Origin of the sequence: Blastococcus mobilis, from assembly GCF_900188025.1 — a bacterium.
GTDB classification, from domain to species: domain Bacteria; phylum Actinomycetota; class Actinomycetes; order Mycobacteriales; family Geodermatophilaceae; genus Blastococcus_B; species Blastococcus_B mobilis.
Genome location: NZ_FZNO01000016.1, coordinates 1 through 56,038 on the forward strand (window position 1 = coordinate 1; position 56,038 = coordinate 56,038).

Sequence of the window (56,038 nt, forward strand, 5' to 3'; positions counted from 1 at the left end):
ACGCCGGATGAGCTCGCGGACCTCGCCGTCCACGACATCCAGAGCGGTCGGCACAGCACCCCCGTCGAGCCCGGTCGATCAGTCGACAAATCGCCCGGACTGTATGGGAACCGATCAGTCCGCGGGGGCCGTGAGCCCGATCTGTGGACGACGTAACCGGGAGTGACGGCCACGACCACCCGAACAGGTGAGCGTCGCTGCACGGGAGCAGGGACCGGCCGGCTCCCTACGGCGCATGGACGACACGCGCGGTCCGGTCAGTGACCTCCCACTGCTGCCGCCGCGTCGACGATGCCCTCGCCGTAGAGGCCGTTGAGCTCGGTCGTCCCCTCGCACACCGCGTTGTAGTTCGGGGTGCGCCCCTCGTCGGTGTAGTCCTCCACCCCGCCGGCGGGACAGGGGTGGTCCTGGGCGGAGCCGGCGAGGACCGCGGCCACGACCGCGGGGTCGAGGGCCCGTCCACCATCACCGGTGGGGTGGCCCATCGCCTCGATGATCAGTGCGGCCACTCCGGCGACGTGCGGCGAGGCCATCGAGGTGCCCTGGAGATAGGTGTAGAAGCCGCAGACGCCGTTCTCGTCGCAGTACCTCACGGAGAACTCGTCGACCGGGTCGCCGTTCGGGTCGGCCAGTTCCCTGGCGATCGCCACGTGCAGCGGGTAGGACGACAGGACGAGGTTCCCCGGCGTCTGGTACGCGGGCGTGCCGACGAGATCGCGGAACCACCCACCCGGGGCGGCGATCTCGACATCGCCGAACCCGTAGCTGGAGTAGTCGGCCTTGGTGGTCGACGGGCCGACCGCCGACACCGAGATGACCTGCGGGGCCTCGCTCGGCAGGTTCAGGCAGGTCCTCGCGACCGTCCGCGGCCGAGCCGACTCCGGCGGGTAGTTGGGGCTCGTCTCGTCGACGCGCGTCGGTGCGGCGAGGTTCTCGAACTGGTTCCCGGCCGATCCCACGAGCGTGACGCCCATGCTGTGGGCGTAGGCCACCGCACCCAGCACCAGTTCGCGGATGAGCCGCTGCTGGGTGAGTTCCTCGTCGGTCACGGTGCCCTCGAGGTACTCGCCCCGCGAGCCGCAGTTGTACAGCCACGGGTCGGTGTAGAAGCTCATGTTGACGACGTCGAGGCGGGCGTCACCGGCGTACACCAGCGCCCGGACCGTCTCGTACAGGAAGAAGTAGCCGGAGTCCTGAGCCGCGCGCACGTTGACCAGGGTCGCGTCCGGGGCCACGCCCGCGATGCCGAAGCCGTTGTCGGCGGCCGCGACGATTCCGGCGACGTGCGTTCCGTGCCCACCGTCGTCCACGTCCGCCGGGTCGACGCAGCTCGCCACCTCGCACGGACCGTCGATCTCGGGGATGTCGGTCACGAAGTTCCGCGACCGCTCGGCGTCGAAGTTGGGGGCGAGGTCGGGGTGGCTGGCATCGATCCCGGTGTCGATGATCCCCACCTCGACGCCGGTGCCGGTGGCCCGGCGGTGCGCTGCGTCGGGCGTCGCCCCGATCATCGCCATGTTCCACTGCCGGTCCGCCAGGGGCTCCGCGCTCGGCCCGGTTCCCGGCGAGTGCTCCGCGGAGCCTGGCCGACTCTCGTCCGCCAGCTCACCGGACGACGGCCGCTCCACGGCGAAGCGGTGCGGCATGCCCGGCCGGGTGGTGCCGACCGAGTGGTTCCGCGCCGCACCGCGGATCTGATCCTGCGCCTGCACGTCGTCGACGAAGGCGCCGTTCGTGGACGTGACCAGGGCAGCGCCGACCTCGGGGGTCAGACTCTCGACGGTTCCACCGGCGGCCTCGATCGCGGCCGTCGCCGCTTCGGCCGTGCCGCTGAAGGAGACGACGTACTCCTCGCTGACAGCGGCCGACGCCTGCCTTGCCGCATCGTCCTCCGAGGCCCCGCTCACGGTGGCCGAGGACGCGACCACTGCTGTGCTCACGGCGGCGATCACCCCGAGCCCCCGGACCGCGCCGGACCTTCCCGAACGACGGAACCACATGGCGCGTCCCTTCCGGGCATGCCCTGGGCGGGTACCGGCGGCCTCGTCACGGCCGCAATTGCTCCATGCAGTGAAGCCAATCCTCGCCGCCACGTCGAGGGGGCCGAACGCGCCTCGGTTCTCCGCTCCGGATCCTGCTCCAGGCCGCTCCGGTGGCGCCCCGGACAGCGACACGGGCAGGGGGTGGGAGGCACCCCGGGCCGGAACCCCGGACCCTCCGACCTACCGGGCGAGATCGAGGACGGCGTCCACCACGGCCTTGCCGTCGAGCAGCACGGGCTCGTTGTGATCGGCGCCAGGAACCTCGATCACGTCGTGCAGCTGCGCGGCTGCTGCCGCCACCGCCCGGCTCTGCCGGGGCGGCACGATGGTGTCGCCGCTGCCGTAGACTACCGTCGTCGGCACCTCGATGCCGGACAGCGCCGAGGCCACCCGGTAGCAGTCGCGCAGCAGGGCCCGCGCCGGCAGGAACGGGTAGTGGACGCTCGCGACCGAGGCCAGGTCGACGAACGGGGACCGGAGCACCAGCCCGGCCGGTGGATGCTCGGTGGCCAGCTCCGTCACCACCGCGGCGCCCAGGCTCTCCCCGAAGTACAGGAGCCGGTCCGTCGGCACGCCGGCGTCCTCGACCAGGAAGCGTCGAGCGGCACGGACGTCCCGCGCGAGCCCCTCCTCGGTCGGACTCCCCGGGTTGCCGGCGTAGCCGCGGTAGTCGAACAGCAGGACCGCCAGGCCCGCATCGCGCAGCGCCCGGGCCAGCGGCGCGCGCATGCCCCGGTGGCCGCCGTTGCCGTTGGCGACGAGCACGGCCGCGGAACCGGCGGTGGGGCCCGGCAGGTACCAGGCACCCAGCTCCAGCCCGTCGTCGGTGACGAGGACGACGTCCCGGGCACCCGGGAGGACGTCCGAGGCTCGTGGGACCGGCCCCGCGTCGGGCAGGTAGATCAGCGACCGCTGGAACGCCCAGAGCAGTCCGATGAGCAGGGCCAGCACCAGGGCGACGACTCCGGCGGCCACGAGCACCGGGCGCATGACGAGCCCTTCGACGGCGGACGGTCGCCCATGCTGCCAGCCATGGGGGGCCCGCAGCGGCTCCACGGACACGCCTCGAGCGCCCAACTGCGCGTAGCGTCCGTCGCGCGGAGCCGTTCAGGTTCCCGACGAGGGAGCGCACACCATGGGTGACAAGTCCCCGAAGCACGCGACGGCGAAGAAGCCCAGCGGGAAGTCCATCAAGGAGAAGCGCCTCGAGAAGAAGGCCAAGACCGAGCACACCTCGCAGATGGAGAACCTGACCCACGGGGCCAAGAAGCACTGAGCCGGGAGCACTGAGCCCGCTCCCGCCCCGGGCGGCCGGCTGCCTCAGCCGCGCCGGGGCAGGACGGCCGCGATCAGGTGCGGCCCGGGCTCGGCCAGCGCCCGCCGCAGCTGGTCGGCCAGCTCCTCGGCCGTCGTCGCCCGGGTCGCCGGCACCCCCATGCCCGTCGCGAGCGCCACGAAGTCCAGGTCCGGGCCGCCGAGGTCGAGCAGCTGCGCCGCGCGCTTGCCGTCGCCCTGCGCCCCCACCCGGGACAGCTCGTGCTCGAGGATCGCGTACGAGCCGTTGTCGCAGACGATCGTGGTGATGTCGAGCTGCTCGCGGGCGTAGCTCCACAGCGCCGAGATCGTGTACATCGCGCTGCCGTCGGCCTGGATGCCGATGACCGGACGATCCGGGCACGCCACCGCCGCACCCAGGGCCATCGGCAGACCGTCCCCGATCGCTCCTCCGGTCAGCGCCAGCCAGTCGTGGCGCGGGGCACCGGCGGTCAGCTCCATGAGACCGACGCCCGAGGTGAGGGCCTCGTCGACGACGATGGCCCGCTCGGGCAGCAGCGCACCGATGACCGCGGCCATCGTCCGGGGAGTCAGCTCACCGCCCGGCAGTTCCGGCCGCTCGGCCTCCAGCAGCCGCGGCTCGGCATCCGGTGCGACGGCTGCGGCGAGCGCCTCCAACGCGGCGACGGCATCCTCGCCCGGTGCGCTGAGCACGTGCACGGTGCAATCCTCGGGCACCGGCGTCCCCGGCACGCCCGGGTAGGCGAAGAAGTGCACCGGGGCCTCGGCGCCGGCCAGCACGAGGTGTTTCGTGCCGGCCAGCGCGGCCATGGCCATCTCGGGCGGATAGGGCAGGCGGGTGAGCCCGGGCAGGCCGGCGCCCCGCGCGGCCCGCGCCGGGAACGTCTCCGACATCAACCGGGCGCCGGTTCCGGCGGTCACCCGGGCAGCCGCCAGCTGACCCTCCTGGGTCATCGCGGCACCGCCGAGGAAGAGCACTGCCGGTTCACCGGAGGCCAGGACCGCCGCGACGTCGTCCACCACAGACGGCGGGACCTGCGGCGCGGGCCGCACCGGCATCGACGGGGCGATGGCGGCGCCGTCCTCCCACGACACGTCCGCCGGCAGGATCAGGGTCGCGATCGATCCCGGGGACGACGAGGCGGCGGCCACCGCGGCGGCGGCGTCGGTCGCGACGTCGGCCTGCGCGAGCGAGCGCCGCACCCAGCCGGAGACGGTGCCCGCCACCGCGTCGATGTCGGACTCCAGCGGCGCGTCGAGCCGCTTGTGCGACCGGGCGTGGTCCCCGACCACGTTGACCATCGGGGTCCGTCCCCGGCGGGCGTTGTGCAGATTCGCCAGGCCGTTGGCCATCCCCGGGCCCAGGTGCAGCAGCGTCGCGGCCGGGCGACCGGCCATGCGGGCGTACCCGTCGGCCGCGCCGGTGGCGACGCCCTCGAACAGCGTGAGGACGGCGCGCATCCCCGGGACGTCGTCCAGCGCTGCCACGAAGTGCATCTCGGACGTGCCGGGGTTGGCGAAGCAGACGTCCACGCCTGCGTCGACGAGCGTGCGGATGAGGGCCTGCGCGCCGTTCACCTGCCCGCGCTCGCCGTCTGGACCTCGAAGGGGGTGAAGGTCGCCCCGCCGGTCGCGACGGTGTGGGGCTCCCGGTGGTAGGCGTCGAACGCGGCCGGATCCGCCGACTGTCCGTAGCCGACGACGAGCCGATGCACCATGTGTCCTGCCTCCGGGGGTCGGGCGGCGCTGCCTGAGCGCCCAGCCAATCAGGAGGGTGCGCGACCGCGCGAATCCAGTTCCGGGAGCCGTGCCTGGGCGTCCGCCTGCCGGAGGCCCCGCTGCAGGGTCCCGCCGCGAGCCTGCGAGAGACGGGGGCAGCGGGTCACCTTCTCAGAAGGTGAGGACGATCCGGCCGCGGACGCCACCGCGCTCGAGCTGCCGGTGCGCCTCGGCGGCCTCCTCCATCGGCAGCGTCCGCGCCACCCGGAGGGTGAGGACGCCGTCCTCGGCCTGCTGCCGCAGCCGGTCGAGGGCGGCGCGGTCCTCAGCCACCCGGCGGACCAGCGTGGGGAAGAACCGCAGCCCGCGCTGCCCGTTGCCGCGGTAGCCGCGCACCGTCGCCACCGCACCGCCGTCCTTCACCGCGGGCAGGACCTGCGCGTCCTGCACCGAGCCGTCGGCCAGCCCGTCCACCCCCTCCGGGAAGTGCTCGCGGATGCGCTCGGCGACGTCGTCGCCTCGGCGGACGACGACGTCGGCGCCGAGCTCGCGCACCAGCTGCTCGTCGGCCTGCGAGGCGTCCGCGACGACGGTCAGCCCGTCGGCCTCGGCGAGCTGGACGACGTAGCCGCCGAACGCTCCTGCAGCGCCGGTCACCGCGAGCACCTGTCCGGGCGCGAGCGCCATGAGATCCAGGGCGAGTCGGGCGGTGAGACCGTTCATCGGCAGCGTCGAGGCCGCCACGGCGTCCACGCCCCGCGGGGCCCGGACGACGGAGTTCGCCGGCAGCACCTTGTCCTCGCGGTAGGCGCCGTGCGGGCCGAACGGGACGACGATCCCCATTGCGGCGTCCCCCACCGCGAGGTGGTCGACGCCCTCGCCGACCTCGGTGACCACGCCGGCGAGGTCCATGCCGGGGACCCACGGCGGCGTCTTCACCGGATCGCGGTCGGCGTAGGCGCCGGACCGGGCGTGCGTGTCGGTCGGGTTCACCGCGGCCGCCTCGACCCGCAGCCGCACCTGCCCGGGCCCGAGCGGCTCCGGCTCGACGTCGACGACGTGCAGGGCCTCCGGCCCACCGAACTCGGTCACTCCCACGGCACGCATGCGTCCTGCCTACACGCCTCCGGTGGCGCGCGACGCGGGGGGCGTACACACACGTGGCGCCGGGATGATGTCGCCGCTTGTTGTACGTGGTGTCGTATTGGTGTCATGGTGACGCCATGGACCTCACCCCCTTCGTCGAGCAGCTGCGCCGCGACCTGCTGACCGCGGCCGACGCCGGGGGCGAGGACGCCCGCGCCCTGGCGGAGCGGCTCACCGCACCGTTGGAGTCCTCGGTCCGCCTGGCGCTGCTCAGCGCGCTGTCCCAGGCGGCCGAGGAGATCACCGGCCAGCTCGCCCCCGGCGCCGTCGACGTCCGGCTCCGCGGTAGCGACCTCGGCTTCGCCGTCACCCCTCCCCCGGCCGAGCCGCCGTCCGGCCCGGCCGGTGACGCCGCCGCACCCGAGACGGCCGCCCCCACCGTCGACCTGGACGAGGGCGGCACGCTCCGCATCACGCTGCGGCTCCCCGAGCAGCTCAAGGCACGCGTCGACGAAGCGGCCGCCCGTCTCGGCGTCTCGGTGAACAGCTGGCTGGTCCGGGCCGTCACCACCGCGGTGGACCCCGGTTCGCGCCCGTCGTCCGACCCCCGCCGCGGCCGGTGGTCCGGCGGCTCGCAGTACACGGGCTGGGCGCGCTGACCGCGCGCCCCGTCCGTACCGCACCTCTCCCCGGCCGACCGGCCCGGGTCACCCACCCCTGCCCCCAGGAGGGCGCAGCCATGCCCACGTTCGCCACCCCCGGGCCCATCACGGCCCGCATCGAGGTCGGCGCCGGCTCCGTCCGGGTCCGCGCGGCCGACCGGCCGGACACCGTCGTCACCGTCCGCCCGCGCGACGAGCGCAGCTCCGTCGACGTCACCGCCGCCGAGCAGACGCTGGTCGCCTTCACCGCCGGCGAGCTCGTCGTGCGCTCCCCGAACCGGCCCCGGCTGCTGTTCTTCGGCTCCGGACCGGAGATCGAGGTCGACGTCGCGCTGCCCGAGGGATCCGCCCTCCACGTCCGGGCGATCGCCGGCGACGTCGCCTGCGCCGGCCGACTGGGCGCGGTGGAACTGGAGAGCAAGCACGGTGACCTGCGGCTGGAGCGAGCCGGCAGCCTGCGTGCCCGCACCGCCAGCGGTGGCATCACCGCCTCCGCCGTCGACGGCGAGACCGAGGCCAGCACCGCCTACGGCAACGTCCGCGTCGGCGAGGCCACCGGGCCGGCCCGGGTGGAGATCGGCTACGGCGACATCCGGCTCGACCGCGCGCTCGGCTCGGTGCACGGCACCACGAAGTACGGCCAGGTGCGCGTGGGCGAGGCGGTCCGCGGGTCGCTGGTGCTCGAGACCGCCTACGGCACGATCGAGGCCGGCGTGCGCGAGGGGACGGCGGCCTGGCTCGACGTGCACGCCGGCGCAGGCCGCATCCGCAACATGCTCACCGAGACCCAGGGTCCCGAGGGCGCCGACGAGACCGTGGAGATCCACGCCCGCACGGCCTACGGCGACATCCTCATCCGCCGGGCCTGAGGGGGTCGCGACGCGTGGCGCGCCGGGATCGCGCTGGTGGGCTGTTTCCGGGCGCCCCGCAACCACGAGCGACGTCCCGCCCGCTGAGCACGACGCCGATCCGGTTCCGCCGCGCGTGCCGGGAATGCGCGCGGCGCCCGCAGCGCTGGTACGGGTGAGCTCCGCCACTTCCCTCGGCCCCGAGAGGTTGCGCATGCCCACGCTGCTGTCGTCCCGCCCGACCGTCATGGAACCGGCCCCCCGGCGGCGCCGCCGCATTCCGCTCCGGCTGCTGGCGGCGGGCGTGGGCGTGGCGGTCCTCGTGCCGGTGGGCGCGAAGGTCGCCGACCTCCTGCCCGGCGAGCCGTTCGGACAGGAGGTCGTCGACCGAAGCACGACCCCGCTGCTGCTCGCCCTCCAGGACCTGCACGAGTACCACGCGGCGACCGGCACCTTCCAGGTCGTCGTGGACCGCGAGGTGGACACCCGCTACGTGCCGTCGGTCATCAGCGGCGAGCGCGTCGAGTTCCTCGCCACCGGAACGGCCGACGCGTACGTGGACTTCGCGGACCTGGACGCCGGCGGGGTCACCCTCTCCCACGACGGCACGTCGGCGACCATCGAGCTGCCGGCGCCGCGCGTGGACGACGTCCGGATCGACCCGGAGGAGAGCCGCGTCCTCGACCGCGACCGGGGGCTCGTCGAGCGGGCCGCCGACGCGCTCGGCGACAACCCGGTCGACGACAGCGAGCTCCATGTGCTGGCCGAGGACCGGCTGGCGGCGGCGGCCGCCCACAGCGACCTGCGCGAGCGCGCCGAGACCAACACCCGGGCCATGCTGACCGGCCTCGCCCGGTCGCTCGGCGTCGAGGAGGTCGAGGTCCGGTTCGGCGAGCCCGCCGACAGCGCCGGCTGAGAAGGGACCCGGAAGGACCCCGTCCTCGTTCAGCGCTTGAGGGCGTACTCCTTGAGCAGGCCGCGGCTGATGATCGTCTTCTGGATCTCGCTGGTGCCCTCGCCGATGAGCAGGAACGGCGCCTCCCGCATGAGCCGCTCGATCTCGTACTCCTTGGAGTAGCCGTAGCCGCCGTGGATCCGGAAGGACTGCGTGGTGACCTCGGCGCAGTACTCGCTGGCCAGCAGCTTGGCCATGCCGGCCTCGACGTCGTTCCGGGAGCCTGCGTCCTTGAGCCGCGCTGCCTTGACCATCAGGGCGTGCGAGGCCTCCACCTTGGTCGCCATCTCGGCGAGCTGGAAGGCGATCGCCTGGTGCTGCGCGATCGGCTTGCCGAAGGTCTCCCGCTGCTGGGCGTAGGCGATGGCCAGCTCGAAGGCCCGGATGGAGATGCCGCAGGCGCGGGCGGCGACGTTGACCCGGCCGACCTCGACGCCGTCCATCATCTGGGAGAAGCCCTTGCCGGGGGTGCCGCCGAGGATGTCCTCGGCCCGGGCCCGGTAGCCGTCGAACACCAGCTCGGTGGTGTCGACGCCCTTGTAGCCCATCTTGTCGATCTTTCCGGGGATGGTGACGCCGGGAACCACCTCGCCGAAGCCGGCCGGCTTCTCGACCAGGAACGTCGTCAGGTTCTGGTGTGCCTTCTCCGCGCCCTCGTCGGTGCGCACGAGCGCGGCGACCAGGGTGGAGCTGCCGCCGTTGGTCAGCCACATCTTCTGGCCGTCGATGACGTAGCCGCCGTCGGCCTGCTTGGTGGCCTTGGTGCGGATGCCGGCGACGTCGGAGCCCAGCCCCGGCTCGGACATGGAGAAGGCACCGCGGACCTCGCCGGTGGCCATGCGCGGCAGGAAGCGCTCCTTCTGCTCGGCGGTGCCGTGCTGGATGAGCATGTAGGCGACGATGAAGTGGGTGTTGATGACACCCGAGACGCTCATCCAGCCGCGGGCGATCTCCTCGACCACCAGCGCATAGGTCAGCAGCGACTCACCGAGGCCGCCGTACTCCTCGGGGATCATCAGCCCGAAGATGCCCAGCTCCTTGAGCCCGTCGACGATCTCCTGCGGGTAGATGTCGCCGTGCTCGAGCTCCTGGGCGTGCGGGATGATCTCCCGGTCGACGAAGCTCCTGACCGTCGACAGGATCTCGCGCTGGATGTCGGTCAGGTCGGCGGTCTGAGCCAAGCGGGTCAACGGTCTGCTCCTTCGGGACTGCGGTGTCCGAGTTACCCGTGAGTATGGAGGACGCGGCCGCGCACCCCGGCGTGTGCCTGCTCACGTCCCGCGCGGCCCGTGGTGGAGTACCCCCGACCGGCACCGCCGGACAGGAGGGACCCATGAGCAGCAGCGACGAGCACCCGTACCGCGGCGCTCCACCACCACCGCCACCGGAGTCGCCCGCCGGCGGTCAGGGAGCACCCGGGTACCCGCCCCCGGGCTACGCCGCACCGGTCCACCCCGGACCGGGGTACGCCGCTCCCGGTTACGGCCAGCCCTACGGGCCACCTGGGTACGGGCCGCCCGGCTACCCGCCGGTCCACGTCCGGCCCACCAACACGATGGCGATCCTGGCGCTGGTGCTGGCGTTCGTCTTCGCGCCCGCCGGCCTCGTCCTGGGCATCGTCGCGCGCCGGCAGATCCGTCGGACCGGCGAGGACGGCGACGGCCTGGCGCTGGCCGGGATCATCGTCGGCGGCATCGTGACGGCGATCTTCGTGTTCTTCATCCTGCTCTGGATCATCGCGTTCGCCGCCTTCACCGGAACCGGCTCGTTCGGACCCTGAGAAGGGATCCCGCTCCCGGGCTCCGTCGCCGGCTCGGCGATGCCACGGAGGGGGGCCAGACGCCGACGCGGCGGCACTGCCCGTCCGGGGTGCCGCCGCGTCGCCGCGTCCAGGGGTGGAACTCAGCCCTCCGGCGGGGTGAACGACGACGTGCGCTGCAGGCCGGCGGCGCGGCCCTTGCCGGCGATGACCAGGGCCATCTTGCGGCTGGCCTCGTCGATCATCTCGTCGCCCAGCATCGCGGAGCCCTTCTTGCCGCCGGCCTCCGACGTCGCCCAGTCGTAGGCGTCGAGGATGAGCTCGGCGTGGTCGTAGTCCTCCTGGGACGGCGCGTAGATCTCGTTGGCCGCATCGATCTGCCCGGGGTGCAGCACCCACTTGCCGTCGAAGCCGAGCATCGCCGAGCGCTTGGCGACCTCCTCGAAGGCGGGAACGTCGCGCACCTGGAGGAACGGACCGTCGATGGCCTGCACGCCGCGGGCGCGGGCGGCCATGAGGATCTGCATGAGGATGTAGTGGAACGGGTCACCCGGGTAGTCCGGGTGCAGCGCACCGACCACCAGCGACTTCATGTTGATGCTGGCCATGAAGTCGGCCGGGCCGAAGATGATCGTCTCGATCCGGTCGCTGGCGAACGCGATGTCGTTGACGTTGATCAGGCCCTGCGCCGTCTCGATCTGCGCCTCGATGCCGATCCGGCCGACCTCGAGGCCGTTGGCCTTCTCGACCTGGCTGAGCAGCATGTCCAGGGCCTTCACCTGGGCGGCGTCCTGGACCTTCGGCAGCATGATGCAGTCGAGGTTCGCACCGGCGCCGCCGACGACTTCGAGCACGTCGGTGAAGGTCCACTCCGTCGTCCAGTCGTTGACGCGGACGGTGCGGATCTTCTCGCCCCAGCCGCCCTCGTTGAGGGCCGCGACGATGTTCTTGCGGGCGCCGGGCTTGGCCAGCGGCGCGCACGCGTCCTCGAGGTCGAGGAAGACCTGGTCCGCGGGCAGGCCCTTGGCCTTCTCCAGGAACCGGGGGTTGCTGCCGGGGACGGCCAGGTTGGAACGACGGGATCGGAGCTCGGCCACGGTGCCTCCGCTAGTCGATGGAGCCGGGAAGTCGGTCACCGGAGGGTAGCGACGCGGTGATCACCCCGCCGAGGCGCCGATGCGCCACCGCCCGGCCGAGTGCGCAGTTGTGGTCGACGACACGCGCCGGCTCGCCGGAACGGGCGACACGAAGTCCGCAGTCGGCCTCAGGTCGCGGGCTCGACCAGCGTCGTCGGGCGGCTGGCACGCACGACGAGTGCGACCCCCACGACGACCAGCACCACCCCGGGCAGCGCGAGCAGCGGCGGCACCTGCCCCAGAAGCACGAGGGCGAACAGCAACGCGCCGGGCACCTCCAGCAGCACGGCGAGACTCACCGCCGTCGGCCCGACGGATGACAGCACGAGGTTGAGCAGCGTGTGCCCGAACAGCTGGGCGGAGACGGTGATGGCCGCGATCAGCCACCAGTCCCGCGCCTCGAAGCCGGCCAACGGCGCGTCGACGACCACCGCCGAGGCCGCGATCGCCAGGGCGCACACCGAATAGGCGACCACCGCGTACGCCGACGTCGCCAGCCGCTGCCGGGCGCGCGCCCCGGCCAGCACGTACCCGCCGGCGCAGACCGCCCCCAGGAGGGCGAGGCCGTCACCGGCGAGGGCACGCAGGCTCACCGCGACGTCGACCCCCGCGATCAGTGCCACGCCCGCCACCGCGAGCACCAGCCCCCACCAGACGGCGGTGGGCAGCCGCACACCGGAGATCCGGGCGGCCAGGGCCGTCCAGATGGGAGTCGTGGTCACCAGGGCCGTCGAGGCGGCCACCGTCGTCATGGAGAGGCTCGGCAACCAGGCCGCGAAGTGCGCCGCGAGAAACAGCCCGGCGACGACGGAACTGCGCAGGTCCCGCCAGCGGAGGCCGGTCAGCGTCGCGCGCTCCCGGGTCAGCAGCACCGGCACGAGAGCGGCGGCGCCGGCGGCGTTGCGCCAGAACGCCAACGCCAGCATCGGCGCGGCGACCATCGTGGTGAGCGGCGCCGAGAGGGAGACCCCGACGACGGCGAGCGAGAGGAGGCCGACGTCCCGAGGGCCCGGGCGGTGCAGCGCCCAGGCCGCGGCGGTCGTGTCCGCCGTCAGGAGGGCACCCGGATGCGGCCGCGCGCGACCGGGACGACGGCGCCGCGCACCGTCGCGGCCACCGCCTTGCCCGCCGACGCCGTCACCGTGCACTCGAGCACCGACGGGCGGCCCAGCTTCTCGCCCTGTCGAACCACGTAGGACGACGTCCCCTCGCGGGCCAGCAGGCCGCTCTCGACCAGCCAGACACCGGTGCCCAGAGCCGCCGATCCCGTCGCCGGGTCCTCGCCCCAGCGCAGGTCTCCCGCGAACACCCGGGCGTAGACGGTCGAGGCCGCGGCGTCCCAGGAGAGCACCGAGACCCCCTCCCCGACGCCGAGGGCGTCGAGCGCCCGCTGGTCGGGAACGGCCCGGTCGACCATGTCCGGTGTGACCGACAGGTAGGCGAACGGGAGGCCGCAGCCGGCGACGTCGGCGGGGAGGCCGGTGGTGTCGGCTGCGCTCAGCCCGAGTGCGGAGGCCAGCTCGGCGGGCGCGGGTCCGTCCTCGAGGGTGGGCCGGCCGCCGGAGAGCCGGGCGCCGTCGTCGTCCACCACGAGATCCAGGACGCCGACCCCGCACTCCTGACGCACGGACCCGGGGGCCAGCCGCCCCGACCGGACCAGGGTGTGGGCCGCGCCCACGCTCGGGTGCCCGGCGAAGGGCAGCTCGGTGAACGGCGTGAAGATGCGGACCCGGTAGTCGGCGCCGGGCTGGGTGGGCGCGCAGACGAACGAGGTCTCCGACAGGTGGAACTCGAAGGCAAGGGCCTGGCACTGCTCGGTGGTCAGTGCGTCGGCGTCGAACACCACGGCCAGCGGATTCCCGGCGAAGGCCCGCGGCGCGAACACGTCGACGACCTCGTAGTCCAGCTCCGGCGGGGACGACACGGCCCCGACGGTAGCCTCACTGATCGCCGACCGAGCGCACGACGTCGACCGAGCGCGCGAGGTCGGCCAGGACACAGCACCCCGGTCACCGGGCCGAGAGCGCCAACGAGGAGGTTCCGTGACCACGGTGAGCAGGGCGTACGTCTCCCGGCTCGCCGGGCTGACGGTGTTCGACCCCAACGGCGACCGCGTGGGCAAGGTGCGCGACGTGGTCGTCGCCCTGCGGGTGGGCACGGCCACGCCCCGGGTGCTCGGCATCGTGGTCGAGGTCGTCGCCCGCCGCCGGATCTTCGTGCCGATGGGCCGGGTCACCGCCGTCGACCCGGGCGCGGTCATGCTCGCGTCGGGCACGCTCAACCTGAAGCGCTTCGAGCAGCGTGCCGGCGAGACGCTGGTGCTCGGTGAGCTGCTCGACCGCACCGTCCGGATCGCGGAGAGCGGGCGGCCGGCCCACGTGGTGGACGCCGGCATCGAACAGACCCGCACCGGCGACTGGGTGCTCTCCCGGCTCGCCGTCCAGGAGCCCGGCCGGCTGGGCCGCCGCGGGCAGCTGCACCAGCTCGCCTGGGACGAGGTCGAGGGGCTGGCGCTGCCGCAGACGGGGCAGGGCGCCGAGACGCTGATCGCCACCTACCGGGACCTCAATGCGGCTGACGTCGCGCACGCTCTCCAGGACCTGCCGATCAAGCGCCGGCACGAGGTCGCGGAGGCGCTCGACGACGAGCGGCTGGCCGACGTCCTGGGTGAACTGCCCGAGGCCGACCAGGTCACCATCCTGGGCACGCTGAACGAGAGCCGGGCCGCCGACGTCCTCGAGGAGATGGACCCTGACGACGCCGCCGACCTGCTCGCCGAGCTCTCCAACGTCGACCGCAACCGGCTGCTCGAGCTGATGGAGCCCGACGAGGCCGAGCCGGTGCGCCAGCTGCTCAAGTACTCGGAGGACACCGCCGGCGGCATCATGACCAGCGAGCCGGTGATCCTGTCTCCGGACGCCACCATCGCGGAGGCGCTCGCGCGGGTGCGCGAGCCGGAGCTGACCCCGGCGCTGGCGAGCCAGGTGTACGTCTGTCGCCCTCCGTCGGCCACTCCCACCGGCCGCTACCTGGGCCTGGCCCACATCCAGCGGCTGCTCCGCGAACCGCCGTCCACCCTGGTCAGCGGAGTCCTCGACGACCTCGATCCGCTCCGACCCGAGGCTCCACTGGCCGAGGTCACCCGCTACTTCGCCACGTACAACCTGGTCGCGGCCCCGGTCGTGGACGCCCAGGGCCGGCTGGTGGGCGCGGTCAGCGTCGACGACGTCCTCGACCATCTCCTGCCCGACGACTGGCGTGAGCGGGCCCGCCGTGGCTGACACCCCACGGCTGGACGTGCCGCGCGGGCGCACGCGCGGGGTCACCAGCTTCCTCAGGCTGCATCCCGACGCGGTCGGCCAGTTCGCCGAGAGCATCGCCCGGTTCCTGGGCACCGGCCGGTTCCTCACCGTGCAGACGATCATCGTGATCGTCTGGATCACGCTGAACGTGGCCGCGGTCCAGCTGCGCTGGGACCCCTACCCCTTCATCCTGCTGAACCTGGCCTTCTCCACCCAGGCCGCCTACGCCGCGCCGCTGATCCTGCTGGCCCAGAACCGGCAGGCCGACCGCGACCGCGTGCAGGCCGAGGAGGACCGCGCCCGGGCCGCCTCGACCCGCGCCGACACCGAGTACCTGGCGCGCGAGCTGGCGTCCCTGCGGGTGGCCGTCGGCGAGCTCGCCACCCGCGACTTCATCCGCAGCGAGCTGAACCGACTCACCAGCGACGACGGCGACGATCGCCGCGAGAGGCTCCGGCGCCGCGACCCGGTCACCTGACGCGCCGATCGCCTCGCGCGCGCGGGCGCCGCGGGGCCCGCAGCGCGCGCCGTCAGCCGGTGAGGACGTGCACCAGCGCGCCCGCAGCGCCGGCCAGTAGCAGGACGACGATGAACGGCGCGCGCAGCGCCAGCGCGACCGCCGCGACGGCGAGGCCGGCGAGGCGGCCGTCGAGCACCAGCTGGTCGCCCGACGTGAGCGCCTGCACCGCCACGAGCGCGGCCAGCAGCGCGGCCGGCACGAAGTCCACGATCCGGGCGACCCACGGCTGCTCGACCCAGGACGCCGGCACCGACAGCCCGGCGAGCTTGAGCACATAGCAGCCGATCGAGGCGGTGAGCACCGCCGCCCACAGAGCCGTTCCGCTCACGTGGCCACCTCCTCGCGCGGCCGGGGCCGCCCGGCGAGGGCGACGGCCACCACCGCGGCGATCACCTGCACGCCGGCCGGCACGACCGGGGTCAGCGCCAGCGCGACGACGGCGCCACCGGCAGCCACCCGTCGCTGGACCGCGGCCTCCGGGAATCCCGTCCGCAGCCGCGGCCAGAGCAGGGCCAGGAACGCCGCGGGGACCACGGCGTCGAGAGCCGCCAGCGCCGGACCGGTCAAGGCGGCCGCACCGAGGGCGCCGACGACGGTCATGAGGTTCCAGGTCAGGAAGATCGAGGCCCCGCCTGCCAGGAAGGCGAGGCGTGCCAGGCGGCGGTCCGGCGCGGCGATGGAGAGCGCCGTCGTCTCGTCGATGACCCAGTGCGCCGTCCCGAGGCGCCGCAGGACGCCCCGCGGCTGCAGGAGCGGGACCAGGCGGACGCCGTAGACGGTGTTGCGGGTGCCGAGCAGCAGGGCGCCCCCGACGGCGGCCAGCGCGCTGCCGCCGGCCCCGAGGACGCCGACCAGCGCGAACTGCGAGGCGCCGGTGAACATCAGCGCCGACATGGTCACCGTCTGCCAGAGGTCCAGCCCGGCGGCGTCGGCCGCGGCTCCGAAGGCGGCGCCGTAGAGGCCCACGGCCAGACCCAGCCCGATCGCGTCGCGCAGGGTCGCGGAGCGGGCGCCGGAGGTCACTCCGGCGACCCTACGAGGCGAACTCGTGCGCCTGGGATCACCCTCCGCCGAACGGCAGCGTCCACCGACCGCCGTACAGTGGCAGGCGACCCGATTGCGCAGGTCGCCGCTGTCCGCAGGCCGGCCGCCGGGCGGGTTCCCCGTCGAAGGAGACACACGCAACCATGTCCGACACGCTGACCGGCTCGCCGGCGCTCGACGCCGTCACCGCCGCTCTGGCCACCGTCCAGGACCCGGAGATCAACCGCCCGCTCACCGAGCTCGGCATGGTCAAGGACGTGCAGATCGGCGCCGACGGCGCAGTCCGCGTCGACGTCTACCTCACCGTGGCCGGCTGCCCGATGCGCGAGACCATCACCAACCGGGTCACCCAGGCCGTGTCCGCCGTCCCCGGCGTCACCTCGGTCGCGGTCGCCCTCGACGTGATGAGCGACGAGCAGCGGGCCGAGCTCCGGAAGACCGTCCGTGGCTCCGACGCCGCCGAGCCGGTGATCCCCTTCGCCCAGCCGGGCTCGCTGACCCGCGTCTACGCCGTCGCCTCCGGCAAGGGCGGCGTGGGCAAGTCCAGTGTCACGGTGAACCTGGCGGCGGCCCTGGCCAAGCGGGGGCTCTCGGTGGGTGTGGTCGACGCCGACATCTACGGCCACTCGGTGCCGCGCATGCTCGGCGTCGAGGACAAGCCGACCCAGGTCGACAACATGATCATGCCGCCGCAGGCCTACGGCGTGAAGGTCATCTCGATCGGCATGTTCACCCCGGGCAACACGCCCGTCGTCTGGCGCGGACCGATGCTGCACCGCGCGCTGCAGCAGTTCCTCGCCGACGTGTGGTGGGGCGACCTGGACGTCCTGCTGATGGACCTCCCCCCGGGCACCGGTGACGTCGCGATCTCCGTCGCCCAGCTGGTCCCCAACGCCGAGATCCTCGTGGTCACGACGCCGCAGCTCGCCGCCGCCGAGGTGGCCGAGCGGGCCGGCGCCATCGCCACGCAGACCCACCAGCAGGTGGTCGGCGTCGTCGAGAACATGTCCTGGCTCGAGCTGCCCGACGGCTCGCGCATGGAAGTCTTCGGCTCCGGCGGGGGCGAGGCCGTGTCCGACGCGCTGACCCGCACGCTCGGTGCCCGGGTGCCGCTGTTGGGCCAGATCCCGCTCGACACGCGGCTCCGCGAGGCCGGGGACGCCGGTGCGCCGATCGTCCTCGCCGAGCCCGAGTCGGCCGCGGCGCAGGCGCTGGAGAAGATCGCCGACGGGCTCGCCGTCCGCCAGCGCGGTCTCGCCGGCATGTCGCTCGGGCTGACCCCGGTCCGCCGATAACACCGTCGTCCTCCGGACGACACCGCGACCAGGTGCCGTCCCCCCGCCGGCTGAGCCCCGTGCGCACCTCCTCAGGGAGGCCTCCAGCCCCCCGTTCGTCGGTGCGTCCGGGGCCGGTCGCATACGGTCGGCCCATGAGCGACACGGTGGTCTCGGACAGCATCGACGTCGACGCCCCACCGGCCGCGGTGTTCGCGATCCTCGCCGACCCGCGTCAGCACTCCCGCATCGACGGCTCGGGATCGGTGGGCTCCGTCGTCGCGGGACCTGATCGGATCACCGCGACGGGGCAGACCTTCACCGTGCGGATGCGGCTGTTCGGCATCCCCTACGTGATCCGCAACCGCGTGGTGGAGTTCGAGGCCGACCGGCGGATCGCCTGGCGGCACTTCACCGCCAACCGCTGGCGCTACGAGCTCGTGCCCACCCCCGACGGCGGAACGCGGGTCACCGAGACCTTCGACATGTCCGGAGCCGATCCGGTCACCACCGCGGTCGTCCGCGCGACGAAGTTCCCGGAGCGCAACCGGGAGGGCATCACCGAGACGCTCGAGCGGCTGAAGAAGGCCGCCGAGACCGACGCCCGGCTCTGACGGTTCCGTCCTGACGAGTGGGGGCCGGAGGCTCCCGCGAGGAAGGACTCAGCGGCTCACCGCGAGCGGGGACGGCACGTGGCCGCGGTGTCGTCCGGAGGACGACAGATCACGTGGCGTCGCGATCGAACGGCGGCGGAGCCGCGTGATCGCGCGGGCGGGTGACCACGGGTGCGGCGGCGGTCGCGCCACTCCCCCGCTGCACCGGAGGTCCCTCGTCGTCGTCGCCGAGCAGCTGGTCGCGGAGGAACGTCCTCGGGTGGTACTTGCGCAGGTCGAGGTCCCGCAGCTCGGGCAGGTCATCGCCCAGCGACTCGTTGACCTGCTCGCGGATGCCGGTGACCACCGTCCGTACCCGCTTCAGGCCCGCGGCGGCGTCCTTGGCCAGACCGGGCAGCCGCTCCGGCCCGAAGATGAACAGCGCGGCGAGGGCGAGCACGATGATCTCGCCCCAGCCGATCGAGTCGAACACCGCCGCTCCCTTCTCCGTGGCTCCCAGCGTAGAAGGACCCTGCCCTCCCACCCTTCGCAGGCTCAGGGCGGGCCCCTGGACAGAGCCTCAGGCGGCGTCGAGCGTGGCCTCGACCTCGGTGGAGCTGCCCCCGCGCACGACCTCGACGGTGATCGTCTCCCCGGGGTCGTGGGCGTCGACGGCGACGACGAGTTCCTCCGAGCTCCGCACGGGTTCCCCCTCGACGGCGATCACGATGTCCTCCTCGCGGATGCCGGCGGCGGCCGCGCCACTGCCCGGCTCCACGTTGAGGACGAGGGCGCCGTCCCGCGTGCCGTCGGTGACCGAGCGGGTGTTCACGCCCAACGAGGAGTGCACCGCCGAGCCGGTGGAGATCAGCTGTTCGGCGATGTCCCGGACCGAGTCGACGGGGATGGCGAACCCCAGGCCGATCGAGCCCCCGGCGCCGGTGGAGGCGATCGCGGTGTTGATGCCGATCAGCGCGCCGCTGGCGTCGACCAGCGCACCGCCGGAGTTGCCCGGGTTGATCGGGGCGTCGGTCTGCACGGCACTGATCACCGCGTTGGTGTCGCTGCCTTCGCCGGACAGCCGGACGGGGCGCTCCAGTGCGCTGACGATGCCGCTGGTCACGGTGCCGGCCAGGCCCAGCGGGGAGCCGATCGCGACCACGGGGTCGCCGACGACGACGTCCTCGGAGCTGCCCAGCGCAGCGGTGACGAGGCCGGGCTTCTCGACCTTCAGGACGGCGAGGTCGCTGGCCGGATCGCGCCCCACGATGCGCGCCGCCGACCCGCTGCCGTCGAAGAACACCGCGCGGATCTCCGCCCCCTCCACGCCCTCGGCGCCGGAGACGACGTGGTTGTTGGTGACGATGTAGCCGTCCTCGCCGTCGATGACGACGCCGGAGCCGGTGGCCCCGGCCTGGCCGACCCGCACCTCGATCGAGACCACCGCGGGCATGACGTCCTCGGCGATCCGGGACACCGAGCCCGGCTCGCGGGTGATGCCCGGGTCGACCTCGGAGAGCCGGGTGCCCGGTGCCAGCAGGGGCGTCTCGTCGTTGGCCTTCGTCAGGTACCAGCCGATCCCGCCGCCGACGGCACCGACGAGCAGGACGGCGAGCAGCGCCAGCACCGACAGCCTGACCGAGACGTCGCGCAGCCGCAGCTTCCGGCGTCCCTGCGGGTCGAGGACGATCGGACCGGGCCGGGCGGCCTCCTCGTACACGGCCGGCGCCCCCAGGGCGACCGGGGCGTACGGGTCGCGCCAGGGGTCGCTGCGGGCGTCCGGCTTCCACCAGGGGCCGGTGGCGGTCCGCCGGCGGCCCGGCCGTCCCCCGGGTGGCTCCTGGAGGCCGCGCTGACCGCCGGCCGCGGGGCCGAACGCCCGGAGCAGCGCCTCGGCCGGCGGTGGGAGCACGGGGCGCGCCGGCAGGGTCGGCCGGCCGTCGGCGAAGCCACCCGAGGCGGTGGCCGGCCGGCCGAAGGCGGCCTGTTGCCCGGCCGAGGGTTCGGGTGCGCTCGACGGTCGCGGGCCGAGCCGGTCGGGCGCGTCGGCGAACGCCCCGGTCTGACCCGGAGGTCGCGCGAAGACGGCCTCGTCACGGGGAGCCCCACCGTTGCCGGAGGACACCTCCCCGCCCATGGAGGGGTGCGCGCCGGACGTGCTCAGGGCGTCCCGCCCGGGCCGGACGGGACGGTGTTCCCGACGGTGACCGTGCGGACGACCGGCGGAACCACCTCGGTGTGCTGCTCGGGCACCGAGGTCCCGGCGACGGAGCCCCGCGGACCGGAGTCCGCAGCGCCGCCCGCCGGCAGGTTGAGGGCGAGGGCGGTGACCCCCGCACCGAGGCCGAGCATGGTTCCGGCCAGCCCGCGGCGCAGCCAGCGGGCATGGGCGGGACGCTGAGGCGGTTCCTGCTGTGGCTGCAGGTCCACCGACCATGAGCCCGAGGGCCCGCTGACGGTCAGTCCGGCCGGTCCGGCGGCCACGGCTCCCAGCCCACTGCCGGCGCCCGGCACATCGGTGGTGAACGGGATGGCGCGGAGGCGCGACATGAGGTCACCGGGGACGGTCACGTCGCGGGAGCCGTGCAGCGCCTCCTTCGCCTCGCGCTGGGCCTCGACGGCCAGCCGGCACTGGAGGCAGGCGGAGAGGTGCCGGGCTGCGCGACCGGCGGGCCCGGGGGGCAGCTCACCGTCCACGAGCGCGGCGATCGCCTCCTGCGCGAGGTGGCTCTCCTGGATGCTCATGTCGGCCGGCCTCCGACCTCGGTGGCCGGCCGGCCCGGGGCGAGATGGGCCAGGGCCTGGCGCAGCTGCACCCGCCCACGGTGGATGCGGCTGCGGACGGTCCCCAGCTTGATGCCGAGGGTCGCCGCGATCTCCTCGTAGGTCAGGCCCTCGATGTCGCAGAGGACGACGGCCACCCGGAACTCCGGCGACAACGCGTCGAGCGCCGCCTGCACCTGGGGATCGAGGTGGGTGTCGGCGTACACCTGCTCGGGGCTGGGGGCCCGCCCGGGAAGGCGCTCGGTGTCCTCCGGCAGGGCGTCGAACCGGATGCGCTGCCGGCGACGGACCATGTCGAGGAAGAGGTTCGTGGTGATGCGGTGCAGCCAGCCCTCGAAGGTGCCCGGCGAGAAGTCGGCCAGCGAGCGGAAGACGCGGACGAACGTCTCCTGGGTCAGGTCCTCGGCGTCCTGCGCATTGCCCGAGAGCCGGTAGGCCAGCCGGTAGACCCGCGCGGAGTGGTCGCGGACGACCTGCTCCCAGCTGGGCGCCACCCAGGCCACCTCGGGCTCGGGTGCCTCGGGGCGGACGGCGGGCTCGGACACGCCCTCAGGATCGCAGACCCGCGAGCCCGACACCTCCCCCGCGTCGGTGGGATGGGCGTTGGCGGCTCGCGTCAGGCGCACGACACGATCAACGGACGGCGACGGTGTCGGTGTTCCCGCCCACAGCGGCTCGCAGGAAACCCACAGGATTCCCGTCCCGCGGGGCCGGCTGCGACACCCCCGGTCGAGGGGCGGCGACCGTCGGGCGACCCGGCCACTACCCTCGGCCGGTGATGAGCGCCGAGCAACCGCCGGGAGGCGGCACCGCGGAGGGCGCCGCCTACGCAGACCGGTTCGCCGTCGAGACACCCGAGATGGTGGAAGCCCGGTCCCGGGCCGTCCACCTGCCCGGCAGTCCACCCGTGGAGCCGGCCGTCGGTGCCGTCCTCGCGGTGCTCGCCGCCGGCGTCGCGGCCCGCTCGGTCGTCTCCATCGGGAGCGGCGGCGGTCTCGCCGGGCTGTGGCTGCTGCGTGGCATGCGCGCCGACGGCGTCCTGACCGCCCTGGACGGCGACCCGGAGCAGCTGCGCGCCGCCCGCAAGGCCTTCGCGGACGCCCGTGTGGCGCCCGGCCGCGCACGGCTGATCTTCGGCACCCCTGCCGAGGTCCTCCCCCGCCTCTCCCCGGGCGCCTACGACATGGTCGTCTGCGCCGGCTCCCCGCGGGAGTACGCCGAGCACCTGCCGGCCCTGCTGGACCTGGTCCGCGTCGGTGGCACGCTGACCTGCCACGGCCTGCTCGGTGGCGGCCGGATCGCCGACCGCACGGCTCGCGACCCGCAGACCGTGGCCTGGCGGGAGATCGCCCGCACCGTCCGCGAGGACGAGTCGCTGCTGTCCGCCGTCCTGCCGATCGGCACCGGCCTGCTGGTCGCCACCAAGCGCGGCTGAGAAAGGACCGCGTCCTCCGCACGCTTCGTCGAAGGACCCCCTGCCCCCCGCCCCCCGCAAGCTCGCGGCGGGACCGTGCAGGGGGCCGGGCCCTGGACGGGCCTCAGGGAACGGCCCGGGCGCCCTTGCCGAGGACGGTCACGCCGCCCGCGCTCACGTGGTACCGCTCCTTGTCCGCCGCGGGATCCACGCCGATCCGCACCCACGGGGGCACCACGACGTTCTTGTCCAGGATGGCCCGCCGCACGTAGGCGCCCTCCCCGATGTGGACGCCGTCCATGAGCACGCTGTCCTCCACCCGGGCGCCGCGCTCGACCCGGACGCCCGGTGAGACGACCGAGTTGTGGACCGAGCCGCCGCCGATGATCGCCCCGGCGCTGACCATCGACTCCTCGGCGCGGCCACCGAGCACGAACTTCGCCGGGGGCCGCTGCGGCGGCAGGGTGAAGATGGGCCAGCGGTCGTTGTAGAGGTTGAAGACCGGGGTCACCGACACCAGGTCCATGTGCGCGTCGAAGTACGCGTCGATCGTCCCCACGTCGCGCCAGTAGCCGTGGTCGCGCTCGGTGGCCCCCGGGACGATGTTGGTGGAGAAGTCGTAGACCCACGCCTCACCGGCGTCGGCGAGCATCGGCATGATCGAGCCGCCCATGTCGTGCACCGAGTTCTCGTCCTCGGCGTCGGTGCGCAGCGCCTCGAGCAGGGCGTCCGTGGTGAACACGTAGTTGCCCATGGAGGCGAAGCTCTCCTCCGGGGAGTCCGGCAGACCCGGCGGCTCCGCCGGCTTCTCCAGGAAGCCCCGCACCTTCCCCTCGGCGTCGGAGTCGATGACGCCGAACTCGGTCGCTTCCCGCCGCGGCACGCGCAGCCCGGCGATCGTCACCCCGGCGCCGGTCTGCAGGTGCTGGTCGACCATCTGACCCGGGTCCATGCGGTAGACGTGGTCGGCGCCGAACACGACGACGATGTCGGGTCGCTCGTCGTAGATGAGGTTCAGGCTCTGGAAGATCGCGTCGGCGCTGCCGGTGTACCAGCGCGGGCCGAGCCGCTGCTGGGCCGGCACCGGGGTGATGTAGTTGCCGAGCAGCTGCGACATCCGCCAGGTCTGCGTGATGTGCCGGTCGAGGCTGTGGCTCTTGTACTGCGTGAGGACGGCGATCTGCCGGATCTCGGCGTTCACGAGGTTGGACAGCACGAAGTCGATCAGCCGGTAGTTCCCCCCGAAGGGAACCGCCGGCTTGGCCCGGTCGTCGGTCAGCGGCGCCAGCCGCTTGCCGGCGCCGCCGGCCAGGACGATGCCGAGAACCCGTGGACCGCCGCGCATGTCACGCAACGTAGCCGCAACTCGGGGCGGGCGCTCCACCTGCCTGCGCGGGATTCGCCCCCTAGGGTGGCGCGCGTGCGGATCGGGATCGTGACTCGGGAGTGGCCGCCGGACGTCTACGGCGGTGCGGGGGTCCACATCGAGCATCTCGTCGCGGCGCTGCGCACCCTGCCGAGCGGCCCCGAGATCGACGTCCACTGCTTCGGCGGGCCACGTCCCGATGCCACCGCGCACGCGGTCCCGGCCGGTCTCCGGGACGCCAACGGGGCACTGCAGGCGCTGGGTGTGGACGTCGAGATCGCGGCGGCACTCGGGGACGCCGAGCTCGTGCACAGCCACACCTGGTACGCCAACGGCGCCGGGCTGCTGGCCGCGCTCGTCCACGGGGTGCCGCACGTGGTCACCGCGCACTCGCTGGAACCGCGACGCCCGTGGAAGGCCGATCAGCTGGGCGGCGGCTACCGGCTCTCGTCGTGGGTGGAGCGCAGCGCCTACCTGGCCGCCGACGCCGTGATCGCCGTCAGCCACGGGATGCGCACCGACGTGCTGGACGCCTATCCCGACCTCGATCCCGCCCGTGTGCACGTCGTGGGCAACGGTGTGGACGCCGAGGCCTACCGGCCGGTGCAGGCACCCGACGTCGTCCGCGGCCTGGGCGTGGACCCGGACCGGCCCTACGCGTTGTTCGTGGGACGGATCACCCGGCAGAAGGGGGTCATGCACCTGCTGGCCGCCGCCGAGCAGCTGCCGCCCGAGGTCGGTCTCGTCCTCTGCGCCGGCGCCGCCGACACCCCGGCCGAGCGGCAGCAGGTGGCCGACGCCGTAGCGAAGCTGCAGGCCCGGCGCAGCGGCGTGGTGTGGATCGAGGCGATGCTGCCGCGGGAGCAGCTCGTGCCGCTGATCACCGGCGCCACCGTGTTCGTCGTCCCCTCGGTCTACGAGCCGCTGGGGATCGTCAACCTCGAGGCCGCGGCCTGCGGGACGGCCGTCGTCGCCAGCGACGTCGGAGGCATCCCCGAGGTCGTCGCCGACGGGCGCACCGGTCTGCTGGCGCACTACGACCCCGACGACGTCGCCGGCTTCGAGAGCCGACTCGCCGCCGGCATCACCGAGCTGTTGGCCGACCCGGACCGGGCCGCGGCGATGGGCGCGGCCGGCCGCGAGCGGGTGCTCACCGAGTTCGGCTGGCCGGCCATCGCCCAGCAGACGGTCGAGGTCTACTCCGCGGTGCTCGCCGCCCGCACCTGACGGCGGGGCTCGTGGCCCCTGGTACTTTCCAGCCGCCGACCCCCGGGTCGGTGCCGCAGCGGCAGCGAAGTCCGGTGCAATCCCGGCGCTGTCCCGCAACTGTGATGGTCACCTCGGGTGGCCTGAGCCAGATCGCCTGCCCTTCGGCATGTCACCGACCCTCGCGGTAAGGGTCGCGTATCGAGCGTCGGGCAGCTCATGGGCGACGCTCGCCGCCTCCACAGGAGGCCCTCCTTTGCCCCGTTCCCTCTCCCGGCCGCGGACGACGTCCCGGGATCCGCGGCGGTCGGCACCCGCCGTCCTGCCGGCCCTCCTCCTCGCCCTGCTGCTGGCCCTCACCGCCTGCGGCAGCGACACCTCCGACTCCGGCGCGACCGCCGCGACAGCCGAGTCCGGCGCGTTCCCGGTCACCGTGATCGGCGCCGACGGCGAGCTCACTCTCGAGGAGCAGCCCGAGAACATCGTCTCGATGTCCGCAACCGCCACCGAGATGCTGTTCGCGATCGGTGCCGGTGAGCAGGTCGAGGCCGTCGACGACAACTCCAACCACCCCGAGGAGGCCCCCACCACGGACCTCTCGGCGTTCACCCCGAACGCGGAGGCGATCGCCCGGTACGCCCCCGACCTGGTGGTCCTCAGCGACGACCTCAACGGGATCGTCGACGCTCTGGACTCCCTGTCCGTCCCGACCCTGCTGCTGCCGGCCGCCGAGACGATCGACGACACCTACGAGCAGCTGGAGACGCTCGGGGACGCGACCGGGCACGCCGAGGAGGCCGACGAGGTCATCGCCGACGTGCAGGACCGGATCGCCGCCGCGGTGGACTCCGTGGGCACCGACGCCGAGGGCCTGCGGGTCTACCACGAGCTGGACCCGAGCCTCTACTCCGCGGGCAGCAGCACGTTCATCGGCAGCATCTACGCACTGTTCGGCCTGGAGAACATCGCCGACAGCGCCGCCGACGCCGCGGGTGGATACCCGCAGCTGTCCGCCGAGTACATCGTCGGTCAGCAGCCGGACCTGATCGTCCTCGCGGACACCATCTGCTGCGAGCAGACCGCCGAGACGGTCGCGCAGCGGCCGGCCTTCGACACCGTCCCCGCCGTGCAGGAGGACCGGGTGCTGGAGGCCAGCGACGACGTCGCCTCCCGCTGGGGTCCGCGGATCGCCGACTTCGCCGAGTCCGTCGCTGCCGAGCTGCGGGGCTGAGAACGGCAGACCGATGACGACGACGACGCCCGGGACCCGGTCCGGCACCGCCCGCCCGGCGGCGCCGGGTCGGCGGCGGCCCGGGCCGGCCCTGGGCGGGGCGGGGCTGGCACTCGTCCTCGCCCTGCTGGCCGGGGTGTGGGTGGGCGCACTGCCCCTCCCCCCGAGCGCCGTCGTCGCCACGCTGCTCGACCGGCTGCTGTCCCCGCTGGGCGGCTCGGTACCGGGCGGGCTGGAGGGTGCGCAGGCCGCCGTGCTGCTGGAGCTGCGCCTGCCCCGGGTCCTCATCGCGTCCCTCGTCGGCGCCGGACTGGCGATCTCCGGCGCCGCCTACCAGGGGGTCTTCCGCAACCCGCTGGCCGACCCCTACCTGCTCGGCGCGGCCGCCGGCGCGGGCCTCGGGGCCACGCTGGTCATCGCCTACTCCCCCGTGCAGTCGGTCGGACCGATCGGCATCGTGCCGCTGGCCGCGTTCGTCGGCGCGCTGATCGGCGTCGGCTGCGCCCTCGCCCTGGGGACGGCGGCCGGAGGGTCGCACAGCGCGACGCTGCTGCTGGCCGGGATCGCCGTCGCCGCGTTCCTCGCCGCGGCCCAGACGCTGGTGCAGCAGCAGAACACCGACGACCTGCGCGAGGTCTACGGCTGGCTGCTGGGGCAGCTCGGCCGGTCCCAGTGGTCCGACGTCGTCCTCGTGCTGCCCTACCTCGGCGTCGCCTGCACCGTGCTGCTCCTCTGCGGGCGGGCGCTGGACGTCCTCGCCGTCGGCGACGACGAGGCGAGCTCCCTGGGCGTGCACCCGGGCCGGCTGCGGCTGGTCGTCATCCTCGCCGCCTCGCTGGCGACCGCTACGGCGGTGGCCGTCAGCGGCCTGATCGGGTTCGTGGGGCTGGTCGTGCCGCACATCGTGCGCCGGTTGACCGGTGGCTCGCACGCCCGCGTCCTGCCCATGTCCCTGCTGGTCGGAGGCGCGTTCCTGGTGCTCTGCGACCTGGTCGCCCGCGTCGTCCTGGCTCCGGCCGAGCTGCCGATCGGCGTGGTCACCGCCTTCATCGGCGCCCCCTTCTTCGCGGGCCTGCTGTGGGCCGGGGCACGGCGGCGATGAGCCGGCGGCCGGCCGATCTCCCGGCGCCTCCCGCCGGAGGTGGCGCCCGCGTGGAGGTCGTCGGGCTGACCGCCGGCTACGGGCGCACCCGGGTCCTCGACGCGGTCCGGCTGACCGTCGAGCCGGGCGGCTGGCTGGCGGTGATCGGGCCCAACGGCTCGGGCAAGTCCACCCTGCTCCGGTCGATCCTCGGCTTCCACCCGCACCGTGGCCAGGTCCGCGTCGACGGCGTCCCGACCACCGGCATGCCGCGCCGTGAACGCGCCCGCACCATGGCCTACGCCCCGCAGACCCCCGTGCTCCCCGACGGCGTGACCACCCGCGACTACGTCACGCTCGGCCGCACCCCGCACCGGCCGCTGCTCGCGGCGCCGCGGGGGGTCGACCGGCAGATCGTCGGGGACGTCATGGAGCGCCTCGGTCTCACGCCCATGGCCGAGCGTCCACTGGCCACTCTCTCCGGCGGCGAGCAGCAGCGCGCCGTCCTGGGCCGGTCGCTGGCGCAGCAGCCGAGGGTGCTGCTGCTCGACGAGCCGACCGCGGCCCTCGACCTGGGCCACGCACAGCAGGTGCTCGACCTCGTCGACCGGCTGCGCCGTCAGGACGGGCTCACCGTCATCAGCACCCTGCACGACCTCACGCTGGCCGGCCAGTACGCCGACCGGCTGGCACTGCTGTCGGAGGGCCGGGTCGTCGCGGAGGGCTCCCCCGCCGAGGTGCTCACCACCCAGGCGCTGCACACCCACTACGGCGCCCGGGCCGAGGTGGTCCACGGGCCGTCCGGGCCCGCAGTGCTCCCGGTCCGCTCGAGCGACTGAGGTCGCCGGCCGGCCGGGGCGGGCGAGGGCGGAGCGGCCCCCGGATGACATGCTTCCCCGCCGTGACCCTGCTCGCGCCGTCCGGCGACGCCACCGAGGCCACGGCACCGGTCGTCGTGCTCGGCCTGGTCGCCGCGCCCGGAGCGCCGGCGGACGTGGCCGGCTGGCTCGCCGGCGCGCTGACCCGGGACCTGTCCGCCCGGCACCCCGAGGTCTCCTGGGAGGTGCGGCCGGTCGTCGACGGCCTGGTCCAGCCTCCGGCCGACGACGACGAGCTGGTCGACGCGGCCCGCCGACGTCTGCTGAGCGAGGACTGGGACCTGGTGCTCTCCCTCACCGACGTGCCCCTCGAGCTGTCCCGGCGTCCGGTCGTCGGGCACGCGAGCCCCGTCCATGGCGTCGCCCTCCTCTCCGTGCCCGCCCTCGGGGCGGTCGGTCTCCGGCGCCGCGCGCTGGAGGCCGCCACCGGGCTGGTCCACACGCTGCTGGGGGACGACGACGGCGACGACGACCCCGACGACCGCGCGGCGGTCGGGCGGCGCCTGCGCGAGCTGGCGACCGATCCGGCCGACTCCACCGAAGGCGTGCGCTTCGCCGCCCGGGTCCTCTCGGGCAACCTGCGGCTGCTGGGCGGCATGGTGCGGGCCAACCGGCCGTGGCGTCTGGCCGTCCGCCTCTCCCGTGCACTGACCGCGGCGATCGCCGCCGGTGTCTTCGCGCTGGTGACACCCGACATCTGGCGGCTCGCCGACAACTTCGGATGGCTGCGGCTCACCGGCGTCGCCGTCGGCTCGGTCGTCGCCACCGCCGTGACCCTGGTCGTGGGCGCCGAGTTGTCGGAGCGCGCGCACAGTCGCCGGGTGCGCAAGCAGGTCGCGCTGTTCAACCTGGCGACCGCAGCGACCGTGTTCATCGGTGTCCTGACCCTGTACGCGGTCCTGTTCCTGCTCGCACTGGCCGGTTCCCTGCTGCTGGTCGTCCCCAGCCTCTTCGCCGACGGACTCGGCCATCCGGCGCAGGCCTCCGACTACCTGGAGCTGGCCTGGCTGATCAGTTCGCTGGCGACGGTGGGTGGGGCACTGGGCGCGGGTCTGGAGAGCGACGACGCCGTGCGGCAGGCGGCGTACAGCTACCGGCCCGACCGGGCTGCCCTCGACGCGCCACCGGACTGATCCGGCGGACCGGACCGTGGATCCGGAATGGGGGGCCGCGCGCGGACGCTGTACACGAGGTGACGGCCGAGGACGCGCTCACCCTGTTCGACGACGTCGGACCGCCCGTCCCGCCGGAGGTCGCGGTGGACGACCGGCTGCTGCGGGTCCCCCGGATCTACGCCGAACCGGCCGCCGCGGCCTCCCCCCGCGGGCGGCAGGTGATCACCCGGTTCCCCGACGCCGAGGTGCTCGAGGTGCCCTCCCACTGGCAGATCCCCGAGCTGCACGGCAACGCGGGCAACGTCGACCGCTGGGTCCGGGTCAAGACCGAGACGCTGGTGCTCGGCGTCAAGAAGTCGCTCGCGGCGCGGCCCAACGAGCGTTCGGCGAACTGGATCGCGCCCTCGACGGCCAACGGCTGTGCGATGGCCTGCGCCTACTGCTACGTCCCGCGTCGCAAGGGCTACGCCAACCCGATCACCGTCTTCACCAACATCGACCAGATCACCGGCTACCTCCGCCGGCACGTCGCCCGTCAGGGGCCGAAGCCGGCGCCGGACCAGTGCGACCCGGTCAGCTGGGTCTACGACATCGGCGAGAACAGCGACTGCTCGGTCGATGCGATGGTCAGCGAGAACGTGGCCGACCTGATCGCCACCTTCCGCGGGCTGCCCACGGCGAAGGCCTCCTTCGCGACCAAGTACGTCAACCGGCAGCTGCTCGACCTCGACCCCGCCGGCCGGACCCGCGTCCGGTTCTCGGTGATGCCCGAGCGGGACGCCCGGGTGCTCGACGTCCGGACCAGCCGGATCGGTGAACGGATCGGCGCCGTCGACGACTTCGTCGAGGCGGGGTACGAGGTGCACCTGAACCTCTCCCCCGTCGTCCTCCGGGAGGGGTGGGAGGACGACTGGACGGCCCTGCTGGAGCAGCTGGACGACGTCCTCTCCCCGGCCGCCAAGGCGCAGGCGGCGGCGGAGGTCATCCTGCTCACCCACGAGCGCGCGCTGCACGAGGTCAACCTCGGCTGGCACCCGCAGGCCGAGGAGCTGCTGTGGCGCCCCGACCTGCAGCAGCCCAAGCGGAGCCAGAACGGCCAGTCGAACGTGCGATACCGCAGCGACGTCAAACGTGCTGGAGTGGCGCAGCTGACAGCGCTGATCGCCGAGCACGCGCCGTGGCTGCGCATCCGGTACGCGTTCTGAGCCGACCAGCACGAACGCGCCGGAGCCGGTCCGATCCGCCGGTGCGACGCCCCGCGATCGATCTGTCGCCTCGGCGACATGTCGACAATCAGTGCGCTGGAACGCACGCTGCGTATGGGATCGTTGACGTCGGCAACACGGTCGACGGAGGGAGACGACGCCTGTGCCCACCTCCCTGGTCGCCGCACCCGCACTGCTCGAAGCACTGCCGGACGCCGTGGTCGTCGCAGACCGGAGCGGCTGCATCGTCCACGCGAACCCGGCGCTGCGGTCCCTGCTCGGCCACGACCCGTCATTGGTGCGGGGCCGGCCGCTGACCGTGCTCGTGCCCGAGCGCCTGCACGTCGCCTACGCCGCGGGTTTCGACCGACTGCTGAGCGGGCCCGACCTGTCGGCCCCGCGGACGACCCAGATCCCGGTCCGGCACGCGAACGGGTCCGAGGTGACCGTCGAGATCACCGTCTCCCGGCTCGACCACGACGGTGACGGTGACGGCACGGTGGTCGGCGGGGTGATGCTCGGCGTCCTCCGTGACGTGAGCACCTCGCTGCGCCTGGAACGCCAGCTCGAGGTCGCCCGCTACCTCGATGCCACGCTGCGGGTCACCGCCGCGCTCACGGAGGCGCCGGACGCCGACGTCGCCTTCGAGCGGCTGCTCCCCACGCTCTGCGCGGAGCTGGACTGGGACGCCGCCACGCTGTGGCAGCCGACGAGCTGCGGCCGGCTGGCGAGCGCCGGGACCTGGACCTCGCTCGGGCAGACCGTGCCGGCCCTGCAGGCCGACACGCGGGTCCGCACGTTCGCCCGCGGTGAGGGACTGCCCGGGCTGGTGTGGCAGACCCGCGAGCCGGTCGTCGTCGAGGACCTGTGGAACGACCGGCGGTTCATCCGCCCGGAGGCCGCCCGCGCGGACGGCCTGCGCACCGGTGTGGCCTTCCCCGTCCTGCGCGGCGACACGCTGCTGGGCGTCTGCGAGCTCTTCTCCCGCGACCGTCGGCCGGTGTCCCCGGAGCTGATGGACGTGCTGGCGAGCGCCGGGCGGCAGATCGGCCAGTTCCTCGCCCGCCTGCGCGCCGAGTCGGAGCTGCGCGAGCTGGCCGACACCCTGCAGCGGAGCCTTCTGCCGTCCCATCTGCCCGACATCCCGGGCGTCGAGGTCGCCGCCCGCTACCGCGCCGGAGCCGACGGGGTGTTCGTCGGGGGTGACACCTACGACGTCCTGCCGCTGCCCGACGGCCGCTGGATGGTGCTGATCGCCGACGTCTGCGGCACCGGAGCAGAGGCCGCCGCGATCACCTCGCTGACCCGGCACACCGCTCGTGCCTCCGCCCTCACCGGCGCCGGCCCGGGCGCGATCCTCGCCGCGGTCAACACGGCGCTCCTGCACGAGCAGACCGCTGGTCCGTTGCGGTTCGTCACCGCCTGCTGCCTGGTCATCGAGCCGCACCCCACCGGCGTCCATGCCCGGATGAGCGTCGCCGGGCATCCGCTGCCCCTGCTGCGCTCCCCCGGGGGCACGGCGACCGAGATCGGCGCACCGGCACGGCCCCTGGGCATCGACGTCGGCGCCGGGTTCGGGGAGGTTCAGGTCGAGCTGTCCGCCGGCTCCACCCTCGTGCTGTACACCGACGGGGTGACCGAGGCCCGCGACGACGCCGGCCAGCAGTTCGACGACGAGGGGCTGGCACGGGTGCTCGGCGGCAACGACTGCCTGACCGCCGCGGCCACCGTGGCAGCCGTGCACGCCGCCGTCGAGGACCACCTGAGCGGTTCCCGGCACGGCGCCGACGACCTCGCGGTGCTCGCGCTCCGCTGCTGACGGCCGGACGCGGGTAGATCGCTCAGCCGGTCCGACCGGTCTCCGCGTGCGCCACGAGGCGCGACCGCTCTCCCCCGGTCCGGGGCAGCGTGGGCGGGCTACCGTGGCGGGGTGGCGCGGGTGGTCGTCGTGGGCGCCGGACTCGGTGGCCTCGCTGCGGCGGCGCGACTGGCGGCCGAGGGGCACTCGGTCACGGTGCTCGAGCAGTCCGATCGGGTGGGCGGCAAGCTCGGCTGGTACAGCCGCGACGGGCACTCGTTCGACACCGGCCCGAGCCTGCTGACCCTGCCGCAGGTCTACCGCGACCTGTTCACCGCGACCGGTGGTCCACTGGAGGACGCCGTCGACCTGGTCCGGCTGGATCCCGCCGTCGCCTACCGGTTCGCCGACGGGACGGCCCTGGCCGTGCCCGGGTCCGCAGCGGCGATCCCGCAGGCGCTCGACGACGCCCTCGGCGGCGGCGCCGGCGCCGGCGCGCAGTGGACCGCGCTGATGGACCGGGCCGCGGCGATGTGGCGGATCAGCGAGGATCCCTTCCTGCGACGGCCGCTGCAGGGAGCGGCGACACTGGCCCGGCTGGCGCGCAGTCCCGCCGACGTTGCCACGATCGCCCCCTGGCAGACGCTGCGCGGGCTCGGCGGTCAGCGGCTCCGGGACCCCCGGCTGCGGATGCTGCTGGACCGGTACGCCACCTACTCCGGGTCGGACCCCCGGCGGGCCCCGGCCGTGCTGGCCACCGTGCCGTACGCGGAACAGTCGTTCGGGTCCTGGTACGTCCGGGGCGGGCTGCACCGCCTGGGCCTGGCCGTCGCCGAACGGGCCGCCGCGCACGGAGCGGCGCTCCGTACGGGCTGCCGGGTGCGCCGGATACTCCTCGAGGGCGGGCGCGCCGCCGGGGTGCAGCTCGACGACGGCGAACGGGTGACCGCCGACGTCGTCGTCTCCGGTGCCGACGCCACCGCGCTGTACGCGGACCTGCTGCCGGAGGACCGGCGCACCCGCGCCGCGCGGCGCGACCTCGCGCGGGCCACCCCGTCGCTCTCCGGGATGGTCCTGCTGCTCGCCCTCCGGGGGCGCACCCCGGACCTGGCCCACCACACCGTCCTGTTCCCCGCGGACTACGACGCGGAGTTCGACGCGGTCTTCGGCACCGGTCGCTGCCGCGGGGTCCCCCAGCCGGTGGCCGATCCGACCGTCTACGTCAGCGCCCCCGACGACCCGGCGCTCCGCCCGGACGACGACAGCGAGTCCTGGTTCGTGCTGGTGAACGCCCCGCGACACGACCCGGCCCACGGGGTGGACTGGGACGAGCCCGGGCTGGCCGACCGGTACGCCGACCAGGTCCTCGACGTGCTGGCCCGACGCGGCCTCGACGTGCGCGACCGGCTGCGCTGGCGGGTCGTGCGCACCCCGGCCGACCTCGCCCGGGACACCGGCAGCGTCGGAGGATCCATCTACGGGACGTCGAGCAACGGCACCCGCGCAGCGTTCCTGCGCCCGGCGAACGCCTCGCCGGTCCCCGGTCTCTTCCTGGTCGGCGGCTCCGCACACCCGGGGGGCGGCCTCCCGCTGGTCGCGCTCTCGGCCCAGATCGTCGCGGAGCTGGTCGGCCCTGCGTGACACCCGTCCTGACCCGGCTCAGGTGCGGGCGGCACCGTAGCCGAGCACCGCGGCCAGGCCCAGCGCGCTGCGTGGCGCATACGCGGCGCGCCAGAGGCCGCCGTGCGCCGCGGCGTACGCCTCGTCCTGCCACGGGTGCGCATGCACCGGCCCGCCGCCGGTGTGCAGGTCGTGCACCAGCAACGCGGCCATGAGGACGTTGGCGGTGGCCGGCTCGAACACCTCGACGCCGAAGCGGTGCGCCCCGGCATAGGCCGCTGCGAGGGCCCGGTTCTTGACCACCGACCGCGTCCGGGTCGGCGGCGCGACGTTCATCGACACCGTCGTCCCGCCGTCCCGGGCCACGACGGCCCGCCACCGCTGCAGCCGCTTGGCCAGCGCGTAGTTGGGCCCCTGCTGGGCGACCAGGCTGTCGCTGATGCCGGGGTCGGCGCCGGGCACGTACGCCCGCCGCAGCAGCCGCCCGGCCGAGAGGGTGCGCAGCGGCCGGCCGAGCAGCTTGGCCGTGGCCGACCGGCCGGCGTAGGCGCGCACGGACTGGTCCACCGCCTCACCGGGGACGGCGAACACGTCGGTCGGCGTGGCCAGGAACGCCAGGGCGGCGTCGGGGCGGACGCCCTGGACGCGTGTGGTGAGCGCGTCGACCGCCATCGACACCCGGACGTTCGTGGCGCCGTCGGCGTAGACGTAGTTGCCCAGCACCGGCGTGCCGGGAAGTCCGGCGAGCCAGTCCGCGACGGCAGGCACCTCGACGATCAGGTCAGCGCCGGCCGACCGGGCCAGCGTCCCGCCCTCGCCTTCCGCGCCTTGGGACGTCGGCACCAGGAGCGTGCCCGCCCCGCGGCGGGCGATGTCGAGCAGTCGCTCCCAGAGCTGGTGCCGCGGCAGGTCGACCGCCGCGACCCGCGCCCCCCAGCGCAGCAGCGCCGTGAGCGGGCCCATCTCGGCACCCGCGCCGAGAACGGTCACGGTGTGCCCGTCCAGCCGGAGCCAGTCCGGATTGGCGGCGACGGTGCGGACCGCCTCGGCGCACGACGGCTCGATCACGCCCTGCTCGACCCAGGTGTCCAGCCTGTGCAGCAGGTCCGCGTCGCGCAGCCGCTGCCCGGAGTAGGGCAGGGAGAACTGCCGCTCCGGCTCGGCCGTCCCGCTGACCTCCGCGCCGGCAAGTGCGCGGCCGGCCGGGGCGGTGCGCAGCCGGTCCACCCCGGTCTCGCCGTCGCCGGGCAGGACGACGCGCATCCTCGCGTGCAGCGAGTCCAGGCCGGCACCGGCGATGGACACGGCGGCGTCGCGGGAGGTGAGGCCGGCCTCGACCAGCCGGCGGAAGTGCACCAGGTACCCGGCGCGCCAGTTGGTCTCCTGCTCGGCCGCCAGCGCCCCGGCCGGGTCGACCGGCCGGAGGGCGTCGGCGACGACCATGCGACCCAGGGCGGCCGTGCTGCGCCGCCCGTCCGCGTCGGCCGGGAAGACGACGCCGGCCTGCGCCGGCTCGCTCACCGGGCCGGCACGACGCCGGCCGGGCCCACCGGCGCGCCTGCTTCGAGCCAGTGCAGGAGCGTCCGCGCACCGAACCCGGTCCCGCCCTTGACCACCTCCGCGTCGTCGGACGCGGCGCGGGCCGGCCCGGCGATGTCGAGGTGCGCCCACGGCAGGTCGCCGGCGAACGGCTGCAGGAACAGCGCGGCCGTCGTCCCGCCCGGGTTCCCCGGCGCGTTGTTGGCATCCGCGACGGCGCTGTCGAGCAGGTCGCGGTGCTCCTCGAGCAGCGGCATCCGCCAGGACGGCTCGCCGGCCTGGATCCCCGCCGTCCGCAGGGCGTCGGCGAGCCCGTCGGTGGTCGCGAACAGGCCTGCCGTCTTCGTGCCGAGCGCGACCTTCATGGCCCCGGTGAGGGTCGCGACGTCGACGAGCACCGTCGCGCCGAGCTCCAGCCGCGCGTACGCCAGGCCGTCGGCGAGCACCATGCGTCCCTCGGCGTCGGTGTTGAGCACCTCGGTCGTGCGGCCGCCGACGTGGCGGACGACGTCGGCCGGACGGTAGGAGGAACCGGAGACCGCGTTCTCGGCGGCCGGCACGACCGCGGTCACCGTGATCGGCAGTTCCAGCCGTGCGGCGGCGTCGACGGCGGCGAGCACCGCTGCTCCGCCGGCCATGTCGGTCTTCATCTCGCGCATGCCCGCGTTCGGCTTGATCGAGAGGCCGCCGGTGTCGAAGGTGATGCCCTTGCCGACGAGGACCGGGTGCCCGGCGCCGGCCGCGGGGTGGCGGTACGTGGCGACGACCACGCGCGGCGGGGACGCCGAGCCGCCACCGACGGCCAGGACGCCACCGAAGCCGCCCGCGCACAGCTCCTCGGGCCCCAGGACCGACACCGTGACGTGCGGCCGAGCCGCGAGCCGGTCGACGGCCTGCTCGGCGAGCCAGGCGGGGTTCTTCACGTTGGCCGGGGTGTTGATCAGGTCACGCGCCCAGGCCACCGCATCCGCGGACGCGCGCCCGGCCTCCGCCGCTGCGACCACCGCAGGGTCGGCGGCATCGGCGGCGACCACGGTGACCGTCGCCAGCCGCGGCGGATGCGGCGTGGACAGCTCGCGGAACCGGTACCCGCCCAGCAGCGCCGCCTCGACGGCGGCGCGGACCTCGGCGGCCCCGGCCGGGGCGGCCGTGCTGTCGACCGGCAGGACGAGCCGCCGGGCCCCGTGCTCGGCCAGGGTCTGCGCCCGCCGCACCGCGGTGGCGACGTAGCTCCGCACATCGGGCAGCGTCCCCTGCCCCACGCCGACGGCGACGACGCTGCGCGGGCGCCGCCCGGGGACCGGGACGTCGGTCACCGTGCCGGCCGATCCCTTGTTGCCGGTGTCGGCCAGGGCACCGGTGAGCAGCTCGGGGCTCACCGGCGGGGCCGACACGGACGCGCTGAGCCAGGCCGGCAGGGCGCCGCCGGTGGCGACGGGGACGGCGAGGACGTCGTCGGGACCCAGGGCGGGGATGTCGGACAGGACCTCGACCCGCGGCAACGGCGCGGCCCCGGCCGCCGGCGAGCTGCCGACGGCCGGGGCCGCGTCGTCCGCGGGGCTGCCCGGGGGCAGGCTCGCGGAGGTGTTCAGCTGGTCGCGCCCTTCAGTGCCTCTGACAGCGCCGCCGCCTCGTCGGGTGACAGCTCGACGACCAGGCGACCGCCCCCCTCGAGCGGTACGCGCATGACCAGGCCGCGCCCCTCCTTGGTCACTTCGAGGGGACCTTCACCCGTACGCGGCTTCATGGCCGCCATGCGTGCCTCCTTCGCCTGCCGCACCTCCACTGCCGGGGCAGAAGTCGTGCGGCGTCCGTCGCTGCTGTGCGCTGCTGGTCAATGATCCCGTATGACCGCCGTCCGTCCAACATGAGCCCCTCGAGGTCACCCTCCCGCGCCTGCGCGGAAGCACCCGGCGACGTGGTCGTCCACCATCCCGGTGGCCTGCATGAGGGCGTAGGCGGTCGTCGGCCCGACGAAGACGAAGCCGCGCCGTTTCAGCTCCTTGGCCATGGCGACGGACTCCTCGGAGGTGGCCGGTACGTCGGCGAGCGTGGCCGGCCGCGGCCGGGGCCCGGTCGGGGCGAAGGACCACAACAGCGCCGACAGGCCCTCGGGCAGCTGCTGGACGGCGCGGGCGTTGCGCACCGCCGCCGCGATCTTCGCCCGGTTCCGGACGATCGAGGCATCGGCCATCAGCCGCGCCTCGTCGGCGTCGCCGAACGAGGCGACCGCGTCGATCGCGAAGCCGGCGAACGCCGCCCGGAAGGCCGGCCGCTTGCGCAGGATGGTGATCCAGGACAGGCCGGACTGGAACGCCTCGAGGCAGAGCCGCTCGAACAGGGCGTCGTCGCCGTGGAGGGGCGTCCCCCATTCCTCGTCGTGGTAGACGACGTACTCGGGTGCGCTCTCCGCCCAGCCGCAGCGGGACCTCTCCGGGGGGCTCTCCACGTCGCGGACGGTAACGCGCGCGTCGGACATCTCCGGCGCCCCGAGCCGTTACGGTCCCGGCGTGACCCGGGTGGACACCGCCGAGGCGGTGGGCTTCCGGCAGCCGGTCGCCCGCGTGCCGCTGGCCGCGGTGGGCGCCGTCGTCACCGCGGTCAACTACGACGCCGGCGAGACCGTCGGATGGCCCGCGTTGGCCGCCGCCGTGGAGCGGGCGCGCGACGACCTGCCGGCCGACGCCCGCGTCGCCGTCCTGACCGGCAACTACGGACAGGCCGGTGCCGTCGACCGGTTCGCCCCCCGCCTCGCGCCCGCGTACAGCGGCCACAACTCCTACTGGACCTGGGGACCACCGCCCGAGGACACCGACGTCGTCCTCGCCGTCGGCCTGCCCGAGGAACAGCTGGCCCGGTGGTTCGGCCAGGTCGCCGTCGTGGACCGGGTGGACAACGGTGTCGAGCTGGACAACGACGAGCAGGGCACGCCCATCCTGAGGGCCATGGACCGGTACGTGCCGTGGTCGGAGATCTGGCCGCAGCTGCGCCACCTCGGCTGAGTCAGGGCACCGCCGAGTCGACGTCGCACAGCTCGGACGGCCGGGTGCGGACGGGACTGCGCCGGGTGGCCAGCACGCAGCCGAGAAGGATCAGCGGCAGCCCGATCGCGATGCCGAGGGTGAACGGCTCGTCGAGCAGCGCCACTCCCAGGAGGACGGCGACGGCGGGGTTGACGAAGGTGATCACCAGCGCCCGCTGCGGCCCGACCTCACGGATCAGCGCGAAGAACAGCGCCAGCGCCACCGCCGTGCAGACCACGCCGAGCAGGGCGAGGGAGAGCACCGCCTTGCCGGAGGCGTCCGTGAGTTCCTCCGTCCGCGGGAGGGCGAAGGGCTCGTAGACGACCGCGGTGACCACTAGCGCGACCGAGCTCGCCGCGACGCCGGGCACGTCGGGGAGCTTGCGGCTGACGATCAGCGGCGCGGTCGCGTAGCCGACGACGACCAGCGCGACGGCCACCAGCGGCAGCAGCTGCGCGCCTTCGACGTCCAGGCCCAGCAGCGCCACGATGCCGACGACCCCGAGGCACATGCCGGCGATGCGGACCGGCGTGAACCGCTCCTCCTCCCCCGCGAGCCGCGCGGCGAGTGCGGCGACGAACGGCACCCCCGCCACCAGGAGGCCGGTCAGCGAACTGGACAGCGACTGCTCCGCGTAGGACAGCAGCAGCCAGGGCCCGGTCATCTCCAGGACGGTGAACAGCAGCAGCCACCTCCAGTGCCGCAGCGCCGGCCGGAGCTGGCCCCTGGCGATCGTCCAGGGCAGCAGGAGGGCAGCGCCGATGGCGCACCGCGCGAACACGACGACGACCGGGGAGACCTCGTCGACGGCCACCTTGATCAGCAGGTACGGGATGCCCCAGATGACCGACATCGTCAGGAACAGCACCCAACCACGCCGGCTCACCGCCGCTCCCCCACCGTGGTCCCGCCTCGTGTCACCGGTGCATCCTCGCCCACGGCTGGTGGACCGGCGCCACGGGCGTGGCCGGGCATTGTGCGCCGGCTCCTGGACGGCTGGGATGACCGCCATGGACACCGCCGACCGGTTCGCCGCGCTCGTCGCGGCTTTCTCGGACGAGGCCGGGGTGTCTCCGCCCGGCGCGCAGGGGCACCGGGGCTTCGGCGCGGACGCGCTCACGGTGGACGGCTCGATCTTCGCGATGCTCGTGACGGGGTCGCTGGTGCTCAAGCTCCCGGCGAGCCGGGTGGCGGAGCTGGTCCGTTCCGGAGCCGGGGCACCCTTCTCGAACAGCAGCGGCCGGCCGATGCGGGAGTGGGTGGTCCTGATCGGCGCCGATCCCGGAGCCGACCTCGCGCTGGCCCACGAGTCGCTGGAGCACGTCCGGTCACGCCCGTCGCGGGCCTGACGGCCTCCGTGCCGTCCCGCCGTCAGCCCCGGGCAGCGACGGCGGCGAAACGCTTCAGCGAACGGCGGATGCCGAAGCGGGCGAAGGGCCGGATCAGCAGCCAGCCGAGCTCACCGAGGTAGCCGTAGGGCAGGTAGAGGCGCTCGGTCCAGACGAAGGTCGACCGCTCGCCGCGCGGTTCGATCTCGAAGATGCCCGGCCCCCGGATGAGCCGGCCGGTGTGCTGCACCTCGACCAGCCGGGGCGGCTCCCACTTCGTGATGATCATCGTGTCGAGGATCCCGACGTGCCGCCCGCCGGGCAGGGGCAGGCCGGTCCGGGCGGCCAGCCGGCCGTGCAGGCGCTGGGCCGGTCCGCCGACCGTCCGGACGTCGGTGGCCAGCATCCAGTCCCCCTGCCGCTCCCAGTCGGTGAGCACGGCCCACACGCGCTCGGGCGGAGCGTCGACGTCGATGCGCTCGACCAGCTCAGGCATGCGGGAACTCCTCGTCGGTCGTGGACCCGGCGTCGTCGGTCGCGGGCTGCTGCTCGTCCTTCGACACGGCCGCCGGTGCCGGATGCACCGGCAGCCGCGCGCGGAGAGCGGTGATCTCGGCGTCGCGTTCCTCCAGGACGAGGGCGAACTGATCCAGCAACCAGTCCACCTCGGTCATCCGGTATCCCCGGGCGCTCACCGTGAACTGCAGCGCCCGGACGTCGTCGGCGGTGACGGGACGGTCGGCGGGCAGGACGACCGGTGAGCGGTCCGGCTCGGCCGGCGGTTGCGTCTCCCCCCGGCCGAGCAACCACGATGCGCCGAGGAAGAGGAGCGCGCCGACGACGAGGACGCCGACGACGAACGCGACGAACCCGAGGAACGAGAACATCAGGCCTCGAGCGGGCCCTGCTCGACGGGAACGTGCTGCATGCCACCGCCGCCGGAACGACGCGCGGCGTCGGCAGCCTGGATCACCGCCAGGACCTCGTCGACGTCGTCGGTGACCGTGATCAGGTCGAGGTCGGAGGGATTGATGGTCCCCGCCTCGGCCAGGGTGGTGCGGATCCAGGTGAGCAGGCCCGACCAGTACTCGGTGCCGAAGAGGATCACCGGGAAACGGGTGACCTTGCGTGTCTGCACGAGCGTGAGCGCCTCGAACAGCTCGTCGAGGGTGCCGAAGCCGCCCGGCAGGATCACGAAGGCCTGCGCGTACTTCACGAACATCGTCTTGCGGACGAAGAAGTAGCGGAAGGCGATGCCGACCTCGACCCACTCGTTGAGGTCCTGTTCGAAGGGCAGCTCGATGCCCAGGCCCACCGAGAGGCCGCCGGCTTCGCAGGCGCCGCGGTTCGCCGCCTCCATGGCCCCGGGCCCCCCGCCGGTGATGACCGCGTAGCCGGCCTGGGCGAGTGCGGCGCCGATGGCCACCCCGGCGGCGTAGTGCGGGTGATCGCGGGGGGTGCGGGCGCTGCCGAAGACGCTGACCGCCCGGGGCAGCTCGGCGAGCAGCCCGAAGCCCTCGACGAATTCGGACTGGATCCTCAGGACTCGCCACGGATCGGTGTGGACCCAGTCGCTGGGTCCCCGGCGGTCGAGCAGCCGCTGGTCGGTGGTGGAGCCCTCGTCCTGCGCCGGCTCCCCTCCGCGCAGCACCACCGGGCCGCGGTGCCGGGTCGGGCGGGGCCGGCGGTCGGGCTGCGGGGCAGGGGGCGGGGTGGTCATGCGGGGCTCCCGGACAGGTAGGCGATCAGGGCGTCCTCCGCCGGCTGGAGCCGGTCGACGCGGACGTGTTCCTCACGGGTGTGGGCCAGCTGCGGATCGCCGGGCCCGTAGTTGACGGCCGGGATGCCGAAGGCCGCGAAGCGGGCGACGTCGGTCCAGCCGAGCTTGGCGCGCGCCGGCCGGCCGACCGCGGCCACGAAGGCGGCCGCGGCGGGTTCGGCCAGCCCCGGCATCGCGCCACCCGCGTTGTCGGTGACGGTGAGCGTCGCGCCGGCGGCGAGGACCTCGGCGAAGACGCTCCGGACGTGCGCCTCCGCGGCGTCCTCGTCCCTGTCGGGCGCATAGCGGAAGTTGACCGTGAGCGATGCCTCGTCGGGGATCACGTTGCCGGCGACGCCTCCGGTGATGCCCACGGCGTTGAGCCCCTCCCGGAAGGTGAGGCCGTCGATCTCCACCTCCCGTGGCCGGTAGGCGGCCAGCGTCGCGAGCGCTCCGGCCAGCCCGTGCACCGCGTTGACGCCGAGCCAGCTCCGGGCGCTGTGCGCGCGGCGGCCCTTCGTCTCCAGCCGGGCACGCAGGGTGCCCTGACAGCCGCCCTCGATCTCGCCGTCCGTGGGCTCCAGCAGGATCGCCAGGTCGCCGTAGAGCCAGCCCCGGCGTTCGCGAGCCACCCGGCCGAGGCCGTTCTTCACCGCCTCGACCTCCTCGTTCTCGTAGAAGACGAACGTGAGGTCGTGCGCGGGCTCCCCACCGGGGACGCCGAAGCGGCCGGCCAGCCTGAGCATGACCGCGTCACCGGACTTCATGTCACTGGTCCCGCATCCGTACAGTCGCTGTACTCCGTCGGCTTCCCGCAGCTCAGCGGGCACGTTGTCGGCGATCGGCACGGTGTCGAGGTGCCCGGCGAGGACGACGCGGGTGGGTCGCCCGAGGTTGGTCCGCGCCAGCACGGCGTCGCCGACCCGTTCCACCTCCAGGCCGCCGAGGGCACGGAGCGCCGCCTCGACCGCGTCCGCGAGAGGCCCCTCCGCGCCCGACACCGAGGGCGCGTCCACGAGTGCCCGCGTCAGCGTGAGGACGTCGGCGGAGAGGTCGAGCTGCGGCAGGCCGGTCACGACTGCCGAGCCTAGAAGGACCCTCCTGCTCCCCGCCGCTCGCCTGCTCGCGGCGGACCCCTGCAGGACGGCCGCTCCAGGACGGCACCCGCTCGGGCGAGCCTCGGGACGAGGCCGTACCGGCCCCCCTCGGCGGCGCTCGGTAGCGTCGTCCCCGTGACCAACGCCGTACCTGTCGCTGCATCCGCCGCCGGTCTCGCCACCGTCACCCCGTCCGGAACGGTCCTCGACACCTGGTACCCCGATCCCCGTCTGAGCGCGCCCGAGGGGGCCCGGCCGGGGACGACGCGGCTCGGCGCCCTCGAGCTGTCCGGGGAGCTCGGCCCCGACTACGGCGGACTGGTCCGCACCGACGAGGCGCGGGGGGTGGAGATCATCGCCGTCCGCACCGTCATCCCTGACCTGTCGGAGCCGCCGGTCGACACCCACGACGTGTGGCTGCGCCTGCACCTGCTCTCCCACCGCCTGGTCCAGCCGCACGGGGCGAACCTGACCGGCATCTTCGGGCTGCTCACCAACGTGGCCTGGACCAGCGCCGGGCCCGTCGAGGCGGCCGGGTTCAACGTCCACCGGCTGCGTGCCGCGGTCGGCCACGTGACGGTGTTCGGCGTGGACAAGTTCCCGCGGATGGTCGACTACGTCATCCCCTCCGGCGTGCGCGTCGCCGACGGCGACCGGGTGCGCCTGGGAGCCCACCTGGCCGAGGGGACGACGGTCATGCACGAGGGCTTCGTCAACTTCAACGCCGGGACGCTCGGGCCGTCCATGGTCGAGGGCCGGATCAGCGCCGGCGTCGTCGTCGGACCGGACAGCGACATCGGTGGCGGCTCCTCGATCATGGGCACGCTGTCCGGCGGCGGCAAGGAGACCATCTCCATCGGCAGCGGGTGCCTGCTCGGCGCCAACGCCGGCATCGGCATCTCCCTCGGGGACGGCTGCGTCGTCGAGGCCGGCTGCTACGTCACCGGGGGCTCGCGCGTGACGCTGCCCGACGGGTCGGTGGTCAAGGCCCGCGAGCTGTCGGGACGCAACGGGCTGCTGTTCCGCCGCAACAGCGTCAGCGGCTCGCTGGAAGCACTCCCCCGCGACGGCAACTGGGGCGCCCTGAACGCCGAGCTGCACAAGAACTAGCGGCCGCCCTTCAGGGGCCCGCGCCGAGCGTGCCGAGGTGCGGGGGGAAGGGCGGTCCTTTCTCTACAGTCGCAGGCGATGGCCACCGCCCGCACCGCCGCCCGCCCCGCTCGGGCCGGCAGCGGCAGCACCGCACGGCGGAGCCCTTCCCGTGGGGGTCGCGCCCCGGCGCGCCGGCGGCCCCCTCCGCGGAAGGCGCCGAGACGCCGGAAGGGTGGCCGGCGGGCCGCCCGCTGGTGGCCCGCTCTGCTCGTGACCGCCGCCGTCCTCGCCGCCCTGGCGTGGGACACCGAGAGCACGGGGGTTCCCGGCGTGCCCGGACGGTGCACCGTGGCCGGCTCGTCGCTGACGCTGACCACCGAGGAGGCCTCCTCGGCGGCCACGATCGCGGCCGTCGGTCGCGCGCGCGGCCTGCCCGACCGTGCCGTCGTCCTGGCCCTGGCCACCGCGCAGCAGGAGTCCCGGCTGCGCAACCTGGACTACGGCGATCGTGACTCGCTCGGTCTCTTCCAGCAGCGCCCCTCCCAGGGGTGGGGTACCGAGGCGCAGGTGCAGGACCCCGTGTACGCGGCCGGGATCTTCTACGACCGGCTGGTCCGGGTCCCGGGCTGGGAGACCGGCCGGCTGACCGACGTCGCACAGGCCGTCCAGCGCAGCGGCTTCCCCGAGGCCTACCAGCAGTGGGAACCGATGGCCACCGAGCTGACCGCCGTCCTCGGTTCGCCCGAACCCTCGCGACTGGACTGCCGCTACGAGCCGACCGGCGCCGTCTCCCCCGTCGACGTGTCGGCGGTGGCCGCCGCCGAGCTCGGCGTCGCGGCGATGCCCCGCGCGGGGGGCGCGATCTTCGTCGACCCGGCCGCCGGCTGGCCCGCGGCGACCTGGGCGGTCGCGCAGGCCGGGCGGCTGCAGGTGGCCGGCATCGAGTTCGCGGGCCGGCGATGGTCTCCGGACACCGGATGGGTCGACGCACCCGCGGTCGGTGCGGACGCCGTGGTGATCCGCCCCACTTCGTGACGTCGGGAGCACCCCTACCGCGGGTCCTGCTGATCGTCAGGGAGCGAGTCGCTCCACCGCGGCGTCGATCCGGTCGTCGGCGGCGGTGAGCGCCATCCGGACGTGCCGTGCCCCGGCCGGTCCGTAGAAGCTGCCCGGCGCGGCTACGATGCCCAGCCCGGACAGCCAGTCGATGGTCGTCCAGCAGTCCTCGTCACGGGTGGCCCAGAGGTAGAGCCCCGCCTCGGAATGGTCGATCCGCAACCCGGCCGCACGGACCGCGGCCGACAACCGGTCCCGGCGGGAGCGGTAGCGCTCACGCTGGGCGTCGACGTGCGCGTCGTCGTCGAGGGCTGCGGCCATGGCTGCCTGGACCGGACCGGGGACCAGCAGCCCGAGGTGGCGTCGGACCTCCCAGACCGGGCGGACCAGCGCGGGGTCACCGGACAGCAGCCCGGCCCGGTAGCCGGCCGCGGTCGACTGCTTGGACAGCGAGTGCACGGCCAGCAGCCCGGTGTGGTGCTCCCCTGCGACCGCCGGGTGCAGCACCGAGTGCGGCTCGACGTCCCAGCCGAGGGTCACGTAGCACTCGTCGGCGACGACCGGCACGCCGTGCGACCGCCCCCAGGCAACCCACTCCCGGAGCTGGTCGTCGGTGAGGACCCGGCCGTGGGGGTTGCCCGGCGAGTTCAGCCAGACCAGCACCACCCCGGCAGCATCGGCCGGCGGTACGTCGGTGCGGCGCACCGCCAGCCCGGCGAGGACGGCCCCCACCTCGTAGGTCGGGTAGGCGACCTCCGGGATGATCACGGTGCCATGGCGCAGCCCCAGCAGGGTGGGCAGCAGGGCGACCAGTTCCTTGGAACCGACGGTGGGTATCAGCGAGGGCTCGGGGCCCAGCGGGTCGGCGATCTGCACGCCGAGCCGGCGCCGCAGCCAGGCCGCCGCTGCCGTGCGCAGCGCCGTCGTCCCCAGCGCCGTCGGGTATCCGGGCGCGTTCCCGGCGGCGGCGAGCGCCTCGGTGAGGACGGCAGGGGTGTCGTCGACCGGCGTGCCGATCGACAGGTCGACCACCCCGCCGGGATGTCCGGCCGCGCGGGACCGCGCCCCGGTGAGGCTGTCCCAGGGGAAGTCCGGCAGCGAGCGGGCCGTCCCCGGGAGCTGGGTCGTCAGTGGCCTTCCGCCTGCGGCGGGAGAGCCGCGACCAGCGGGTGGTCCTTGCCGACCTTTCCGGTCTTGGCGGCGCCTCCGGGGCTGCCCAGGTCGGAGAAGAACTCCACGTTGGCGTTGTAGAAGTCCTTCCACTTGTCCGGGACGTCGTCCTCGTAGTAGATGGCCTCCACCGGGCACACCGGCTCGCACGCACCGCAGTCGACGCACTCGTCGGGGTGGATGTAGAGCATCCGGTCGCCCTCGTAGATGCAGTCCACCGGACACTCGTCGATGCACGCCTTGTCGAGGACGTCGACGCAGGCCTGTGTGATGACGTAGGTCACGGTGGTTCCCTCCCGGGGATGCGGAGCAGTACGCGCTGGCCAGAGCCAGGGCCGATCGTGCCCGACCAGTATCACCCGCCGGCCCCGCGCCCGGCGCGACGGGTACCGGCCGGCGGAACCCGCCTCCCCCCGAAGGGGTGAGCCGCGGACCGCGACTCAAGGATCGGGACGGTATGCCGATCTCGAAGCCGTGTCAGAGGACCGGATGCACCAGGCGACGACGCCGCGGCAGAACCCGCCGGCGTCGCCTTATGACGCGCAGAGGGCGGTGGAGAGCCAGCTCGCCCGTCTGCGGGCCTCGTCGGGCGCCACCCGCGTGTCGTTGTGGGTGTACGAGTCGTCGACCGACATGGCCGTCCCCTACCGCCAGTCGGTCGCCGAGTCCAGCGGCACCGTCACGGAACCCCGGCTGCGCACCGCCGTCACGCTCTCCCGCTCACCGTTCCTCTCCACCGTGATCCGCAGCCGACGGTCTCTCGTGGCACGGGCGGACGGACGCCGGGCCGCAGACAGGGACCTGGCCGAGCGCGGCTTCCGGTCCGCCCACGGCGAGCCGCTCCTGGTGGACGGCGCGGTCGTCGGCGTCCTGACCGTCGAGCCGGCCGCCGCCGCTGCTCCTCACCTGCTTCGGCAGGCCACCCCCAAGCTCGCCGTCGCCCTCGCCGAGGCGTGGACCCGGCGGTCGGAGAAGCGCCGGACCGCGCAGGCCGAGGTGCTCCTCGGTCTCATCGAGTCCGCCTCCAAGGCCCAGTCGATGGACCACCTGCTCCGCACCGCCTGCCGCCAGCTCGCCGAACTCGGCGAGGTCGAGCGGGCCTGCATCTTCCTGCTGGAGGACGGCCGGCTCGTCCCGCGGATGGCCAGCTACGCCGACGGCCGGCGCGACCTGGCCACCTGGGAGCAGTTCCGCAACGCCCCGGTCGGTCTGCAGCTGGCCGAGACGGTGCTGCAGACCGGCGAGCCGATGATCGCCGACAGGGACTCGGGTCTGCTCTCGGGCTGGTGGGTGGACTCCTTCGACATCGCCTCCGGCATGGCCGTCCCGCTGGGCCGCGCCCCCGACCTGGCCGGCGTGCTCACCCTGGACAGCACCCACGTGCGCCCCTTCTCCGAGGACGTGCGCCGGCTCGCCGCCGCTGCGGGTGCGCACCTCGGCGGCGTCATCGAGCAGGCGCGCACCAGCCAGGCCCGCGCCGCCTCGCTGGCCACCGCCCAGGTCGTGCGCCAGATGCTCGTGGACGGCGCGGGAGCGACCGGGGTGGCGGAGGCCGCGGAGCTCCTGGCCCGGGCCGTCCAGGCTCTGGCGGGCACCGACCGCAGCGCCGCCTACCTCCTCGGCGACGACGACACGATCGGCGAGGTCCGCCACGTGGACTGGCCCGAGGCCCACAAGCAGGTGATCCAGAGCCGGCTCGTGGGGCGCCCGGCCGCTGACGTGCCCCTGTGGCGGCTCACCTCGGAGCAGAAGCTGCCGGTGTTCGTCGAGGACGCCCTCTCCAGCGACCTCCTCGACCCCCGCCTGGCGCAGGCCATCGACCTCGCCTCCTACGTCAGCGTGCCGTTGTTCGCCGGCGACCGGCTCCTCGGCCTGGTGGTGACCGGCTCGGTGACCGGGGCACGGAAGTGGTCCCCCGAGGTCCGCGAGGCCGTGCGGCAGGTGACCCTCGAAGGCGGCCTGGTGGTCGAGAACGCGGCGCTGCGCGCCGTCGAGAAGCTCCGCCTGCAGCAGCTGGCCACCGAGGCCCACCACGACCCGTTGACCGGGCTGCCCAACCGCCGTCGGTTCATCGAGCAGCTCGAGGCCACCGTCTACGGCACCGGAGCGCGCGGTTGCGCGGTGCTGATGATCGACCTCGACCGGTTCAAGGAGATCAACGACAGCTTCGGGCACAGCGTCGGCGACGATCTGCTCTGCCTGGTCGGTCCCCGGCTGGAGCGGGCACTCCAGCCGGGTGACCTGCTGGCCAGGATGGGTGGCGACGAGTTCGCCGTCCTGCTGCCGGAGGCCGACGAGGCCCGCGCCCGGGAGGTCGCCGGCGGGCTCGGGGCCGCGCTGCTCGACGCCTTCGTCCTCGACGGCATGCCGTTGCACGTCGACGCCAGCATCGGTATCGCCCTCTGTCCCGAACACGGCCTCGACCGCTCGTTGCTGCTGGCCCGCGCGGACACCGCCATGTACGTCGCCAAGCGCGACCGGCGCGGGTTCGACGTCTGGGCCCCGGACGGCACCCCCGCGTCCCGTGACCGGCTGGAGACTCTGGAGCAGCTGCGGACCGCCCTGGACACCGACCAGCTCGACGTCCACTACCAGCCCAAGCTCGACCTCCGGTCCGGTCGCGTGATCGGCGTCGAGGCACTGGTGCGCTGGAACCATCCCGAGCGCGGGCTGCTCTACCCCGACGTCTTCCTGCCCCTGGCCGAGCAGGCCGGGCTCATGCGCCGCCTGGCGCTGCGGGTCCTGGAGCGGTCGCTGCGCGACCTGCAGAGGTGGCGGGCGTCCGGGCACCACCTGTCCGTCGCGGTGAACCTGTCGGTCTCCAACCTCCAGGACGTCGCCCTGCCCGACCAGGTGGAGATGTTGCTCGACGCGTTCGAGGTTCCGCTCGCCGCCCTGATCCTCGAGATCACCGAGGACGTCCTGATGGCTGACGCCGCCCGCAGCCAGCAGGTGATGGCCGGGCTCCGCCGCCTGGGCGTCCGGCTGTCGATCGACGACTACGGCACCGGCTACTCCTCGCTGTCCTACCTCCGGGCACTGCCGGTGGACGAGCTCAAGCTCGACCGCAGCTTCGTGAGCAACCTGACCACGGACGAGCGCGCCGCCGCGATCGTGCGCAGCACCCTGCAGTTGAGCCTGGACCTCGGCATGAGCATGGTCGTGGAGGGCGTGGAGGACGCCGCAACGCTGGCGGCCCTACGGGCCTGGGGCTGCGACCACGCGCAGGGCTACTACATCGCCCGGCCCATGCCCGCCGAGCAGTTCCTCACCTGGCTGGCCGAGCAACCGGCGTTCCTGCCGCTCGGCAGGATCCCCGTCCAGCGCGGGGTCCACCAGCCGTCATAGGCCCGCCGCGGCTCCGGGCAGGATCATCGGCATGGCCGACGTCCCCGGAGTGTTCGAGCTCGAGCGGCTCGCCGCGCGCACCTGGCGTGGGCTCGAGGAGGAGCGCCACGGCGAGTGGCTGCTGCGGGCCGGCGGCGGGTTCACCGGGCGAGCCAACTCGGTGCTCGTCGCGGGCGACCCACCCTCGGACCTCCCGACCGCCGTCGCGGCGGTGACCCGCTGGTACGCCGAGCGCGGACTCCGGCCGCGCGCGCAGGTGCCGCTGCCCGGGGCGGAGGCCGCCGACGCCGCCCTCGCAGAGGCCGGTTGGACGCGCGAGGACGACAACCTGGTGCTCACGGCATCGCTGGCCGGCTGGGCGGAGCCCTCCGTGCCGGTCGAGTTCGCCCCGGAGCCGGACGACGCCTGGCTCTCCGGCTACCTGTACCGGGGCGCCCCGCTGCCGGCCGTCGCCTCGGCGGTGCTGGTGAACGCCGACGACCCCGTGTTCGCCGCCGTCCGGACCTCTCCGCCGCCGGCGCCACTGTCGGCCGTCGCACGGGGAGCTGTCGCTGACGGCTGGCTGGTCGTGACCGCCGTGACGGTCGACGAGGGTTCGCGGCGGCGCGGCCTGGCGACCGCGGTCATGGCGGCTCTGGGCTCGTGGGCGCGCGACCGGGGCGGGCACTCGTGCCTGCTGCAGGTCGCGGGGACGAACACCGGCGCGCTGGCGCTCTACGAGCGGCTGCGCTTCACCGAGCACCACCGGTACCACTACCGGCTGGGTCCGGAGCCCGAGCGTTCTGCGGGCTGACCGCAGGACGGCGCGGGCCGGCCAGGACCCGGCCGACCGAGAACGCAGCCGCCAGGACGCCGATCATCAGGAACGCCAGGTTGACCACCCCGGTGGCCCCACCCCCGGTCATGACGAGGTCGCCCTCCGGCCGGCGGACCATCGCCCCGAGGGCGACCACCAGCCAGGCCACGGCCGGCAGGACCGCTACCAGCCGGCTCCCCGACCAGCGCAGCGCCCCTGCAGGCAGCAGCAGGTTGCCGACGACGGCGACGACGACCGACACGGGCACGAGGACGCCGCCCACGCGCAGCGGCAGCCAGAAGACCTCGACCAGAGCCAGCCACGTGCCGACGACGAGGGCCGTCAGCGCCCAGCTCAGCCGCTCGGCCTGTCTCATCCGAACGGCCTCACGCGGGCAGCCCGGCGAACAGGTCGTCCTCCCAGCCCTCGGGCCCCGGGCCGGCCGGGCCTCGCTCCCCCTGGACCAGCCGGTAGTACTCGACACCGAGCACCTCGAGCCCGAGGTTGTTGGAGAGCGCGAAGAAGGGACCGTCGACCAGGATCTGGGTCGGGTGGGCGCGCATGGCGGCGTCTTTGTGGCTCGAGAACGCGGTGCCGTCCACGGCGGCCGTCACGACGTCGTCCGGCACGGCGAAGGGGATGTCGTCGGCACTGGTGACGCCCTGGAAGAGCGTCTCGTCACCGGCGGCCGCCATGGCCTCGATCCCCTGCTGGAGGACCGAGCGCGGCACGCAGCACCAGTAGACCTTGGCCACCGTCCAGGCCTCGCCGAGGTCGGGGCGGTACGCCGGGTCGGCCGCGGCGGCCACCGCGCCCATCGCGACCCGGTGCGCCTGGATGTGGTCGGGGTGCCCGTAGCCGCCGTTCTCGTCGTAGGTCACCACGACCTGGGGCCGGACCTCGCGCACGACGGCGACCGCGTGGGCGACGGCCTCGTCCAGGTCGGCGTTCCAGAAGGCGCGAGGGTGCCCGTTGGCCGGCACCCCCATCATCCCGGAGTCGCGGTACCGGCCGGCGCCGCCGAGGAACCGGATGTCGGTGACACCGAGCGCGTCCATCGCCCCGCGGAGCTCCCAGATCCGGTAGCCGCCGAGCTGGTCGGCCTGGTCCGCGGCCAGCTGCGCGAGCTCCGGCACGAGGATCTCGCCCTCCTCGCCCAGCGTGCAGGTGAGCAGGGTGACCTGCGCGCCCTCCGCGACGTACCGGGCCATCGTGGCGCCGTTGTTGATGGTCTCGTCGTCGGGATGCGCGTGAACCAGCAGGATGCGGCGGGCAGATGTCACGCCGGCATTCTTCCCTGGCGCCGGTCCGGGGCCCGTCGGGCCCCGCACCGGCTCAGGTGGATCACTCCACGTCGACGGGGACGACCTCGCGGGCCTCGGCGAAGTGGCAGGCCGACGGGTGGCCCTGTCCGCGGTCGACCAGCGCGGGCGGCTCGACGGCGCAGATGTCCTGCGCCTTCCAGCACCGGGTGCGGAACCGGCAGCCCGAGGGCGGGTTCGCCGGGCTCGGCACGTCGCCCTGCAGCAGGATCCGTTCCTTGAGCCCACGCAGCGCGGGCTGGTGCACCGGGACCGACGAGAGCAGTGCCTGCGTGTACGGGTGCGAGGGTGAGCCGTACACCTGGGAGGCCGTCCCCTGCTCGACGATGCTGCCGAGGTACATGACGGCCACTCGATCCGAGATGTGCCGGACCACCGACAGGTCGTGGGCGATGAACAGGTACGACAACCCGAAGTCGTCCTGGAGGTCCTCCAGGAGGTTCACCACCTGGGCCTGCACCGACACGTCGAGGGCCGACACCGGCTCGTCACAGATGATGACTTCCGGCTGGAGCGCCAGCGCCCGGGCGATACCGATGCGCTGCCGCTGACCGCCGGAGAACTGATGGGGGTAGCGGTTGACGAAGTCCGGGTTCAACCCGACCCGGTCCATCAGCTCCTGGGTGCGCTGCAGCCGGCCCTTCCGCGGCGCGATGTCGGCGTGCACCGACCATCCCTCGGCGACGATGTCGCCGACGGTCATCCGTGGGTTCAGCGAGGCGTACGGATCCTGGAAGATGATCTGGACCTCGCGGCGGTACTGCTTGAGCGCGCGGCCTCCCATCTTCGCGACGTCCTTGCCCTTGTAGAGGATCTGGCCGTCGCTCGGCTTCTCCAGCGCGACGAGCAGCTTCGAGACCGTCGACTTGCCGCAGCCGGACTCGCCGACCAACCCGAGTGTCTCGCCGCGACGCAAGGACACATTGACCCCGTCGACGGCCCGTACGTGGCCGATCGTCTTCTTGAAGAGGATCCCCTGCGTCAGCGGGAAGTACTTCTTGAGGTCCTTGACCTCGAGCAGCGGCGCACCCTCCGGAACATTCGGCAGCACGTCCTCGGGGGTGGGCAGGGAACCTGCGACGTCCTCAGACACCGAGGACCTCCTCGCTGTAGTGGCACGCTGCCTCGCGTCCGGGGACGACGAGGCGCAGCGGCGGGACGTCGCCGGCGCAGTCGCGACCCGGCAACGCCTGCGCACCGAGCCGGCGGCGCGGACAACGCGGGTGGAAGGGGCAACCGGACGGGATCGCCGACAGGTTCGGCGGCTGACCGGTGATCGGCACCAGCCGGCCGCCGTCGGACTCGACCTGGGGCACCGAGCTCATCAGGCCCTCGGTGTACGGGTGCCCCGGGTTGGAGAACACGTCGGTGACCGTGCCGCGCTCGACGATCCGGCCGGCATACATGACGGCCACGTTGTCGGCGACCTCGTTGACGACGCCCAGGTCGTGGGTGATGAGCACCAGGCCCATCCCCGTGTCGCGCTGCAGGTCCTTGAGCAGGTCCATGACCTGGGCCTGAACCGTGACGTCGAGCGCGGTGGTGGGCTCGTCGGCGATGAGAATCCTCGGGTCCAGAGCGATGGCCATCGCGATCATGACCCGCTGGCGCATCCCCCCGGAGAACTGGTGCGGATAGTCGTTCACCCGCTGCGCAGCGGCCGGGATGCGCACCCGGTCCATGAGCTCGATGGCCTTCTGCTTGGCCTCCTTGCGGGACGTCCCGCGGTGCGCCCGGAACATCTCGCCGATCTGGAAGCCGACGCTGTAGACGGGGTTCAGCGACGACAGTGCGTCCTGGAAGATCATCGAGATCCCCGGACCACGGACGAGGCGCTGCTCCTCGGCGGGGAGCGTGAGCAGGTCGCGCCCCTCGAACCAGATCTTGCCCCCGGTGATCTCCGCCGGGGGGCTGTCGAGGATGCCCATGATCGCCTGGGCCGACACCGATTTCCCCGAGCCGGACTCGCCGAGGATGGCCAGGGTCTCCCCCTCGGCCAGCGTGTAACTGACGCCGTTGACGGCGTTGACGACGCCGGAGCGGGTGCGGAACTCCACGTGCAGGTCCTCGACGTCGAGGAGCGGCGCCGCACCGGCGCTGCCCCACGGAGCCGGGGCGGGCGTGGGCAGGATGGTCATGAACGCTGCCTCGGGTCGAGGGCGTCGCGCAGGGCGTCGCCCATCAGGATGAACGCCATCACGGTCAGGGTCAGGATGATGCTCGGAAAGAGCACGAGGTGCGGCGCGGTCCGCAGCAGGCTCTGCCCCTGGGCGATCTGCAGACCCCAGGAGATCGCCGGCGGCTGCAGGCCGACCCCGAGGAACGTCAGCGTCGCCTCGGCCGCGATGAGGACACCGATGGTGATCGTGGCGTAGACCAGCACCGGAGCGACGGCGTTCGGCAGGATGTGCCGCACCAGGATGCGGAAGTCCGAGGCGCCCATGGCCCGGGCCGCGGCCACGTAGTCGGAGCTCTTGACCGCGATGACCTGCGATCGCACCAGCCGCATCGCGGTCATCCAGCCGAAGGCGGCCAGTGCGACGGCCACCGCGCCCGGACCCCGCTCGCTGATGACCGGCAGGCCGGTCGACGGCCCGACGCGCAGCAGCACGAGCGCGCCGAGGATCAGCGGCAGCGCGTAGAAGATGTCGGCGATCCGCGACAGCACGCTGTCGGTGAGACGGCCGTAGAAGCCGGCGATCGCGCCGACCACGACGCCGAGGAGCAGCACCCCCAGCACGCCGAGCACGCCGATGAGCAGCGAGTTGCGGGCGCCGTAGACGACGTTGGCCAGGTAGTCGCAGCCCTGCTGGTCGAAGCCCAGCCAGTGCGCCGCCGAGGGCGTCCCCTTGGAATTGGCCAGGTCGCAGTCCCGGGGGTCCACGCCCCGGGCGAACAGCGAGGGGAACAGCGCCATGGACACGAAGATCACGCCCAGCACGGCGCCGGTCCAGAAGATGGCGCTGCGCCGGAGCTGACCCCACGCGTCGCTCCACAGACTGTTCTGCCGGGAGCTGGTGACGTCGACCGAGGGAGCGGCCAGGCCGGTCGTCGTCCCCGCCTGGACCTCGTCGTGCTGCAGGTCCTTCTGCTGCTGGTCAGTCATAACGGATCCTCGGGTCGAGGACGGCGTAGAGGACGTCGACGACCAGGTTGAAGAAGATGAAGAAGAAGACCATCAGCGTCACGATCCCGACCACCACCGCACCCTCCTGGGCGCGGACGGAGTCGAAGACGGCGCGCCCGATCCCGGGCAGGTTGAAGACGGTCTCGGTGACGATCGCTCCGCCCATGAGCGTACCGATGTCGGCACCGATGAACGTCACGACCGGGATCAGACTGTTGCGCAGCGTGTGCCGGACGATCACGGTCTTGTTCGGCAGGCCCTTGGCCCGCGCCGTCCGCACGTAGTCCGCTCGCATGTTCTCCGCGATGCTCGTGCGAGTCAGCCGCGCGACGTACGCCAGGGATCCCGAGGCGAGCACCAGGCCGGGCAGCAGATAGCTGTACCAGCCCTGCGTCGTCCCGGCGATCGGGAACAGGCCCAGCTGCAGTCCGAAGACGAACTGCGAGACGAAGGCCAGGACCAGGATCGGGATGGAGACGATCACCGTGGTGCTGACGAGGACCAGGTTGTCGAAGAATCCGTTCTTGCGGATACCGGCGAGAACGCCGGCCACGACGCCGATGAGGACCTCGAACGCGATGGCGACGACGGCCAGCCGGACCGTCACCGGCAGGCGCAGCAGGATCGTGTCGAGGACCGGTCGGCCGCGGAAGTCGGTGCCGAGGTCGCCCTGGACGAGGTCGCCCACGTACTTCACGTACTGCAGCCACAGCGGGTCGGTGAGGTTGAACTCGTCCCGCAGCTGGGCCATGACGGCCTGCGAGAGCGGCCGGTCGCCGGCCAGCGCGCGGATGGGGTCGCCGGGCAGGGCGTACACCATCGCGAAGATCAGGAAGGAGGCCCCGATCAGGACGGGGATCGTGAGTAGAAGGCGGCGCGCGATGTAGCGGCCCATATCGCTCCTCGGTCGTGACGCGCCCGCGCCCGTGTGGCGGGGAAAGGCGCGTCGTCCATCATGCGGGACGACCCCGAGCGGCCAACCGCCGGGGACACCTGCCCGGTCGGGGCAGGCACCCCCGGCGGCTGCCGTACGGTGCGCGCGACGTCAGCTGTTGACGGTGACGTCCGCGGTGCGGATGTGGCCGAAGACGTCGATGACCACGTTGCTCACGTTCTCGGAGTGAACGGCCTGCTCGAGCTCGAAGAACATCGGGATCACCGGCATGTCCTCCAGAAGGAGGTCCTCCGCCTGGTTGTAGAACTCGATGGCCTCCTCGTTGCTACCCGCCGAGTTGCCCTGCTCGATGAGCTCGTCGAACTCGGGGTTGGAGTAGAACGTCGTGTTCGAGCCCGCCGGGGCCAAGGCGTCGGTGGAGTACAGCGGCTCGAGGTAGTTCTGCGGGCTGGGGTAGTCCATGCTCCAGCCGAGGCGGAACGGGCCGGTCATGCCCTTCTCGTCCTGCAGCGGCAGGTACTCGGCGAAGTCCAGCTCGCCCCGCAGGACGTA

At 73.7% G+C, this 56,038-nt stretch carries 58 protein-coding genes and 1 riboswitch (1 of these 59 cut by a window edge); of the genes, 24 read left to right on the top strand and 34 right to left on the bottom strand.

What is annotated here, in order from left to right:
- Positions 1-257 precede the first annotated feature (257 nt).
- Both CHB94_RS14585 and CHB94_RS14590 read right to left on the bottom strand, forming a co-directional pair.
- The gene (locus CHB94_RS14585; protein WP_254920653.1) at positions 258-1,940 is read right to left on the bottom strand and encodes a S8 family peptidase; all 1,683 of its coding nucleotides are present in this window, start codon (positions 1,938-1,940) and stop codon (positions 258-260) included.
- A gap of 282 nt (positions 1,941-2,222) precedes the next feature.
- The gene (locus CHB94_RS14590; RefSeq protein WP_089337397.1) at positions 2,223-3,032 is read right to left on the bottom strand and encodes an alpha/beta hydrolase; all 810 of its coding nucleotides are present in this window, start codon (positions 3,030-3,032) and stop codon (positions 2,223-2,225) included.
- A 145-nt stretch (positions 3,033-3,177) separates the two neighbouring features.
- On the opposite strand from CHB94_RS14590, the gene CHB94_RS25225 reads away from it, so the two are divergent.
- On the top strand, positions 3,178-3,318 hold the full coding sequence (locus CHB94_RS25225; RefSeq protein WP_176445569.1) for a hypothetical protein: 141 nt from the start codon (positions 3,178-3,180) through the stop codon (positions 3,316-3,318).
- A gap of 44 nt (positions 3,319-3,362) precedes the next feature.
- Here CHB94_RS25225 and CHB94_RS14595 read toward each other — a convergent pair whose 3' ends face one another.
- The 3 genes from CHB94_RS14595 to CHB94_RS14600 form a co-directional block, all read right to left on the bottom strand.
- Positions 3,363-4,916: an acetolactate synthase large subunit gene (locus CHB94_RS14595; RefSeq protein WP_089337301.1), complete on the bottom strand. Its 1,554-nt coding sequence runs from the start codon at positions 4,914-4,916 to the stop codon at positions 3,363-3,365.
- Positions 4,913-5,056: a hypothetical protein gene (locus CHB94_RS25230; RefSeq protein ID WP_176445570.1), complete on the bottom strand. Its 144-nt coding sequence runs from the start codon at positions 5,054-5,056 to the stop codon at positions 4,913-4,915. The genes CHB94_RS14595 and CHB94_RS25230 overlap by 4 nt, the downstream gene beginning before the upstream one ends.
- Before the next feature lie 172 nt (positions 5,057-5,228).
- Positions 5,229-6,164 carry a quinone oxidoreductase family protein gene (locus tag CHB94_RS14600; RefSeq protein WP_089337302.1) on the bottom strand — a complete coding sequence of 312 codons (936 nt, stop codon included), beginning with the start codon at positions 6,162-6,164 and terminating at the stop codon, positions 5,229-5,231.
- 116 nt (positions 6,165-6,280) lie between these two features.
- On the opposite strand from CHB94_RS14600, the gene CHB94_RS14605 reads away from it, so the two are divergent.
- From CHB94_RS14605 to CHB94_RS14615, 3 genes are all read left to right on the top strand, one after another.
- Positions 6,281-6,802: a ribbon-helix-helix protein, CopG family gene (locus CHB94_RS14605; protein ID WP_089337303.1), complete on the top strand. Its 522-nt coding sequence runs from the start codon at positions 6,281-6,283 to the stop codon at positions 6,800-6,802.
- A gap of 80 nt (positions 6,803-6,882) precedes the next feature.
- Positions 6,883-7,674: a DUF4097 family beta strand repeat-containing protein gene (locus tag CHB94_RS14610; RefSeq protein WP_089337304.1), complete on the top strand. Its 792-nt coding sequence runs from the start codon at positions 6,883-6,885 to the stop codon at positions 7,672-7,674.
- A 193-nt stretch (positions 7,675-7,867) separates the two neighbouring features.
- A complete protein-coding gene (locus tag CHB94_RS14615) occupies positions 7,868-8,569 on the top strand; it encodes a DUF4230 domain-containing protein (protein ID WP_089337305.1) in 702 nt (233 codons plus the stop codon).
- 29 nt (positions 8,570-8,598) lie between these two features.
- Here CHB94_RS14615 and CHB94_RS14620 read toward each other — a convergent pair whose 3' ends face one another.
- Complete coding sequence (locus tag CHB94_RS14620; RefSeq protein ID WP_089337306.1) at positions 8,599-9,798, bottom strand: acyl-CoA dehydrogenase family protein; 1,200 nt, start codon at positions 9,796-9,798, stop codon at positions 8,599-8,601.
- A 143-nt stretch (positions 9,799-9,941) separates the two neighbouring features.
- Here CHB94_RS14620 and CHB94_RS14625 point away from each other — a divergent pair, with 143 nt between their 5' ends.
- Positions 9,942-10,388 carry a DUF4190 domain-containing protein gene (locus CHB94_RS14625; protein WP_089337307.1) on the top strand — a complete coding sequence of 149 codons (447 nt, stop codon included), beginning with the start codon at positions 9,942-9,944 and terminating at the stop codon, positions 10,386-10,388.
- A gap of 122 nt (positions 10,389-10,510) precedes the next feature.
- Here the strand turns inward: CHB94_RS14625 and CHB94_RS14630 are convergent, their stop codons facing one another.
- The 3 genes from CHB94_RS14630 to CHB94_RS14640 form a co-directional block, all read right to left on the bottom strand.
- Positions 10,511-11,464 carry an HpcH/HpaI aldolase/citrate lyase family protein gene (locus CHB94_RS14630; protein ID WP_089337308.1) on the bottom strand — a complete coding sequence of 318 codons (954 nt, stop codon included), beginning with the start codon at positions 11,462-11,464 and terminating at the stop codon, positions 10,511-10,513.
- Positions 11,465-11,631: 167 nt separating this feature from the next.
- Positions 11,632-12,651, bottom strand: a complete 1,020-nt coding sequence (locus CHB94_RS14635) for a DMT family transporter (protein ID WP_254920654.1) — start codon at positions 12,649-12,651, stop codon at positions 11,632-11,634.
- The gene (locus CHB94_RS14640; RefSeq protein ID WP_089337309.1) at positions 12,555-13,427 is read right to left on the bottom strand and encodes a PhzF family phenazine biosynthesis protein; all 873 of its coding nucleotides are present in this window, start codon (positions 13,425-13,427) and stop codon (positions 12,555-12,557) included. Before CHB94_RS14640 ends, CHB94_RS14635 begins: the two co-directional genes overlap by 97 nt.
- Before the next feature lie 118 nt (positions 13,428-13,545).
- On the opposite strand from CHB94_RS14640, the gene CHB94_RS14645 reads away from it, so the two are divergent.
- Both CHB94_RS14645 and CHB94_RS14650 read left to right on the top strand, forming a co-directional pair.
- Positions 13,546-14,784: a magnesium transporter MgtE N-terminal domain-containing protein gene (locus tag CHB94_RS14645; RefSeq protein ID WP_089337310.1), complete on the top strand. Its 1,239-nt coding sequence runs from the start codon at positions 13,546-13,548 to the stop codon at positions 14,782-14,784.
- Positions 14,777-15,283 carry a DUF1003 domain-containing protein gene (locus tag CHB94_RS14650; protein WP_089337399.1) on the top strand — a complete coding sequence of 169 codons (507 nt, stop codon included), beginning with the start codon at positions 14,777-14,779 and terminating at the stop codon, positions 15,281-15,283. Before CHB94_RS14645 ends, CHB94_RS14650 begins: the two co-directional genes overlap by 8 nt.
- A gap of 52 nt (positions 15,284-15,335) precedes the next feature.
- Here CHB94_RS14650 and CHB94_RS14655 read toward each other — a convergent pair whose 3' ends face one another.
- Both CHB94_RS14655 and CHB94_RS14660 read right to left on the bottom strand, forming a co-directional pair.
- The gene (locus tag CHB94_RS14655) at positions 15,336-15,653 is read right to left on the bottom strand and encodes an AzlD domain-containing protein (RefSeq protein WP_089337311.1); all 318 of its coding nucleotides are present in this window, start codon (positions 15,651-15,653) and stop codon (positions 15,336-15,338) included.
- Positions 15,650-16,348, bottom strand: a complete 699-nt coding sequence (locus CHB94_RS14660) for an AzlC family ABC transporter permease (protein WP_089337312.1) — start codon at positions 16,346-16,348, stop codon at positions 15,650-15,652. Before CHB94_RS14660 ends, CHB94_RS14655 begins: the two co-directional genes overlap by 4 nt.
- Before the next feature lie 164 nt (positions 16,349-16,512).
- On the opposite strand from CHB94_RS14660, the gene CHB94_RS14665 reads away from it, so the two are divergent.
- Positions 16,513-17,664 carry an Mrp/NBP35 family ATP-binding protein gene (locus tag CHB94_RS14665; protein WP_089337313.1) on the top strand — a complete coding sequence of 384 codons (1,152 nt, stop codon included), beginning with the start codon at positions 16,513-16,515 and terminating at the stop codon, positions 17,662-17,664.
- 134 nt (positions 17,665-17,798) lie between these two features.
- Positions 17,799-18,257: an SRPBCC family protein gene (locus CHB94_RS14670; RefSeq protein ID WP_089337314.1), complete on the top strand. Its 459-nt coding sequence runs from the start codon at positions 17,799-17,801 to the stop codon at positions 18,255-18,257.
- A gap of 109 nt (positions 18,258-18,366) precedes the next feature.
- Here the strand turns inward: CHB94_RS14670 and CHB94_RS14675 are convergent, their stop codons facing one another.
- From CHB94_RS14675 to sigE, 4 genes are all read right to left on the bottom strand, one after another.
- Entirely contained in the window at positions 18,367-18,729 is a 363-nt protein-coding gene (locus CHB94_RS14675) for a twin-arginine translocase TatA/TatE family subunit (protein WP_089337315.1), read from the bottom strand.
- 87 nt (positions 18,730-18,816) lie between these two features.
- Positions 18,817-20,361 carry a S1C family serine protease gene (locus CHB94_RS14680; protein ID WP_254920655.1) on the bottom strand — a complete coding sequence of 515 codons (1,545 nt, stop codon included), beginning with the start codon at positions 20,359-20,361 and terminating at the stop codon, positions 18,817-18,819.
- Positions 20,362-20,396: 35 nt separating this feature from the next.
- Entirely contained in the window at positions 20,397-20,981 is a 585-nt protein-coding gene (locus CHB94_RS14685; protein WP_089337317.1) for an anti-sigma factor family protein, read from the bottom strand.
- Positions 20,978-21,565: an RNA polymerase sigma factor SigE gene (gene sigE / locus CHB94_RS14690; protein WP_089337400.1), complete on the bottom strand. Its 588-nt coding sequence runs from the start codon at positions 21,563-21,565 to the stop codon at positions 20,978-20,980. The genes CHB94_RS14685 and sigE overlap by 4 nt, the downstream gene beginning before the upstream one ends.
- A 233-nt stretch (positions 21,566-21,798) precedes the next feature.
- On the opposite strand from sigE, the gene CHB94_RS14695 reads away from it, so the two are divergent.
- Positions 21,799-22,455: an O-methyltransferase gene (locus tag CHB94_RS14695; RefSeq protein WP_089337318.1), complete on the top strand. Its 657-nt coding sequence runs from the start codon at positions 21,799-21,801 to the stop codon at positions 22,453-22,455.
- Positions 22,456-22,558: 103 nt separating this feature from the next.
- Here CHB94_RS14695 and glgC read toward each other — a convergent pair whose 3' ends face one another.
- A complete protein-coding gene (gene glgC / locus CHB94_RS14700; RefSeq protein ID WP_089337319.1) occupies positions 22,559-23,779 on the bottom strand; it encodes a glucose-1-phosphate adenylyltransferase in 1,221 nt (406 codons plus the stop codon).
- A 75-nt stretch (positions 23,780-23,854) separates the two neighbouring features.
- Between glgC and glgA the strand changes: the two genes are divergently transcribed.
- From glgA to CHB94_RS14740, 8 genes are all read left to right on the top strand, one after another.
- On the top strand, positions 23,855-25,027 hold the full coding sequence (gene glgA, locus CHB94_RS14705) for a glycogen synthase (protein WP_089337320.1): 1,173 nt from the start codon (positions 23,855-23,857) through the stop codon (positions 25,025-25,027).
- Between the two features lie 38 nt (positions 25,028-25,065).
- A riboswitch (adenosylcobalamin (AdoCbl) riboswitch) is annotated at positions 25,066-25,206 on the top strand.
- A gap of 56 nt (positions 25,207-25,262) precedes the next feature.
- Positions 25,263-26,237, top strand: a complete 975-nt coding sequence (locus tag CHB94_RS14710) for an ABC transporter substrate-binding protein (RefSeq protein WP_254920656.1) — start codon at positions 25,263-25,265, stop codon at positions 26,235-26,237.
- Positions 26,238-26,250: 13 nt separating this feature from the next.
- The gene (locus CHB94_RS14715; RefSeq protein WP_089337322.1) at positions 26,251-27,339 is read left to right on the top strand and encodes a FecCD family ABC transporter permease; all 1,089 of its coding nucleotides are present in this window, start codon (positions 26,251-26,253) and stop codon (positions 27,337-27,339) included.
- A 50-nt stretch (positions 27,340-27,389) separates the two neighbouring features.
- Complete coding sequence (locus CHB94_RS14720; protein ID WP_254920657.1) at positions 27,390-28,157, top strand: ABC transporter ATP-binding protein; 768 nt, start codon at positions 27,390-27,392, stop codon at positions 28,155-28,157.
- Between the two features lie 62 nt (positions 28,158-28,219).
- Positions 28,220-29,329: a hypothetical protein gene (locus tag CHB94_RS14725; RefSeq protein ID WP_254920658.1), complete on the top strand. Its 1,110-nt coding sequence runs from the start codon at positions 28,220-28,222 to the stop codon at positions 29,327-29,329.
- Between the two features lie 59 nt (positions 29,330-29,388).
- A complete protein-coding gene (locus CHB94_RS14730) occupies positions 29,389-30,516 on the top strand; it encodes a spore photoproduct lyase family protein (RefSeq protein WP_217899312.1) in 1,128 nt (375 codons plus the stop codon).
- Positions 30,517-30,679: 163 nt separating this feature from the next.
- Positions 30,680-32,335 carry a SpoIIE family protein phosphatase gene (locus CHB94_RS14735; RefSeq protein ID WP_089337323.1) on the top strand — a complete coding sequence of 552 codons (1,656 nt, stop codon included), beginning with the start codon at positions 30,680-30,682 and terminating at the stop codon, positions 32,333-32,335.
- 111 nt (positions 32,336-32,446) lie between these two features.
- Complete coding sequence (locus tag CHB94_RS14740) at positions 32,447-33,955, top strand: phytoene desaturase family protein (protein ID WP_089337324.1); 1,509 nt, start codon at positions 32,447-32,449, stop codon at positions 33,953-33,955.
- 18 nt (positions 33,956-33,973) lie between these two features.
- Here CHB94_RS14740 and CHB94_RS14745 read toward each other — a convergent pair whose 3' ends face one another.
- From CHB94_RS14745 to CHB94_RS14760, 4 genes are all read right to left on the bottom strand, one after another.
- The gene (locus CHB94_RS14745; RefSeq protein ID WP_089337325.1) at positions 33,974-35,455 is read right to left on the bottom strand and encodes a hypothetical protein; all 1,482 of its coding nucleotides are present in this window, start codon (positions 35,453-35,455) and stop codon (positions 33,974-33,976) included.
- Complete coding sequence (locus CHB94_RS14750; RefSeq protein ID WP_089337326.1) at positions 35,452-36,975, bottom strand: leucyl aminopeptidase; 1,524 nt, start codon at positions 36,973-36,975, stop codon at positions 35,452-35,454. The genes CHB94_RS14745 and CHB94_RS14750 overlap by 4 nt, the downstream gene beginning before the upstream one ends.
- Before the next feature lie 86 nt (positions 36,976-37,061).
- Entirely contained in the window at positions 37,062-37,229 is a 168-nt protein-coding gene (locus tag CHB94_RS14755) for a DUF3117 domain-containing protein (protein WP_012947303.1), read from the bottom strand.
- 126 nt (positions 37,230-37,355) lie between these two features.
- The gene (locus tag CHB94_RS14760; RefSeq protein WP_254920659.1) at positions 37,356-37,922 is read right to left on the bottom strand and encodes a DNA-3-methyladenine glycosylase I; all 567 of its coding nucleotides are present in this window, start codon (positions 37,920-37,922) and stop codon (positions 37,356-37,358) included.
- 61 nt (positions 37,923-37,983) lie between these two features.
- Between CHB94_RS14760 and CHB94_RS14765 the strand changes: the two genes are divergently transcribed.
- The gene (locus CHB94_RS14765; protein ID WP_176445571.1) at positions 37,984-38,475 is read left to right on the top strand and encodes a hypothetical protein; all 492 of its coding nucleotides are present in this window, start codon (positions 37,984-37,986) and stop codon (positions 38,473-38,475) included.
- A gap of 1 nt (position 38,476) precedes the next feature.
- Here the strand turns inward: CHB94_RS14765 and CHB94_RS14770 are convergent, their stop codons facing one another.
- Complete coding sequence (locus CHB94_RS14770) at positions 38,477-39,382, bottom strand: DMT family transporter (RefSeq protein ID WP_089337328.1); 906 nt, start codon at positions 39,380-39,382, stop codon at positions 38,477-38,479.
- A gap of 115 nt (positions 39,383-39,497) precedes the next feature.
- Here CHB94_RS14770 and CHB94_RS14775 point away from each other — a divergent pair, with 115 nt between their 5' ends.
- Positions 39,498-39,845 carry a hypothetical protein gene (locus CHB94_RS14775; RefSeq protein ID WP_089337329.1) on the top strand — a complete coding sequence of 116 codons (348 nt, stop codon included), beginning with the start codon at positions 39,498-39,500 and terminating at the stop codon, positions 39,843-39,845.
- Between the two features lie 22 nt (positions 39,846-39,867).
- Here CHB94_RS14775 and CHB94_RS14780 read toward each other — a convergent pair whose 3' ends face one another.
- The 4 genes from CHB94_RS14780 to dapE are packed head-to-tail and all read right to left on the bottom strand — an operon-like array spanning position 39,868 to position 42,659.
- Positions 39,868-40,320, bottom strand: a complete 453-nt coding sequence (locus tag CHB94_RS14780) for an SRPBCC family protein (RefSeq protein ID WP_089337330.1) — start codon at positions 40,318-40,320, stop codon at positions 39,868-39,870.
- A complete protein-coding gene (locus tag CHB94_RS14785) occupies positions 40,313-40,711 on the bottom strand; it encodes a DivIVA domain-containing protein (RefSeq protein WP_089337331.1) in 399 nt (132 codons plus the stop codon). Before CHB94_RS14785 ends, CHB94_RS14780 begins: the two co-directional genes overlap by 8 nt.
- Positions 40,711-41,544, bottom strand: a complete 834-nt coding sequence (locus tag CHB94_RS14790; protein ID WP_089337332.1) for an LOG family protein — start codon at positions 41,542-41,544, stop codon at positions 40,711-40,713. The genes CHB94_RS14785 and CHB94_RS14790 overlap by 1 nt, the downstream gene beginning before the upstream one ends.
- Positions 41,541-42,659, bottom strand: a complete 1,119-nt coding sequence (dapE, locus tag CHB94_RS14795; protein ID WP_089337333.1) for a succinyl-diaminopimelate desuccinylase — start codon at positions 42,657-42,659, stop codon at positions 41,541-41,543. The genes CHB94_RS14790 and dapE overlap by 4 nt, the downstream gene beginning before the upstream one ends.
- A gap of 156 nt (positions 42,660-42,815) precedes the next feature.
- Between dapE and dapD the strand changes: the two genes are divergently transcribed.
- Together dapD and CHB94_RS14805 are read left to right on the top strand one after the other, a co-directional pair.
- Complete coding sequence (gene dapD, locus CHB94_RS14800; RefSeq protein ID WP_089337334.1) at positions 42,816-43,790, top strand: 2,3,4,5-tetrahydropyridine-2,6-dicarboxylate N-succinyltransferase; 975 nt, start codon at positions 42,816-42,818, stop codon at positions 43,788-43,790.
- A gap of 252 nt (positions 43,791-44,042) precedes the next feature.
- Positions 44,043-44,807: a hypothetical protein gene (locus CHB94_RS14805; protein ID WP_217899313.1), complete on the top strand. Its 765-nt coding sequence runs from the start codon at positions 44,043-44,045 to the stop codon at positions 44,805-44,807.
- Between the two features lie 36 nt (positions 44,808-44,843).
- Here the strand turns inward: CHB94_RS14805 and dapC are convergent, their stop codons facing one another.
- Both dapC and fdxA read right to left on the bottom strand, forming a co-directional pair.
- Entirely contained in the window at positions 44,844-45,959 is a 1,116-nt protein-coding gene (gene dapC / locus CHB94_RS14810; RefSeq protein WP_217899321.1) for a succinyldiaminopimelate transaminase, read from the bottom strand.
- A complete protein-coding gene (gene fdxA / locus CHB94_RS25765; RefSeq protein WP_089337336.1) occupies positions 45,956-46,282 on the bottom strand; it encodes a ferredoxin in 327 nt (108 codons plus the stop codon). The genes dapC and fdxA overlap by 4 nt, the downstream gene beginning before the upstream one ends.
- A 268-nt stretch (positions 46,283-46,550) precedes the next feature.
- Between fdxA and CHB94_RS14820 the strand changes: the two genes are divergently transcribed.
- Complete coding sequence (locus CHB94_RS14820) at positions 46,551-49,346, top strand: bifunctional diguanylate cyclase/phosphodiesterase (protein WP_176445572.1); 2,796 nt, start codon at positions 46,551-46,553, stop codon at positions 49,344-49,346.
- A 31-nt stretch (positions 49,347-49,377) separates the two neighbouring features.
- Positions 49,378-50,139, top strand: coding sequence for a GNAT family N-acetyltransferase (locus CHB94_RS14825; protein ID WP_089337338.1), 762 nt, complete (start codon positions 49,378-49,380; stop codon positions 50,137-50,139).
- Here the strand turns inward: CHB94_RS14825 and CHB94_RS14830 are convergent.
- The 7 genes from CHB94_RS14830 to CHB94_RS14860 all read right to left on the bottom strand — a co-directional run.
- The gene (locus CHB94_RS14830; protein ID WP_089337339.1) at positions 50,078-50,518 is read right to left on the bottom strand and encodes a hypothetical protein; all 441 of its coding nucleotides are present in this window, start codon (positions 50,516-50,518) and stop codon (positions 50,078-50,080) included. The genes CHB94_RS14825 and CHB94_RS14830 overlap by 62 nt on opposite strands.
- A 10-nt stretch (positions 50,519-50,528) precedes the next feature.
- Positions 50,529-51,425, bottom strand: coding sequence for an N-acetyl-1-D-myo-inositol-2-amino-2-deoxy-alpha-D-glucopyranoside deacetylase (mshB, locus tag CHB94_RS14835; RefSeq protein WP_089337340.1), 897 nt, complete (start codon positions 51,423-51,425; stop codon positions 50,529-50,531).
- 61 nt (positions 51,426-51,486) lie between these two features.
- Positions 51,487-52,557, bottom strand: a complete 1,071-nt coding sequence (locus CHB94_RS14840; protein WP_089337341.1) for an ABC transporter ATP-binding protein — start codon at positions 52,555-52,557, stop codon at positions 51,487-51,489.
- Complete coding sequence (locus tag CHB94_RS14845; RefSeq protein ID WP_089337342.1) at positions 52,550-53,602, bottom strand: ABC transporter ATP-binding protein; 1,053 nt, start codon at positions 53,600-53,602, stop codon at positions 52,550-52,552. Before CHB94_RS14845 ends, CHB94_RS14840 begins: the two co-directional genes overlap by 8 nt.
- The gene (locus CHB94_RS14850; RefSeq protein WP_089337343.1) at positions 53,599-54,570 is read right to left on the bottom strand and encodes an ABC transporter permease; all 972 of its coding nucleotides are present in this window, start codon (positions 54,568-54,570) and stop codon (positions 53,599-53,601) included. The genes CHB94_RS14845 and CHB94_RS14850 overlap by 4 nt, the downstream gene beginning before the upstream one ends.
- Positions 54,563-55,486 (bottom strand): ABC transporter permease, encoded by a 924-nt coding sequence (locus CHB94_RS14855; protein ID WP_089337344.1) that lies wholly within the window; start codon positions 55,484-55,486, stop codon positions 54,563-54,565. Before CHB94_RS14855 ends, CHB94_RS14850 begins: the two co-directional genes overlap by 8 nt.
- Before the next feature lie 150 nt (positions 55,487-55,636).
- A protein-coding gene (locus tag CHB94_RS14860; RefSeq protein WP_217899314.1) for a peptide ABC transporter substrate-binding protein crosses the window boundary here: on the bottom strand, positions 55,637-56,038 show its 3' portion. It continues 1,251 nt past the right edge of the window; only the last 402 of its 1,653 coding nucleotides appear in the window; its start codon lies off the right edge, out of view — the gene reads right to left on this strand; the stop codon is at positions 55,637-55,639.

Coding starts and splice junctions, on each gene's coding strand:
- CHB94_RS14590 (WP_089337397.1), bottom strand. CDS start 3,032: ATGCGCCCGGTGCTCGTGGCCGCCGGAGTCGTCGCCCTGGTGCTGGCC.
- CHB94_RS25225 (WP_176445569.1), top strand. CDS start 3,178: ATGGGTGACAAGTCCCCGAAGCACGCGACGGCGAAGAAGCCCAGCGGG.
- CHB94_RS25230 (WP_176445570.1), bottom strand. CDS start 5,056: ATGGTGCATCGGCTCGTCGTCGGCTACGGACAGTCGGCGGATCCGGCC.
- CHB94_RS14600 (WP_089337302.1), bottom strand. CDS start 6,164: ATGCGTGCCGTGGGAGTGACCGAGTTCGGTGGGCCGGAGGCCCTGCAC.
- CHB94_RS14605 (WP_089337303.1), top strand. CDS start 6,281: ATGGACCTCACCCCCTTCGTCGAGCAGCTGCGCCGCGACCTGCTGACC.
- CHB94_RS14610 (WP_089337304.1), top strand. CDS start 6,883: ATGCCCACGTTCGCCACCCCCGGGCCCATCACGGCCCGCATCGAGGTC.
- CHB94_RS14615 (WP_089337305.1), top strand. CDS start 7,868: ATGCCCACGCTGCTGTCGTCCCGCCCGACCGTCATGGAACCGGCCCCC.
- CHB94_RS14625 (WP_089337307.1), top strand. CDS start 9,942: ATGAGCAGCAGCGACGAGCACCCGTACCGCGGCGCTCCACCACCACCG.
- CHB94_RS14665 (WP_089337313.1), top strand. CDS start 16,513: ATGTCCGACACGCTGACCGGCTCGCCGGCGCTCGACGCCGTCACCGCC.
- CHB94_RS14670 (WP_089337314.1), top strand. CDS start 17,799: ATGAGCGACACGGTGGTCTCGGACAGCATCGACGTCGACGCCCCACCG.
- CHB94_RS14685 (WP_089337317.1), bottom strand. CDS start 20,981: ATGAGCATCCAGGAGAGCCACCTCGCGCAGGAGGCGATCGCCGCGCTC.
- CHB94_RS14695 (WP_089337318.1), top strand. CDS start 21,799: ATGAGCGCCGAGCAACCGCCGGGAGGCGGCACCGCGGAGGGCGCCGCC.
- glgC (WP_089337319.1), bottom strand. CDS start 23,779: ATGCGCGGCGGTCCACGGGTTCTCGGCATCGTCCTGGCCGGCGGCGCC.
- CHB94_RS14715 (WP_089337322.1), top strand. CDS start 26,251: ATGACGACGACGACGCCCGGGACCCGGTCCGGCACCGCCCGCCCGGCG.
- CHB94_RS14755 (WP_012947303.1), bottom strand. CDS start 37,229: ATGGCGGCCATGAAGCCGCGTACGGGTGAAGGTCCCCTCGAAGTGACC.
- CHB94_RS14775 (WP_089337329.1), top strand. CDS start 39,498: ATGACCGCCATGGACACCGCCGACCGGTTCGCCGCGCTCGTCGCGGCT.
- CHB94_RS14780 (WP_089337330.1), bottom strand. CDS start 40,320: ATGCCTGAGCTGGTCGAGCGCATCGACGTCGACGCTCCGCCCGAGCGC.
- CHB94_RS14785 (WP_089337331.1), bottom strand. CDS start 40,711: ATGTTCTCGTTCCTCGGGTTCGTCGCGTTCGTCGTCGGCGTCCTCGTC.
- CHB94_RS14790 (WP_089337332.1), bottom strand. CDS start 41,544: ATGACCACCCCGCCCCCTGCCCCGCAGCCCGACCGCCGGCCCCGCCCG.
- CHB94_RS14825 (WP_089337338.1), top strand. CDS start 49,378: ATGGCCGACGTCCCCGGAGTGTTCGAGCTCGAGCGGCTCGCCGCGCGC.
- CHB94_RS14830 (WP_089337339.1), bottom strand. CDS start 50,518: ATGAGACAGGCCGAGCGGCTGAGCTGGGCGCTGACGGCCCTCGTCGTC.
- CHB94_RS14845 (WP_089337342.1), bottom strand. CDS start 53,602: ATGACCATCCTGCCCACGCCCGCCCCGGCTCCGTGGGGCAGCGCCGGT.
- CHB94_RS14850 (WP_089337343.1), bottom strand. CDS start 54,570: ATGACTGACCAGCAGCAGAAGGACCTGCAGCACGACGAGGTCCAGGCG.
- CHB94_RS14855 (WP_089337344.1), bottom strand. CDS start 55,486: ATGGGCCGCTACATCGCGCGCCGCCTTCTACTCACGATCCCCGTCCTG.